The sequence below is a fragment of the Enterobacter sp. DC4 genome (assembly GCF_000568095.1).
GTDB lineage: Bacteria > Pseudomonadota > Gammaproteobacteria > Enterobacterales > Enterobacteriaceae > Enterobacter > Enterobacter pseudoroggenkampii.
In genome coordinates, this window is the sequence record NZ_AZUB01000002.1 from 454,241 (window position 1) to 510,621 (window position 56,381).

58 protein-coding genes and 1 other annotated feature (1 of these 59 cut by a window edge) are annotated in these 56,381 nt (G+C 54.2%); of the genes, 24 read left to right on the plus strand and 34 right to left on the minus strand.

All coding sequences use genetic code 11. The features are described from left to right. The first annotated feature begins 88 nt into the window (after positions 1 to 88). The 3 genes from P349_RS26270 (at position 89) to P349_RS16120 (ending at position 2,068) form a co-directional block, all read left to right on the plus strand. Complete coding sequence (locus P349_RS26270) at positions 89 to 262, plus strand: YciY family protein (RefSeq protein WP_021240326.1); 174 nt, start codon at positions 89 to 91, stop codon at positions 260 to 262. Positions 263 to 373: 111 nt separating this feature from the next. Further along, complete coding sequence (gene leuE, locus P349_RS16125; protein WP_023312092.1) at positions 374 to 1,009, plus strand: leucine efflux protein LeuE; 636 nt, start codon at positions 374 to 376, stop codon at positions 1,007 to 1,009. Between the two features lie 93 nt (positions 1,010 to 1,102). Beyond that, positions 1,103 to 2,068, plus strand: a complete 966-nt coding sequence (locus P349_RS16120) for a bifunctional helix-turn-helix transcriptional regulator/GNAT family N-acetyltransferase (protein ID WP_032647600.1) — start codon at positions 1,103 to 1,105, stop codon at positions 2,066 to 2,068. A gap of 29 nt (positions 2,069 to 2,097) precedes the next feature. Here P349_RS16120 and P349_RS16115 read toward each other — a convergent pair whose 3' ends face one another. Beyond that, positions 2,098 to 2,394: a YciI family protein gene (locus P349_RS16115; RefSeq protein WP_024907101.1), complete on the minus strand. Its 297-nt coding sequence runs from the start codon at positions 2,392 to 2,394 to the stop codon at positions 2,098 to 2,100. Positions 2,395 to 2,614: 220 nt separating this feature from the next. On the opposite strand from P349_RS16115, the gene tonB reads away from it, so the two are divergent. Further along, positions 2,615 to 3,337 carry a TonB system transport protein TonB gene (tonB, locus tag P349_RS16110; protein WP_024907102.1) on the plus strand — a complete coding sequence of 241 codons (723 nt, stop codon included), beginning with the start codon at positions 2,615 to 2,617 and terminating at the stop codon, positions 3,335 to 3,337. Between the two features lie 38 nt (positions 3,338 to 3,375). Here tonB and yciA read toward each other — a convergent pair whose 3' ends face one another. From yciA to P349_RS16090, 4 genes are all read right to left on the minus strand, one after another. Next, positions 3,376 to 3,771: an acyl-CoA thioester hydrolase YciA gene (gene yciA, locus P349_RS16105; RefSeq protein ID WP_032647597.1), complete on the minus strand. Its 396-nt coding sequence runs from the start codon at positions 3,769 to 3,771 to the stop codon at positions 3,376 to 3,378. Positions 3,772 to 3,875: 104 nt separating this feature from the next. Then, positions 3,876 to 4,415: a septation protein A gene (locus P349_RS16100; protein ID WP_032647595.1), complete on the minus strand. Its 540-nt coding sequence runs from the start codon at positions 4,413 to 4,415 to the stop codon at positions 3,876 to 3,878. A 55-nt stretch (positions 4,416 to 4,470) separates the two neighbouring features. Beyond that, positions 4,471 to 5,214 carry a YciC family protein gene (locus P349_RS16095; protein WP_032647593.1) on the minus strand — a complete coding sequence of 248 codons (744 nt, stop codon included), beginning with the start codon at positions 5,212 to 5,214 and terminating at the stop codon, positions 4,471 to 4,473. Between the two features lie 25 nt (positions 5,215 to 5,239). Further along, entirely contained in the window at positions 5,240 to 5,644 is a 405-nt protein-coding gene (locus tag P349_RS16090; RefSeq protein WP_032647591.1) for a YkgJ family cysteine cluster protein, read from the minus strand. A 281-nt stretch (positions 5,645 to 5,925) separates the two neighbouring features. Between P349_RS16090 and ompW the strand changes: the two genes are divergently transcribed. Beyond that, on the plus strand, positions 5,926 to 6,558 hold the full coding sequence (ompW, locus tag P349_RS16085; protein WP_023335963.1) for an outer membrane protein OmpW: 633 nt from the start codon (positions 5,926 to 5,928) through the stop codon (positions 6,556 to 6,558). A gap of 46 nt (positions 6,559 to 6,604) precedes the next feature. Here the strand turns inward: ompW and P349_RS25305 are convergent, their stop codons facing one another. The 3 genes from P349_RS25305 to yedE form a co-directional block, all read right to left on the minus strand. Continuing rightward, a complete protein-coding gene (locus tag P349_RS25305; RefSeq protein WP_071995287.1) occupies positions 6,605 to 6,943 on the minus strand; it encodes a hypothetical protein in 339 nt (112 codons plus the stop codon). A gap of 126 nt (positions 6,944 to 7,069) precedes the next feature. Next, positions 7,070 to 7,303, minus strand: a complete 234-nt coding sequence (yedF, locus tag P349_RS16080) for a sulfurtransferase-like selenium metabolism protein YedF (RefSeq protein ID WP_003856774.1) — start codon at positions 7,301 to 7,303, stop codon at positions 7,070 to 7,072. Further along, positions 7,300 to 8,511 (minus strand): selenium metabolism membrane protein YedE/FdhT, encoded by a 1,212-nt coding sequence (gene yedE / locus P349_RS16075; RefSeq protein ID WP_032647588.1) that lies wholly within the window; start codon positions 8,509 to 8,511, stop codon positions 7,300 to 7,302. The genes yedF and yedE overlap by 4 nt, the downstream gene beginning before the upstream one ends. Positions 8,512 to 8,761: 250 nt before the next feature. Between yedE and P349_RS16070 the strand changes: the two genes are divergently transcribed. Beyond that, positions 8,762 to 9,178, plus strand: coding sequence for a hypothetical protein (locus P349_RS16070; protein WP_032647864.1), 417 nt, complete (start codon positions 8,762 to 8,764; stop codon positions 9,176 to 9,178). Positions 9,179 to 9,371: 193 nt separating this feature from the next. Here P349_RS16070 and trpA read toward each other — a convergent pair whose 3' ends face one another. The 6 genes from trpA to trpL all read right to left on the minus strand — a co-directional run bounded on the left by trpA (position 9,372) and on the right by trpL (position 16,044). Further along, positions 9,372 to 10,181 (minus strand): tryptophan synthase subunit alpha, encoded by an 810-nt coding sequence (gene trpA / locus P349_RS16065; protein WP_032647586.1) that lies wholly within the window; start codon positions 10,179 to 10,181, stop codon positions 9,372 to 9,374. Continuing rightward, on the minus strand, positions 10,181 to 11,374 hold the full coding sequence (gene trpB, locus P349_RS16060; protein WP_024907111.1) for a tryptophan synthase subunit beta: 1,194 nt from the start codon (positions 11,372 to 11,374) through the stop codon (positions 10,181 to 10,183). The genes trpA and trpB overlap by 1 nt, the downstream gene beginning before the upstream one ends. Positions 11,375 to 11,384: 10 nt before the next feature. Continuing rightward, positions 11,385 to 12,743 (minus strand): bifunctional indole-3-glycerol-phosphate synthase TrpC/phosphoribosylanthranilate isomerase TrpF, encoded by a 1,359-nt coding sequence (gene trpCF, locus P349_RS16055; protein WP_032647584.1) that lies wholly within the window; start codon positions 12,741 to 12,743, stop codon positions 11,385 to 11,387. Between the two features lie 3 nt (positions 12,744 to 12,746). Beyond that, complete coding sequence (gene trpD, locus P349_RS16050; protein ID WP_032647582.1) at positions 12,747 to 14,342, minus strand: bifunctional anthranilate synthase glutamate amidotransferase component TrpG/anthranilate phosphoribosyltransferase TrpD; 1,596 nt, start codon at positions 14,340 to 14,342, stop codon at positions 12,747 to 12,749. Next, entirely contained in the window at positions 14,342 to 15,904 is a 1,563-nt protein-coding gene (locus P349_RS16045; protein ID WP_032647862.1) for an anthranilate synthase component 1, read from the minus strand. Before P349_RS16045 ends, trpD begins: the two co-directional genes overlap by 1 nt. 25 nt (positions 15,905 to 15,929) lie before the next feature. Further along, positions 15,930 to 16,023: a sequence feature (Trp leader region), on the minus strand. Next, the gene (trpL, locus tag P349_RS27030) at positions 16,000 to 16,044 is read right to left on the minus strand and encodes a trp operon leader peptide (protein WP_106993556.1); all 45 of its coding nucleotides are present in this window, start codon (positions 16,042 to 16,044) and stop codon (positions 16,000 to 16,002) included. It overlaps the preceding feature by 24 nt. Before the next feature lie 139 nt (positions 16,045 to 16,183). Between trpL and rnm the strand changes: the two genes are divergently transcribed. The 3 genes from rnm (at position 16,184) to rluB (ending at position 18,654) form a co-directional block, all read left to right on the plus strand. Beyond that, positions 16,184 to 17,065, plus strand: a complete 882-nt coding sequence (gene rnm, locus P349_RS16040; protein ID WP_032647580.1) for an RNase RNM — start codon at positions 16,184 to 16,186, stop codon at positions 17,063 to 17,065. Beyond that, on the plus strand, positions 17,062 to 17,682 hold the full coding sequence (locus tag P349_RS16035) for an L-threonylcarbamoyladenylate synthase (RefSeq protein WP_003856793.1): 621 nt from the start codon (positions 17,062 to 17,064) through the stop codon (positions 17,680 to 17,682). The genes rnm and P349_RS16035 overlap by 4 nt, the downstream gene beginning before the upstream one ends. A gap of 96 nt (positions 17,683 to 17,778) precedes the next feature. Further along, complete coding sequence (rluB, locus tag P349_RS16030; protein ID WP_023312076.1) at positions 17,779 to 18,654, plus strand: 23S rRNA pseudouridine(2605) synthase RluB; 876 nt, start codon at positions 17,779 to 17,781, stop codon at positions 18,652 to 18,654. A 35-nt stretch (positions 18,655 to 18,689) separates the two neighbouring features. Here the strand turns inward: rluB and cobO are convergent, their stop codons facing one another. Beyond that, a complete protein-coding gene (gene cobO, locus P349_RS16025; protein WP_024907116.1) occupies positions 18,690 to 19,280 on the minus strand; it encodes a cob(I)yrinic acid a,c-diamide adenosyltransferase in 591 nt (196 codons plus the stop codon). Beyond that, the gene (locus tag P349_RS16020; RefSeq protein ID WP_032647578.1) at positions 19,277 to 20,038 is read right to left on the minus strand and encodes a YciK family oxidoreductase; all 762 of its coding nucleotides are present in this window, start codon (positions 20,036 to 20,038) and stop codon (positions 19,277 to 19,279) included. Before P349_RS16020 ends, cobO begins: the two co-directional genes overlap by 4 nt. 251 nt (positions 20,039 to 20,289) lie before the next feature. Here P349_RS16020 and sohB point away from each other — a divergent pair, with 251 nt between their 5' ends. Beyond that, complete coding sequence (sohB, locus tag P349_RS16015) at positions 20,290 to 21,336, plus strand: protease SohB (protein WP_032647576.1); 1,047 nt, start codon at positions 20,290 to 20,292, stop codon at positions 21,334 to 21,336. Between the two features lie 34 nt (positions 21,337 to 21,370). Here the strand turns inward: sohB and P349_RS16010 are convergent, their stop codons facing one another. Next, positions 21,371 to 21,622: a YciN family protein gene (locus tag P349_RS16010; RefSeq protein WP_003856804.1), complete on the minus strand. Its 252-nt coding sequence runs from the start codon at positions 21,620 to 21,622 to the stop codon at positions 21,371 to 21,373. A gap of 399 nt (positions 21,623 to 22,021) precedes the next feature. On the opposite strand from P349_RS16010, the gene topA reads away from it, so the two are divergent. The 5 genes from topA (at position 22,022) to acnA (ending at position 29,507) form a co-directional block, all read left to right on the plus strand. Beyond that, positions 22,022 to 24,619: a type I DNA topoisomerase gene (gene topA / locus P349_RS16005; protein ID WP_032647574.1), complete on the plus strand. Its 2,598-nt coding sequence runs from the start codon at positions 22,022 to 22,024 to the stop codon at positions 24,617 to 24,619. A 187-nt stretch (positions 24,620 to 24,806) separates the two neighbouring features. Continuing rightward, a complete protein-coding gene (gene cysB / locus P349_RS16000; protein WP_024907120.1) occupies positions 24,807 to 25,781 on the plus strand; it encodes an HTH-type transcriptional regulator CysB in 975 nt (324 codons plus the stop codon). 338 nt (positions 25,782 to 26,119) lie between these two features. Next, positions 26,120 to 26,260 (plus strand): YmiA family putative membrane protein, encoded by a 141-nt coding sequence (locus tag P349_RS15995; protein WP_213327741.1) that lies wholly within the window; start codon positions 26,120 to 26,122, stop codon positions 26,258 to 26,260. A 311-nt stretch (positions 26,261 to 26,571) separates the two neighbouring features. Continuing rightward, positions 26,572 to 26,670 carry a small membrane protein YmiC gene (gene ymiC / locus P349_RS26770; RefSeq protein WP_032623144.1) on the plus strand — a complete coding sequence of 33 codons (99 nt, stop codon included), beginning with the start codon at positions 26,572 to 26,574 and terminating at the stop codon, positions 26,668 to 26,670. Between the two features lie 161 nt (positions 26,671 to 26,831). Further along, entirely contained in the window at positions 26,832 to 29,507 is a 2,676-nt protein-coding gene (gene acnA, locus P349_RS15990; RefSeq protein WP_032647570.1) for an aconitate hydratase AcnA, read from the plus strand. A 35-nt stretch (positions 29,508 to 29,542) separates the two neighbouring features. Here acnA and ribA read toward each other — a convergent pair whose 3' ends face one another. Beyond that, a complete protein-coding gene (ribA, locus tag P349_RS15985) occupies positions 29,543 to 30,133 on the minus strand; it encodes a GTP cyclohydrolase II (RefSeq protein WP_008501210.1) in 591 nt (196 codons plus the stop codon). 197 nt (positions 30,134 to 30,330) lie between these two features. On the opposite strand from ribA, the gene pgpB reads away from it, so the two are divergent. The 5 genes from pgpB to yciH all read left to right on the plus strand — a co-directional run bounded on the left by pgpB (position 30,331) and on the right by yciH (position 33,980). Further along, positions 30,331 to 31,098, plus strand: a complete 768-nt coding sequence (gene pgpB, locus P349_RS15980) for a phosphatidylglycerophosphatase B (RefSeq protein ID WP_032647569.1) — start codon at positions 30,331 to 30,333, stop codon at positions 31,096 to 31,098. 148 nt (positions 31,099 to 31,246) lie between these two features. Then, entirely contained in the window at positions 31,247 to 31,555 is a 309-nt protein-coding gene (locus tag P349_RS15975; RefSeq protein WP_023312067.1) for a LapA family protein, read from the plus strand. Positions 31,556 to 31,561: 6 nt separating this feature from the next. Next, the gene (lapB, locus tag P349_RS15970; RefSeq protein ID WP_023335944.1) at positions 31,562 to 32,731 is read left to right on the plus strand and encodes a lipopolysaccharide assembly protein LapB; all 1,170 of its coding nucleotides are present in this window, start codon (positions 31,562 to 31,564) and stop codon (positions 32,729 to 32,731) included. A 185-nt stretch (positions 32,732 to 32,916) separates the two neighbouring features. Beyond that, a complete protein-coding gene (gene pyrF / locus P349_RS15965; RefSeq protein WP_032647860.1) occupies positions 32,917 to 33,654 on the plus strand; it encodes an orotidine-5'-phosphate decarboxylase in 738 nt (245 codons plus the stop codon). Beyond that, complete coding sequence (yciH, locus tag P349_RS15960; protein ID WP_032647566.1) at positions 33,654 to 33,980, plus strand: stress response translation initiation inhibitor YciH; 327 nt, start codon at positions 33,654 to 33,656, stop codon at positions 33,978 to 33,980. The genes pyrF and yciH overlap by 1 nt, the downstream gene beginning before the upstream one ends. A gap of 105 nt (positions 33,981 to 34,085) precedes the next feature. Here yciH and osmB read toward each other — a convergent pair whose 3' ends face one another. The 3 genes from osmB to P349_RS0124290 form a co-directional block, all read right to left on the minus strand. Beyond that, positions 34,086 to 34,304 (minus strand): osmotically-inducible lipoprotein OsmB, encoded by a 219-nt coding sequence (gene osmB, locus P349_RS15955; RefSeq protein ID WP_008501216.1) that lies wholly within the window; start codon positions 34,302 to 34,304, stop codon positions 34,086 to 34,088. Positions 34,305 to 34,567: 263 nt separating this feature from the next. Continuing rightward, a complete protein-coding gene (yciT, locus tag P349_RS15950; RefSeq protein WP_032647564.1) occupies positions 34,568 to 35,320 on the minus strand; it encodes a DNA-binding transcriptional regulator YciT in 753 nt (250 codons plus the stop codon). Between the two features lie 43 nt (positions 35,321 to 35,363). After that, positions 35,364 to 35,546 carry a YciZ family protein gene (locus P349_RS0124290; RefSeq protein WP_032647562.1) on the minus strand — a complete coding sequence of 61 codons (183 nt, stop codon included), beginning with the start codon at positions 35,544 to 35,546 and terminating at the stop codon, positions 35,364 to 35,366. A gap of 193 nt (positions 35,547 to 35,739) precedes the next feature. Between P349_RS0124290 and P349_RS15945 the strand changes: the two genes are divergently transcribed. Then, the gene (locus P349_RS15945; protein ID WP_032647560.1) at positions 35,740 to 36,609 is read left to right on the plus strand and encodes a crotonase/enoyl-CoA hydratase family protein; all 870 of its coding nucleotides are present in this window, start codon (positions 35,740 to 35,742) and stop codon (positions 36,607 to 36,609) included. Here the strand turns inward: P349_RS15945 and pdeR are convergent. The 6 genes from pdeR to crrC all read right to left on the minus strand — a co-directional run bounded on the left by pdeR (position 36,606) and on the right by crrC (position 46,720). Further along, the gene (gene pdeR, locus P349_RS15940) at positions 36,606 to 38,597 is read right to left on the minus strand and encodes a cyclic di-GMP phosphodiesterase (RefSeq protein WP_032647859.1); all 1,992 of its coding nucleotides are present in this window, start codon (positions 38,595 to 38,597) and stop codon (positions 36,606 to 36,608) included. The genes P349_RS15945 and pdeR overlap by 4 nt on opposite strands. Positions 38,598 to 38,919: 322 nt before the next feature. Further along, positions 38,920 to 40,854 carry an exoribonuclease II gene (locus P349_RS15935; RefSeq protein ID WP_032647557.1) on the minus strand — a complete coding sequence of 645 codons (1,935 nt, stop codon included), beginning with the start codon at positions 40,852 to 40,854 and terminating at the stop codon, positions 38,920 to 38,922. Between the two features lie 88 nt (positions 40,855 to 40,942). Beyond that, positions 40,943 to 41,929, minus strand: a complete 987-nt coding sequence (locus P349_RS15930; RefSeq protein ID WP_024907130.1) for a CMD domain-containing protein — start codon at positions 41,927 to 41,929, stop codon at positions 40,943 to 40,945. A 154-nt stretch (positions 41,930 to 42,083) separates the two neighbouring features. Then, positions 42,084 to 42,872 (minus strand): enoyl-ACP reductase FabI, encoded by a 789-nt coding sequence (gene fabI, locus P349_RS15925; protein WP_003856831.1) that lies wholly within the window; start codon positions 42,870 to 42,872, stop codon positions 42,084 to 42,086. Between the two features lie 270 nt (positions 42,873 to 43,142). After that, positions 43,143 to 46,238, minus strand: coding sequence for a multidrug efflux RND transporter permease subunit (locus P349_RS15920; RefSeq protein ID WP_032647857.1), 3,096 nt, complete (start codon positions 46,236 to 46,238; stop codon positions 43,143 to 43,145). Between the two features lie 95 nt (positions 46,239 to 46,333). Beyond that, positions 46,334 to 46,720: a colistin resistant protein CrrC gene (gene crrC, locus P349_RS15915; RefSeq protein WP_032647855.1), complete on the minus strand. Its 387-nt coding sequence runs from the start codon at positions 46,718 to 46,720 to the stop codon at positions 46,334 to 46,336. Between the two features lie 271 nt (positions 46,721 to 46,991). On the opposite strand from crrC, the gene P349_RS15910 reads away from it, so the two are divergent. Together P349_RS15910 and P349_RS15905 are read left to right on the plus strand one after the other, a co-directional pair. Continuing rightward, entirely contained in the window at positions 46,992 to 47,696 is a 705-nt protein-coding gene (locus tag P349_RS15910; protein ID WP_024907133.1) for a response regulator, read from the plus strand. Beyond that, positions 47,693 to 48,757 carry an ATP-binding protein gene (locus P349_RS15905; protein ID WP_032647554.1) on the plus strand — a complete coding sequence of 355 codons (1,065 nt, stop codon included), beginning with the start codon at positions 47,693 to 47,695 and terminating at the stop codon, positions 48,755 to 48,757. The genes P349_RS15910 and P349_RS15905 overlap by 4 nt, the downstream gene beginning before the upstream one ends. Here P349_RS15905 and P349_RS15900 read toward each other — a convergent pair. The 7 genes from P349_RS15900 to pspF all read right to left on the minus strand — a co-directional run bounded on the left by P349_RS15900 (position 48,738) and on the right by pspF (position 56,172). Beyond that, positions 48,738 to 49,679, minus strand: a complete 942-nt coding sequence (locus P349_RS15900; protein ID WP_032647552.1) for an ATP-grasp fold amidoligase family protein — start codon at positions 49,677 to 49,679, stop codon at positions 48,738 to 48,740. The genes P349_RS15905 and P349_RS15900 overlap by 20 nt on opposite strands. A gap of 148 nt (positions 49,680 to 49,827) precedes the next feature. Beyond that, positions 49,828 to 50,634, minus strand: coding sequence for a putrescine export ABC transporter ATP-binding protein SapF (gene sapF, locus P349_RS15895; protein ID WP_023312051.1), 807 nt, complete (start codon positions 50,632 to 50,634; stop codon positions 49,828 to 49,830). A 1-nt stretch (position 50,635) separates the two neighbouring features. Then, positions 50,636 to 51,628: a putrescine export ABC transporter ATP-binding protein SapD gene (sapD, locus tag P349_RS15890; protein WP_008501228.1), complete on the minus strand. Its 993-nt coding sequence runs from the start codon at positions 51,626 to 51,628 to the stop codon at positions 50,636 to 50,638. Beyond that, positions 51,628 to 52,518 (minus strand): putrescine export ABC transporter permease SapC, encoded by an 891-nt coding sequence (gene sapC / locus P349_RS15885; protein WP_024907136.1) that lies wholly within the window; start codon positions 52,516 to 52,518, stop codon positions 51,628 to 51,630. Before sapC ends, sapD begins: the two co-directional genes overlap by 1 nt. Continuing rightward, a complete protein-coding gene (gene sapB, locus P349_RS15880) occupies positions 52,505 to 53,470 on the minus strand; it encodes a putrescine export ABC transporter permease SapB (RefSeq protein ID WP_024907137.1) in 966 nt (321 codons plus the stop codon). The genes sapC and sapB overlap by 14 nt, the downstream gene beginning before the upstream one ends. Beyond that, the gene (sapA, locus tag P349_RS15875) at positions 53,467 to 55,107 is read right to left on the minus strand and encodes an ABC transporter substrate-binding protein SapA (RefSeq protein ID WP_032647550.1); all 1,641 of its coding nucleotides are present in this window, start codon (positions 55,105 to 55,107) and stop codon (positions 53,467 to 53,469) included. The genes sapB and sapA overlap by 4 nt, the downstream gene beginning before the upstream one ends. A gap of 87 nt (positions 55,108 to 55,194) precedes the next feature. After that, positions 55,195 to 56,172 carry a phage shock protein operon transcriptional activator gene (gene pspF / locus P349_RS15870; RefSeq protein WP_032647548.1) on the minus strand — a complete coding sequence of 326 codons (978 nt, stop codon included), beginning with the start codon at positions 56,170 to 56,172 and terminating at the stop codon, positions 55,195 to 55,197. Positions 56,173 to 56,338: 166 nt separating this feature from the next. Between pspF and pspA the strand changes: the two genes are divergently transcribed. Next, on the plus strand, positions 56,339 to 56,381 hold the 5' portion of the coding sequence (gene pspA, locus P349_RS15865) for a phage shock protein PspA (protein WP_021240283.1). The gene runs 626 nt beyond the window's last position; the window shows 43 of its 669 coding nt (coding positions 1-43); the start codon lies at positions 56,339 to 56,341; its stop codon lies beyond the right edge, outside the window.

Sequence of the window (56,381 nt, forward strand, 5' to 3'; positions counted from 1 at the left end):
CGCCAGGTAAAAGCGCTGGTTTGCCGCAGGGTTGGGTTTATAATGGCCTTTCTTTTAGAGAAAAAGTGTTAGAGAAAGAGTTGTAGACATGAAGCGCAGTAGAACAGAAGTAGGGCGCTGGCGCATGTTGCGACAGGTGAGTCGTCGCAAGGCTCGTTGGCTGGAAGCACAATCCCGCCGCAATATGCGTATTCACGCCATCAGAAAATGTGGAATGACCCGGCATCGCAACGCGTTGCTGTTCGCAGTCCAGGATATCTGAGTACCATGAGGGCACCGTAATGGTGCCCGCTGATTTTATAGCGTCTGATTTTTAGGAGTAGCGTATTTGCAGCGCTATTCCTGCTGTATTGAGCAAAAGGAGGGAGAAGAAGTGTTTGCGGAGTTTGGCGTACTGAATTTCTGGACGTATGTTGTTGGCGCGTTTTTTATCGTGCTGGTACCGGGGCCGAATACCCTGTTTGTGCTGAAAACCGGGATTGGACACGGCGTTAAAAAAGGGTATCTCGCCGCCACAGGCGTATTTATCGGCGATGCGGTTCTGATGTTTCTGGCCTGGGCGGGTGTCGCAGCATTAATTCAGACCACGCCGGTACTGTTTAACATCGTGCGCTATCTGGGCGCCTTCTATCTGCTGTGGCTGGGCGGCAAAATGCTCTGGTCGGTGGTGAACCGTCAGAAAAACGCGCATGAGAGCGGCCCCGAACCTGCCAGTATGATCATGAAACGTTCGCTGGTATTGAGCCTGACGAATCCAAAAGCGATTCTGTTCTACGTATCGTTCTTCGTTCAGTTTATTGACGTGAACGCACAGAGCACTGGCACCTCTTTCCTTATCCTCGCGACGACGCTTGAGTTAATCAGCTTCATGTACATGAGCTTCCTGATCTTCTCCGGTGCGTTTGTCACGCGTTATCTCAAAACGAAAAAGAAACTGGCAAAGCTGGGGAACGGGCTCATAGGGCTGCTGTTTGTTGGGTTTGCGGCGAGGTTAGCGTCGTTGCATTGATTGATGAAAGGCTCCTGCGGGAGCCTTTTTAATTCTGTTTGACAACGCCTCATCACTTAGTTGTATAGTACAACTAAATGATGAGGGCAGAACATGCACAGCGAAACCCCGGTAGTCAGCGTTATTCGACGTTCCTCGCGCCTCATGGTGCGCGAGTTAGGTTTTATGGGTTCTACCCTGGCCTCAACGAGCTACTCACCTTCGGCCGTCCATACCCTGGTCGAAATCGCCTTACGCCAACAGATGACGGCGAGTCAGCTGGTGCAGCTGCTGGGTCTGGAAAAGTCCAGCGTCAGCCGGATGCTGGCTCGCCTGATTGCCGCAGGCGAACTCGAGGAAGTTATTTCTGCTGAGGATGCGAGAGCAAAGAGCCTCAGGCTGACCGCGAAAGGTCACGAGACGGTCAGCAAAATTAATGCCTTCAGCAATGAGCGCGTGGTTACAGCAATAAAGCGTCTTGCTCCCGCCCAGCAGCAGACCATTTCTGAGGGGCTCTCCCTTTATGCCAACGCGCTGCTGGCATGCCGTGAGGCGGGCAGCGATATGCAGCCCGACGAGCTGAAGATAGTGCAGGGGTATATCCCCGGCATGATTGGCCGTATCGCGGAGATGCATGGCAGCTATTATTCTCGGGAGCATAACTTTGGTCGCTTCTTCGAGGCCAAAGTGGCTTCAGGGCTGGCCGAGTTCAGTGAAAGACTGGAGAAGCCCTGTAACCAGATTTCGCTGGCAGTACTCAACAACAAAATTGTCGGCTCGGTGGCGATAGATGGCGAGGATCTGGCGCCGGGTGAAGCCCATCTTCGCTGGTTTATTCTTGATGATGGCTGTCGGGGACACGGCGTGGGAAAAAAACTGCTGAATGAAGCGATGCGGTTCTGCGACAGTGTCGGTTTTTCTGCCGTGCACCTCTGGACATTCAATAAGCTTACCGCCGCCCGGCGTCTGTACGAGTCGTTTGGGTTTACGCTGGTAAAAGAGTGGGAAGGCGACCAGTGGGGAAGCCTGATTACAGAGCAGCAGTTTACCCGGTATAAAGACGCACAACCGGCGCTATAAAAAAGGCTCCTTGCGGAGCCGCTTTGGTATCAGAACACTTTCTTATACGGTCGAACTGTCACCTTCGCATATACACCTGCCGCAACATACGGATCTGCGTCAGCCCAGGCCTGAGCGGCTTCCTGGGATTCAAACTCAGCAATAACAGTGGAGCCGGCAAAACCGGCGGCACCCGGATCGTTGCTGTCTACTGCAGGCATAGGGCCGGCGGTCAGTAATCGACCTTCATCCTGAAGCAACTGCAAACGTGCCAGATGCGCAGGGCGCACAGCCTGGCGTTTTTCGAGCGAATCAGCAACATCTTCAGAGTAAATCACGTAAAACACGGCGAAGCTCCTTAACCGGTAAAAGTGTCAGTTACGTTATGTGAAAGGGCAAACGACTGCAATGTAAAATAAAAACAATGTTAATACCCTGATCTGAATGCGCCTTTTTTGGCCTCTCATGCGCTAAAGTTGCGTCAGAACAAAGTGTCTTATTGAATATGATTGCTATTTGCATTTAAAATCAGTGTTCGGTTTTTTAACGTTGATGACTATGACTTCGATGACCCTTGATTTACCTCGCCGCTTTCCCTGGCCGACGCTGCTTTCTGTCGTGATTCACGGTGCCGTTGTGGCGGGTTTGCTGTATACCTCGGTTCATCAGGTTATTGAAATGCCCGCGCCCGCGCAGCCGATTTCGGTGACGATGGTCTCGCCAGCGGATCTTGAACCGCCGCAGGTTGCCCCTCCGCCGCCACAGCCGGTGGCTGAACCGGAGCCAGAACCCGAGCCTGTTCCGGCGCCACCGAAGGAAGCCCCGGTGGTGATCCACAAGCCTGAACCGAAGCCAAAACCTAAGCCGAAGCCAAAACCGGTGAAGAAGGTCGAAGAGCGTCCGAAACGCGAGGAACGTCCAGTTGAACCGCGCGCGACCCAGCCGGTCGAAAATGCAGCGCCTTCACGTCCGGTGATGAACAACACGGCAACGACGTCAAAGCCAACGGTTACCGCACCGGCGGGCCCGCGTGCCGTAAGCCGCAACCAGCCCCAATATCCGGCGCGAGCTCAGGCCTTACGTATTGAAGGCCGCGTACGGGTGAAATTCGACGTGACCGCGGATGGGCGCGTGGATAACGTGGAAATCTTGTCTGCTCAGCCTTCTAATATGTTTGAGCGCGAAGTGAAATCTGCCATGCGCAGATGGCGCTATGAGCCAGGCAAGCCGGGCAGCGGATTGATTGTTAATATCGTTTTCCGCCTGAACGGCGGGGCGCAGATGGAATAAAAAAAGCCTCCGAAAGGAGGCTTTTTTTTGCCTGTCGATCAGGCCAGTGGAAGTTGACGAGGTTTACCCTCGCTGTCCACTGCGACATAAATAAACAGCGCTTCAGTGGCCTTATAACGCTGCCCAATCGGCTCAGAAGAGACTTTCTTCACCCAGACTTCGATGTTGATGGAAATGGAGGTATTGCCGCGTTTCACGCAGCGCGCGTAGCAGCAAACCACATCCCCTACCGCAACCGGGCGCAGGAAGGTCATGCCGTCCACCCGCACCGTCACCACGCGCCCGTGGGCGATCTCTTTTGCCAGAATTGCGCCGCCCATATCCATCTGCGACATCAGCCAGCCGCCAAAAATATCGCCATTGGCATTGGTGTCAGCGGGCATTGCCAGTGTGCGTAAAACCAGTTCGCCCTGCGGGGCGTTAGTTGTTGTCATTGTTTTAACTCGTAACGGAAGACTTCAGGCGGGATGCTACTATGATTTCAAAGCGGAGAGAATAGACCAGAACGCCTGTCGTTGACGTTCTGGTCAGTCATTAATCAGTGCTTGTCGTCCTGCGGCATGTGGCGATAGATATAAACGCCGCTTAACAGCGTGAAGATAAGCGTCAGCGCGGTCAGGCCAAAGACCTTAAAATTGACCCAGATATTCTGCGGCAGCCAGAAAGCAATATAGATGTTAGCGAGACCGCAGAGAATAAAGAAGACCGCCCAGGCGATATTCAGACGGGACCAGACGTGTTGAGGCAGCGTCAGCTCTTTGCCCAGCATGCGCTGGATCAGCGGCTTTTTCATCACCCACTGGCTGATTAACAATGCGCCCGCAAACAGCGCGTAAATGACGGTCACTTTCCACTTAATAAATTCATCATTGTGGAAGAACAGGGTAAGCCCGCCGAAAACGGCGACCAGGACGAAGGTAACCAGCGCCATTTTTTCGACTTTACGATAGCGAACCCAGCTGTAAATCAGTACGACGGCGGTCGCAACGATCAGCGCAGTGGTGGCGGCATAAATATCGTACAGCTTATAAAAAGCAAAAAAGACCACGAGCGGTAAAAAATCAAGAAACTGCTTCATTCTGTGATTCCATCTTCTGAGCGGGGCGGGAGACGCGATGTCCCCCGCCTCCAGATTACTGACGAATTAACATATACAGGCGGAACAGATAGACGAGCAGTACCGCTGAAATGAGATTGCTCAGCGTATTCGCCACTACCGCGCCAACATTGGGCGTTAATACCGCAAAATTCGGCGCAAACAATAACAGCAGCGTTTTGGCGAGCAGCCAGCCGATCACGGCGGGCGCCACCAGACGCATATTAGCCCATGCCAGTCGGATGCTGCTGCGCATCGCGGTAAAAATCCCCATTTTATCCTGCACGACCATCACCGGCGCAAATGAGAGCACGATAGCCAGTAACACACCCGGCACCACGACCAGCATAATCCCCATCTGCACCAGCAGGGTGGTTAAAAAGATCAGGATAAACAGCTTAGGTAAGACCGGCGCGCTGGCACCAATCGCCCGCAAGGCGCTGACCCGGTGACCCGCCGATACCAGCTGAATCATCAGCAAAACGCCGCCCGCCAGAATTGCATTACCAATCAGGCCTGAGAACGTGGACGCGGCAGAAGCGCGCAGCAGAATTTGCTGCTGCTCCGGCGTCATGTTTTGCACCAGTTCAAACAACCCCACGCTACCCGCAAGGTGGTCGCCCTGGCTGAGGCTGGCAATCTGTTCTTCGCTCGGTGAGAAGGCATGGCCCAGCACCACCGTGATAAAGGCACATAGCAACGCGATCAGTAAAAAGGTTATGAACTGATTGCGGAAAAAGTTTCCCGTGTCACGGTAGACAGACTTCGCCGTGATAGACATGCACTCTCCTTGAGTATTGCAGGTGTTAATTAGCCGGCAATTGTACACCGGATGCACCTGCTGTGGCAGCATCAAGGCTTGTATGGAAAAGCATATCTTTGTAAAGCGGCGGTAATCCAACGCGCGCGCGGGCGCGGTTACAGGCTTCGTTGACCTGCCCATCTTCCCCCGACATGGCAAATTCCCGGCACGGGCTGGGGCGATCCTCATAGATAGAACAGCGGGTCGAGACCCCTGGCTCGCCTTGTAGCGCGACGCAGCTGACCTGTTTTTGGTTTGTGCCGCTCATGCAGCGCAGAAAGGGTGTTAACGGCTCTGTGAGATGAACCGGAACGGTACCGCCGCCATCGCTGGCTTCGGCCCAGTAGAAAGAGACTCGAAAATACGCACAACAGGCTCCGCACGTCATGCACGGGTTAATATCACTCATGGCACACCTGCAAAAGAAGAACGCATCAAATCAACTTGTGAAGCGATAAATTATCCAGCCGCCAGAGGAAGAGCAAGAGGGGGAAAAGGGAAAATTTTGTAACCGTGAAATGCCAAAAATTGACATGGAAACAACTTATTGGTTTTGGATGCGTAACAAAAAATTAATCCAGATCAATGAATGTTAAGTTACTGGTTTTAATGTGATCTGTGGCAGATCACTTATTACCCTTTTGTGAGTATATTCTCACCCGCGATTAAAACCACAACGATGGAGCGGATATGAAAAAATTAGCGGTGGCAGCCCTTGTATTAAGCAGTCTCTCTGGCGGCGCGTATGCGCACGAAGCAGGCGAATTCTTTATTCGTGCCGGTTCGGCTACGGTTCGCCCAACTGAAGGATCGGATAACGTGCTGGGTATGGGCGGTTTTAACGTCAGTAATAACACCCAGTTAGGTTTAACCTTTACCTATATGGCGACGGATAATGTTGGTGTTGAGCTTCTGGCAGCAACGCCGTTCCGTCATCGCGTGGGTCTCGGGCCGACTGGTGATATCGCCACGGTTCACCATTTACCGCCAACGCTGATGGCGCAATGGTACTTTGGTGACTCAAGCAGCAAGGTGCGCCCTTATATTGGCGCCGGTGTGAACTACACCACCTTCTTTGATGAGAAATTCAACGATACCGGTAAAGAGGCAGGTCTGACGGATCTCAGCCTGAAAGATTCGTGGGGCATGGCGGGACAGGTCGGTCTGGATTACCTGATTAACCGCGACTGGCTGATCAACGCCTCGGTCTGGTACATGGATATTGATACGGACGTACGCTTCAAGGCGGGCGGTCAGCAGCAAAGTATCAATACTCGCCTGGATCCGTGGGTGTTCATGTTCTCTGCGGGTTATCGTTTCTGATCCCCCATCAAACTGGCCACAGGGTGGCCAGTTTGCTTTGCTCACTTCAAAACGACGGATAAACCGGCCGCTCATCAAGCTTTACGCAATGCCTCAGGATCGTTTCCCCATCATATAAATAGCTGAAAGCGTCGCTCGACAGGGAATGGAAGAGAATATCGCCGTTGGCAAACGGGATCATTTCGGTATCACCCGCACGTTTGTGTCCCGCGCCGGTTTCAAAATGACCGTGCCATCGTTCCTGGGTGTGGTCATAAACGTGAAGAATAACCTCGACAAGTCCTCTTTGCGGACAATTAAGGCGCAGGAAGGTAGAAGAGAAATTCAGGGACAGCGCATGGAAGGGAATCAATAAGGCGAAAACCAGTAAAGCTCGTAAATACATCAAACCGCGAAAACCTCCTTCAAAAGGGAAAAGAGATTTTACTTAAGTCAGGAGTCGCGTTTTTGCCGTGGATCAAGATGTCTTATAATTCAATACGATAAAGGCCCCTGACGAGGCCCTTAACGATCATTTTTGAATCAGATAGCGAATGGTGGGGCCATCCTGCTGGATATCCAGCACCGTATAACCGTGGTTTTTCGCATCCAGCGGTATGTTGTTGATGGACTGCGGGCAGTCGCTGACTACCTCCAGAATTTCACCTTTCTTAAGCTGCGGCAGCGCTTCAAGCGTAGCCACCGCCGGATATGGACAGGGCTCGCCAACCATATCCAGACGATAATCAGGCACAATCTCTTTCATGCAGCATTCTCCTGCGTTTCTGTTTTAACGCTCGCACGGCGGAAGAAACGTCTCTCCTGTGCGACGACCAGTAAAAAAGCGACCAACAGCAGGGCGTAGGTGACGAGCAGGCCGCCGAGAGGCCCGAAGGTATTCAGCAGGTTGACCTTGTCCCAGCTGGTGGCCAGGACGGGAGAAACGTCATCCCAGTAATACGCCAGGATCGTCGAGCCAATCACATTTCCCAGACCCACCCACCAGTAGTGAACCTGACCTTCGACGGCGCGATACATCCAGCCGGTTTCACACCCGCCAGCCAGCACGATCCCGAAGCCGAACAGCAGGCCGCCAATGACCGCGTTAGGTCCGGCCCACATGATTTTTGGTTCGACGCCCAGTTGAACATAGCTGAAGATGCCGATGGCGCTGACCGCCATCCCGGCGATAATCGCCTTCGCCATCATCGTGCGCCCGGTGATCCACATATCGCGAAACGCGGAGGTGAAGCAGATCTGCGCGCGTTCAATGAGCAGCCCAAAACCCACACCGAACAGCATCGCCAGACCGAGTTTGGGCTGGTTCAGAGCGGTGCAGAGCGCCCATGCGATCATGGCGAAAAAGACCAGCATTCCGAGGCGGAAACGGTGGCGTGCCTGAGAGGGCTTCTGGGTTAACGGAGACGCTGCGCTGACTTTTACCATTTTCACTGGAATGCGAAACAGCGGCAGTAGAGTGAATTTTGCACCAAAGTAAGAGCCAATGGCCGTGGCGACAGCAAAGAACCAGGCGTGAAGAGAAAACTGAGGGATCCCGGTAAAGAAGGCGGCAAGGTTGCACCCCATCGCCAGGCGCGCGCCGAATCCGGCAATTATGCCGCCGAAAATCGCCTGCAGAATACGGATACGGCTTTTGGGCATACGCAACTTAACGTTGTTTGCCCACAGCGCCGCCGCGAAACAGCCGCCGAACATGCCGATGATCATCATCCCGTCGATGCGGGTGAGGGGCGTACCGTCCAGATGAATGAGTTTAAAGTAGCCCCACTCTTCGGCATGTACGCCAGCGAGTTGCAGCAGTTGGCCACCCCAGCGGGTGAACTCGCCGGTTACGGCCCAGAAGGTACCGGTAATGCCAAAATAATAAGTAGAGAGAATACCTGCCGCGATAACGGCCGGAACAGGTGACCAGAACTTAACCAGGTAAGTCTGTTTGAAGAATTGCCATGACATGAAGAAGCCTCTGAACTCAGAAGGAATATGTGGAATTAACGGACTGGAATATATAACTTTTTTCTTTTCTCCAAAACCTCTCCAAAAAGTTTCTCCCAAATACCGACCATTTTTATGACTTTTATCACTAAATCCTGCGTCTTATCCCGCGCGGGTAAAACGTCATAAGGCGACTGAACAAGTGTTGAATAAATATTTAAATAGTTAATGTTATGTTAAGTCATGCTTGAATTGGATGTTGGCGTTTTCAATGGCGAAAACTGACTCTATAACTACCGATGAGTTCATGGTCATCCATCAGAAGTTATTCCGGATTTCAAAGACGTGGGGTGACTTATGGTTAACGTTATTTTTTTTACGTGCTGAAAGTTGTCGGGTCGTAAACATAAAGTATAGCGATATCAAAGATGACATATTGCATCTTGAGGCAACACCAAAATTTGAGTCCCGAACAATTAGACTGTGCAAGATACTGCGTCAGTTATTTAAGCAAAGAAAGGTTTCTAACCCGCAGGATGTCTATGTTTTTCAGAGTAAATCCAATCGCGTAAAAGGGTATGCAAAGCCAGTTACAACGGTAGCGATGAACATCGCGCTAAAAGAGGCCGCCAAAGAAATTAGCAATAAAAACATTACCATGAAAAGCGCCCTGCAGGTAATGGACTAATAAGGTGATAATGTCCCGAGCCGACGATTGTTAAATAGGTTTGACTACTTTTAGCCAATCTCGGCAAAGCAGTGAAACACGCAATTAAGTATTAGTGTGCTATTCATTACAATTAATATTAACGCGGAATAATATATGTCGTGAAATTAAAAAAAAGTGAACCGTCTGGCTTAGATGCCAGACGGTCGAAGGGTTAGGCTTTACGCGTTGCCGCTTTCATTGCAGTCACAAACGCTTTTAGCTCGACCAGCATCTGCTCTGGCTTGTCCACGTTCTTTTCGATGATCTTCACAATCGCAGAGCCGGAGATGGCACCTGCTGCCTTCGCGTCAATCGCCGCGGTGACCTGATCCGGGGATGAAATCCCGAAACCCTGCAGCGGAGGCGCGGCATGGTACTCGGCCAGCTTTTCCACCAGGTGATGCAGCGGCAGCGCGGCTTTATTCTCGGCACCGGTCACGCCTGCGCGGGAGAGCAGGTAGGTGTAACCGCGCCCGTAAGAGGCTATCTGGCGCAGCAGCTCATCGTCCGCGTTTGGCGGGCAGATAAAAATAGGGGCGACATTGTGACGCATCGCAGCCTGGCGGAACGGCGCAGACTCCTCAACCGGCACGTCGGCCACCAGAACGGAGTCGACGCCCACGCGCGCGCACTCGGCGTAAAATTCATCGATACCGCGGTTGAATACCAGGTTGGCGTACATCAGCAGGCCAATCGGGATAGTGGGGTGCTTCTGACGGATCGCCGCCAGCATCTCGAAGCACTGGGTCGGCGTGACGCCCGAGGCAAACGCGCGCAGCGTCGCATTCTGAATGGTCGGGCCATCCGCCAGCGGGTCAGAGAACGGGATGCCCAGCTCCAGCGCATCGGCACCGGCTTCAATCAGGGTGTCAATGATCTTCAGCGACTGTTCAGGGCCAGGGTCGCCAAGGGTGACGAAGGGAACGAACGCGCCTTCCTGGCGGGATTTCAGTTCTGCAAATACGTTATCGTAGCGTTCCATCAGATTTCCCCTCGTGCTTTCAGAATATCGTGAACGGTGAAGATATCTTTGTCACCGCGACCGGAAAGGTTCACCACCAGCAACTGTTCTTTTTCCGGATTGTCTTTCATCATTTTCAGCGCATGGGCCAGAGCGTGTGAAGACTCCAGCGCCGGGATGATCCCTTCGCTGCGGCACAGCGTTTTAAACGCCTCCAGCGCTTCGTCATCGGTAATGGAGACATAGTCCGCACGACCGGTGCTGTTCAGATAGGCGTGCTGCGGTCCTACGGACGGGAAATCGAGGCCGGCAGAAATAGAGTAAGACTCTTCAATCTGGCCTTCATCGGTCTGCATCATCGGGGATTTCATGCCGAAGTAGATCCCCACGCGGCCATGCTTCAGCGGCGCGCCGTGTTCACCCGATTCAATGCCGTGACCCGCAGGCTCGACGCCAATCAGACCCACGCTGGTGTCGTCGATAAAGTCTGCGAACATACCGATGGCGTTAGATCCGCCGCCGACGCAGGCGATGACCGCATCCGGCAGACGACCCTCTTTTTCGAGGATCTGCGCTTTGGTCTCTTCCCCGATCATGCGCTGGAATTCACGCACGATGGTCGGGAACGGGTGCGGGCCCGCCGCGGTACCGAGCATATAGTGCGCGGTTTCGTAGCTGCCAGACCAGTCGCGCAGCGCTTCGTTACAGGCATCCTTCAGCGTCGCGGAGCCGCTGTGCACCGGGATCACTTCCGCACCCATCAGACGCATACGGAAAACGTTCGGAGACTGACGCTCAACGTCTTTCGCCCCCATATAGATGCGGCATTTCAGGCCGAGCAGGGCGCTGGCGAGCGCCGAGGCCACGCCGTGCTGGCCTGCACCTGTTTCGGCGATGATTTCGGTTTTACCCATACGCTTCGCGAGCAGCGCCTGGCCCAGCACCTGGTTAGTCTTATGTGCGCCGCCGTGCAGCAGGTCTTCACGCTTCAGATACAGCGTGGTTTTCGTGCCTTCCGTCAGGTTGCGGCATTTGGTCAGGGCCGTTGGGCGGCCTGCATAGTTTTTCAGCAGGTCGGTAAATTCCGCCTGAAACGCCGGATCCTTCTGCGCACTCACAAACGCTTCTTCCAGCTGGCGCAGCGCGGGCATCAGGATTTGCGGGACGTACATCCCACCGAACTCACCAAAATACGGGTTAAGTAATGTCGTCATCTTCTCTTCCTTAATATGCACGCAGAGTTTTAAAAACCGAGGCCAGTTTGCTGGCATCTTTAATACCCGGCTGGGACTCTACGCCTGAATTGAAATCGAGGCCTGCGCAGCCGGTTTTCGCGGCTTCTACACAGTTGTCCGGGCTTAATCCGCCCGCCAGTAGAACGTTGTCCAGCTTTTCGCCGTTCAGCAGAGACCAGTCAAAACGCTGGCCGGTTCCGCCCTGGCCGTTATCGAGGACGTATTTATCCACGTGGTTCAGGTTACGCGGGGGCAACGTATCGTCAACGCGTTGCGCTTTCCAGATTTGTACCTGCGGTGCCAGCGTGGCGCGCAGGGCATCGATATAGGCCTGATCTTCTTCGCCGTGGAGCTGCACCGCGCTCAGGGATAACGCGTCGGCTTTTTCAACCACCTCTGCGATATCTGCGTTGCGGAACACGCCAACATAGCTGAGCGGAGCCGCGGTGATGACCTTACGCGCTTGCTCTTCACTGACCACGCGAGGAGAGGAATCCACAAAAATCAGCCCGCCATAAATCGCTCCGGCTTCATACGCGGCCTGGGCGTCCTGTTCGCGGGTTAAGCCGCAGACTTTGTTTTCACCCAGCAGCACGCGACGTACTGCCGCATTGAGATCGTCATGTTCCATCATGGCGGAGCCAATCAGGAAACCGTTGGCGAAGTGGCTCAGCTCGCGCACCTGGGCGTAGCTGTTAATGCCGGATTCGCTGATCACCGTGACGCCAGCGCCCAGACGCGGTGCCAGCTGACGCGTGCGGTTCAGGTCAATGGACAGGTCACGCAGATCGCGGTTGTTAATGCCAACCACTTTGGCTTCCAGCGCAATCGCGCGTTCCAGCTCTTCTTCATTACTCACTTCGGTCAGCACGCCCATGTTCAGGCTGTGCGCCACGGCGGAAAGCTGGCGGTACTGCTCGTCGTCAAGTACCGAGAGCATTAGCAGGCAGGCGTCGGCCTGGTAAAAGCGCGCCAGCCAGATCTGATACGGATCGATAATAAAGTCTTTGCACAGGATCGGCTGCGGCGCGATGCCGCTGACGATCGGCAGAAAATCGAAGCTGCCCTGGAAATATTTCTCATCCGTCAGCACGGAGATGGCTGACGCATGATGCTTATAAATACCGGCAATACGTGCCGGGTCGAAATCGTCACGAATAACGCCTTTAGACGGGGAGGCTTTTTTGCACTCAAGAATAAACGCGGTGCGCGCACCCTGCAGGGCATCATAGAAACGACGTTGGCTTGGTACGACGTCATTCTGGAAACTGGCAAGCGGCTGCTGTTGCTTGCGGGCTTCCACCCAGATGGCCTTATCGGCAACGATTTTCGCTAAAACGGTCTGCATTCTTTACCCTCTTGCCGCAAGTGCGGTAACGCGATCGTAAGCTGCACCGGAGCGCAGTACATCCAGAACTTTTTGAACGTTGGCCTTCAGGTCTTCCTCACCGTGCAAACGCATCAGCATGGCGACGTTGGCAGCAACGGCGGCCTCATGAGCGACCTCTCCCTTACCTTGTAATAAGCGCGTCAGAATGTCACGGTTTTCTTCCGGCGTACCGCCGGCCAGCGCTTCCTGGTGATACGGGGTTAAACCAAAGTCAGCGGCTTCCAGTTGGTAGCTCAGGATTTCACCGTCGCGCAGTTCGGCTACCAGCGTTGGCGCATGCAGTGACACTTCGTCCATACCACCGCTGTGCACCACGGCGGCACGCTGGTAACCCAGCACGCGCAGCGTCTCGGCAATCGGCAGTACCAGTTCCGGACTGTAGACACCGATCAGCGCTAGCGGCGGGTGCGCCGGGTTGATCAGCGGGCCGAGCACGTTAAACAGCGTGCGGGTTTTAAGCTGCTGACGAACCGGCATCGCGTGGCGGAAACCGGTGTGATACTTCGGCGCAAACAGGAAGCAGACGCCCAGGTCATCCAGCGCTTCACGGGAACGCTCGGCGTTCATATCGAGATTAATACCGAATGCGGCGAGCAAATCGGAAGAACCAGACCGGCTGGAAACGCTGCGGTTACCGTGTTTTGCGACCTTTAAACCACACGCCGCCGCCACGAAGGCGCTGGCAGTGGAGATATTGATGCTGTTACTGCCGTCTCCCCCGGTGCCAACAATATCGGCAAACTGATAGTCCGGGCGCGGGAACGGGGCGGCATTTTCCAGCAGGGCCGTAGCGGCACCGGCGATCTCCTGCGGACTTTCGCCGCGGACTTTCATGCTCACCAGCGCGGCCGCCAGCTGCTCAGGCTTCAGCTCGCCGCGAACCACGGCGGAGAAGAGCTGGTGGCTCTCCTGTTGGCTCAGGGTTTGCGCCTGGTACAGTTTTTCCAGAATCGGCTGCAGGGTATTGGTCTGCTCCAGCTTCTGTAACGCCCAGTCGAGCGTCTGCTCCAGCAGGCGGGCGCCGTGGGAGGTCAGGATCGATTCCGGGTGGAACTGCAGGCCGCAGACGCGATCCGCATCGTGACGTACCGCCATCACCATCCCTTCAAACGAGGCGTTGATCGTCAGCCCGGCGGGAATATTGCTGCCAACCAGCGAGTGATAGCGCGCGACCGGGAGCGGGTTCGGCAGCCCGGCAAACATTGCCTGGCCGTCATGTTCAATGCTGGACGCTTTACCGTGCAGGATCTCACCCGCCTGGCCGACGTAGCCGCCGTAGGCTTCAACGATCGCCTGATGGCCGAGGCAGATGCCGATAATCGGCAGCTTGCCGCGCATGCGGGTCAGCAGCTCCGGCATACAGCCTGCTTCGCTCGGTGCGCCTGGCCCGGGGGAGAGCATCAGCACCGGGTTTTGCATGGTTGCCAGACGGTCAATCAGGGTCTGAGCCGGGACGTGGTTGCGGTAGATAACAACGTTGTGGCCATTCGCACGCAGCTGATCTGCCAGGTTATAGGTAAAGGAGTCGATATTATCGAGCAGCAGAATGTCAGCCATCAGAAAATCTCCTGTGCATGGTGTGCGGTAGCAATGGCGCGAAGGACCGCACGGGCTTTGCTGCGCGTTTCGTCAGCTTCAGACTGCGGAACAGAATCAAGAACAATTCCGGCACCCGCCTGGACGGTAGCAATGCCGTCTTCGACATAGGCGGAGCGGATCACGATGCAGGTATCGAGGTCACCGTGGGCTGTGAAGTAGCCTACCGCGCCGCCGTAGCTGCCGCGACGGCGTCCTTCGGCCGCGGCAATCAGCTGCATGGCGCGCACTTTCGGCGCACCGCTCAGGGTGCCCATGTTCATGCAGGCGCGATAGGCGTGCAGCACGTCGAGGTCGTGGCGCAGCTCGCCCACTACGCGAGAGACCAGGTGCATCACGAACGAATAGCGGTCGACTTTAGTCAGGTCCGCCACGTAGCGGCTGCCCGGGGTACAAATACGGGCCAGATCGTTACGCGCCAGATCGACCAGCATCAGGTGCTCGGAGAGCTCTTTATGATCGGTACGCATTTCCAGTTCGATACGGCTGTCCAAATCGCGATCCAGAGAGCCATCGGCGCGACGTCCGCGCGGACGGGTCCCGGCAATCGGGTAGATCTCAATCTGACGGCTGGTGGCGTCGTACTTCAGCGAGCTTTCCGGCGAGGCGCCGAACAGCGTGAAGTCGTTGTCCTGCATAAAGAACATGTACGGGCTCGGGTTGCTTTTTTTCAGCACGTCGTAGGCTGCGAGCGGCGACGGGCAGGGCAGTGAGAAGCGACGGGACGGTACCACCTGGAAAATTTCCCCGGCGCGAATCGCCTTTTGCATCTGGCGAACCACGGCACCGTACTGATCGTCAGTCTGGTTCACATCGCAGGTCATTTTTTCCACCCGCTGCACCGGAAGTGCAGGGGGCGCTTCCGTCATCTGCTGCTGGAGCTGCGCGATGCGGTGCTCAAGACGGTTTTTCTCAGCTGCCGAAGGCGTGAACAGGCTGGCCTGGATACGGGTGTATTGTTTCTGATGGTCGATCACCAGCAGGGTTTCAGCCAGATAGAAACAATAGTCCGGGCAGCGATTACCCTGTTCGGTTTCTGGCAAATCTTCAAATCCGGCGACCAGGTCATAAGCAAACAGCCCACCAAAGAACATCGCCTCACGCTCGTCTTCCGGCACGGTAACCAGGTTCTGCAGCAGGCGGAAGGCATCGAAAACGGACAGGGAGCAGAGGCGCGCGTCTTCGTCCAGCAGCTGGCTCACCGGCGGGAAATGCAGAATGCGCATTTCTGGATGACGTTCGTTTTCAATGCCTGAAGGCAGGGATGCATCCAGCAGCGGCAGCAGCGATGCGCCGTTATCTGACAGCGCCTTAATTGTGACAGTGTCACCTAAAGCGGTAATGCGCAGCGCGCTGTCGACCAGCAGCAGGCTCTTGAGATCGTCCTTGCTGTCGATGTCCGCAGATTCCAGCAGCAGCGTTGCCGGACGTGCCCCGCACACCTGATGAAACAGCGCGGTGGGGTTGTGGCGATAGGCCGCCTCGCAGGTCAGCAATTCGAGATGAGGTTTGGCTGTTTGCATGTTGGTGTTCTCATTTATTCTGTTCAAAAAAAAGCCCGCTGAGTAGCGGGCGGGTATCTGTTTGCATTTCGCAGACGCGTGACACTGCCCGATGATCAGGAAGTACGCCACCAACCGTGCAGAGTGAAATGTGCTGTCATTTTCAGATACCTTTCTCGTGTGAACTTTCGTACTAGTTAACTAGTTCGATGGCGTGTTGTCAACCCTTGATTTCAGAATTTCGCGTGAAGTCGGTATCATGGGGTTTTCGGATGTCTCCAACCTGTTATGGGAAGTGCTTTGAGCGATACCACCTACGCCATTATTTATGATTTACACAGCCATACTCAGGCCTCTGATGGCCTGCTGACACCCGAAGCCCTGGTTCATCGTGCCGTTGAAATGCGCGTCGGTACGCTGGCGATAACCGATCACGATACGACAGATGCCATTCCGGCGGCGCGCGCTGAGATCGCCCGCAGCGGGCTGGCGCTAAATCTGGTGTCCGGCGTTGAGATTTCGACCGTCTGGGAAAACCATGAGATTCATATCGTTGGCCTGAACATCGATATAGACCATCCGGCACTTATTGCCTTTTTGCAAGAACAAAAAACGCGCCGCAACCAGCGCGCAGAGATGATCGGCGAGCGTCTGGAAAAGGCGCATATTCCGGGCGCGCTGGAAGGTGCGCAAAAGCTGGCGAACGGCGGGGCAGTCACCCGCGGTCATTTCGCCCGTTTTCTGGTTGAAGCAGGCAAAGCGACGACCATGGCGGATGTTTTTAAAAAGTATCTGGCGCGCGGGAAAACCGGATACGTTCCGCCACAGTGGTGTACAATAAAACAAGCTATTGATGTGATTCATCATTCTGGCGGTAAGGCCGTGCTGGCCCATCCGGGGCGGTATAATCTTTCTGCTAAATGGCTGAAAAGACTGCTGGCACACTTTGCCGAATGCGGTGGCGAGGCGATGGAAGTCGCCCAGTGTCAGCAGGCGCCCAACGAGCGCGCGCAGCTCGCGACCTATGCCCGCCAGTTCGGCCTGCTTGGGTCACAGGGGTCTGATTTCCATCAGCCCTGCGCCTGGATTGAACTGGGGCGCAAGCTCTGGCTGCCCGCTGGCGTTGAGCCGGTCTGGCAGCTCTGGGAACAGCCGCAGCAAATTGAAGAGAGGGAAGTATGAGTCAGTTTTTCTATATCCATCCGGATAACCCACAGCCACGTCTGATCAACCAGGCCGTGGAGATCGTCCGCAAAGGCGGCGTCATTGTCTACCCGACCGATTCAGGCTACGCGCTGGGCTGCAAAATTGAAGATAAAGGGGCGATGGAACGCATTTGCCGTATTCGCCAGCTGCCGGACGGCCATAACTTTACCCTGATGTGCCGCGATCTCTCTGAGCTGTCGACCTATGCGTATGTCGATAACGTGGCGTTTCGCCTGATTAAGAACAACACGCCGGGCAACTACACCTTCATCCTGAAAGGGACGAAAGAGGTGCCGCGCCGCCTGCTGCAGGAAAAGCGTAAGACTATCGGCATGCGCGTGCCGTCGAACCCGATTGCGCAGGCGCTGCTGGAAACCCTCGGCGAACCGATGCTGTCTACCTCGCTGATGCTGCCGGGAAGTGAATTTACCGAGTCCGATCCGGAAGAGATCAAAGATCGTCTGGAGAAGGTGGTCGAGCTGATTATTCACGGTGGCTATCTCGGCCAGCAGCCGACCACCGTGGTCGACTTAACCGAAGATGCACCGGAAGTGATTCGTGAAGGCGTGGGTGACGTAAAGCCTTTCTTGTAAAGGTATAAGCAGATATACTACGCGGCCATCAAAGCAGGGCTCAGCCCTCTTTTGACCTGATTCGACGCCTGTGAAGGCGACACCTGAGGAAGCTCAATGAGCGAGAAGTTACAGAAAGTGCTGGCGCGTGCCGGCCACGGCTCACGCCGTGAAATCGAAGCCATTATTGAAGCGGGTCGCGTGAGTGTGGACGGTAAAATCGCCACGCTGGGTGACCGCGTTGAAATCGTACCGGGGCTGAAGATCCGCATCGACGGTCATCTTATCTCCGTGAAAGAGTCCGCTGAACAAATCTGTCGCGTGCTGGCTTACTACAAGCCGGAAGGCGAGCTGTGCACCCGCAACGACCCGGAAGGTCGTCCGACGGTGTTTGACCGTCTGCCTAAACTGCGCGGTGCTCGCTGGATTGCCGTTGGTCGTCTGGACGTGAACACCTGCGGTCTGCTGCTGTTTACCACCGATGGTGAACTGGCAAACCGTCTGATGCACCCAAGCCGTGAAGTGGAACGTGAATACGCGGTGCGCGTATTTGGCCAGGTTGATGAGAATAAACTGCGCGATCTGTCGCGTGGTGTTCAGCTGGAAGACGGTCCTGCGGCGTTCAAAACCATCAAATTTACCGGTGGGGAAGGAATCAACCAGTGGTACAACGTGACCTTGACCGAAGGCCGCAACCGCGAGGTGCGTCGTCTCTGGGAAGCGGTAGGCGTGCAGGTTAGCCGTCTTATCCGTGTCCGTTACGGCGATATCCTGCTGCCGAAAGGTCTGCCACGCGGTGGTTATACCGAACTGGATCTGACCCAAACCAACTACCTGCGCGAGCTGGTCGGCCTGACGCCGGAAACCACCTCAAAAGTGGCGGTGGAAAAAGATCGTCGTCGCATGAAGGCGAATCAGATCCGTCGCGCGGTGAAGCGCCACAGCCAGGTGAGCAGCAGTCGCCGCTCCGGCAGCCGTAATAACAACGGTTAATGTAAAAGCCCGGTGAACGCACCGGGCTTTTTTCTTTAGTAATCAACGCCAATTTGCGCTTTGATACCCGCATCAAACGCATGTTTGACCGGACGCAGCTCGCTGACGGTATCGGCCATCTCCAGAATATCCCGATGACATCCGCGCCCCGTGACGATAACCGTCTGGTGTACAGGACGGTTCTTCAGAGCATCCAGCACGGCTTCCAGCGGCAGGTAGTCGTAGGCGACCATATAGGTTATCTCATCCAGCAGAACCATATTCAGCGAGGGATCGGCCAGCATTCTCTTTGCATGCTCCCAGACGGCGAGACAGGCGGCTGTGTCTGTTTCCCGGTTCTGGGTATTCCACGTAAACCCGGTTGCCATTACCTGAAACTCGACGCCGTGAGGTTCGAGCAAATTCCGCTCGCCGTTGGGCCATGTGCCTTTAATAAACTGGATCACGCCCACTTTTTGCCCGTGTCCGACGGCGCGTGTCGCCGTACCGAATGCGGCGGTGGTTTTCCCCTTGCCGTTGCCGGTAAAGACAATGACGATCCCACGCTCGTCCTGTGCCGCCGCGACGCGCGCATCGACCTGTTCTTTCAGACGCTGCTGGCGCTGCTGATGACGTTCTTCACTCATTGCGAAATTCCTGGTTTACGGCCCGGCTGGGCGTCAAAGGTCATCCCGGTTTTGCGGCGGCTGTCGTCGCCCATCAGCCAGAGATAGAGCGGCATAATGTCTGCCGGGGTTTTCAGCTTCTGCGGATCTTCGCTCGGGAACGCACTGGCGCGCATTTTGGTGCGCGTACCGCCCGGGTTGATGCAGTTTACACGCAGATGGCGGCTCTGGTACTCCTCCGCCAGCACCTGCATCATGCCTTCGGTCGCGAATTTTGATACGGCATAGGCTCCCCAGTTTGCGCGTCCCTCACGGCCAACGCTGGAGGAGGTGAACACCAGTGAACCTGAATCCGATTTGAGTAATAAAGGAAGCAGTGCCTGGGTCAGGAAAAACGTCCCGTTGACGTTGACCTGCATCACCTGTAGCCAGATATCAGGATCCTGTTCATCCATCGGACGCACTTCGCCTAACAAACCGGCGTTATGCAGTACGCCGTCGAGTCTCGGATAGTGGGCGCTGATGCGCCGGGCTAATTCCTGGCATACTTCGGGCGTGCAGGTCAGTAAATCGAGTGTATACCACGGGGCCGGTGTGCCGCATACAGCCTCAATTTCCTGAGCGGTGTTTTTCAGTTTTTCTTCGTTGCGCCCGATCAGAATGACGTTCGCGCCGTATTCGGCGTAGGTCAGGGCCGCCTCGCGGCCAATCCCGTCGCTGGCACCGGTGACAAGAATAATCCGGTTTTGCAGCAGATTTTTTTGCGGTTGATAATGCACGGTGACTCCTCAGGCGACCGGTGATGCAATGGCGCCTTTATGATGACTTTTCGGCTTTATGCCCGAATTAGCCTAATAATTCAATCAGTCTACAGGACGCATTACTGTAAAATTAACAATTTGCAAATATTTAAACGCCAGTGCGGGGATTCCTGAAGGCGGCTCGCAGAGGTAATGTCACGAGCGAGACGCATGGGCAGGGCTGATGTACACTGCCGTGAAAGATTCGTGGTTAAATCAAGGTGGAACGCGTGGAATTACTTTCTCAATATGGGTTGTTTTTGGCCAAAATCGCGACGGTGGTGATTGCCATTGCGGTGGTTGCCGTTCTGATTGTCAACCTGACGCAGCGCAAGCGTCAGCGAGGGGAGTTACGCATCACCCGCCTGAGTGAGCAGTATAAAGAGATGCAGGAAGAGATGTCTCTGGCGCTGCTTGATAGTCATCAACAGAAACTCTGGCTGAAAGCGCAGAAGAAAAAGCATAAACAGGAAGCCAAAGCGGCAAAGGCAAAAGCGAAGCTCAATGCGCCGCAGGATAAGGCCACGCCGCGTGTCTATGTGCTCGATTTTAAAGGCAGTATGGATGCGCATGAGGTTTCCTCTCTGCGGGAGGAAGTGACTGCCGTTCTGGCCGTGGCGACACCGCAGGATCAGGTTGTCGTGCGTCTTGAAAGCCCGGGCGGGGTGGTTCACGGTTACGGACTGGCCGCCTCACAGCTGCAGCGCCTGCGTGAAAAACAGATCCCGCTGACCGTGGCCGTGGATAAAGTGGCGGCCAGCGGAGGCTACATGATGGCCTGCGTGGCGGACAAAATTGTGGCCGCACCGTTCTCTATCATTGGCTCGATCGGCGTGGTCGCGCAAATTCCGAACTTTAACCGCTTCCTGAAAAATAAAGAGATTGATATCGAACTTCACACGGCGGGTCAGTACAAACGCACCCTGACGCTGCTGGGGGAAAACACGGAAGAAGGGCGTCAAAAGTTCCGTGAAGATCTCAACGAAACGCATCACCTCTTTAAAGATTTTGTACATCGTATGCGCCCGACGCTCGATATTGAACAAGTTGCGACGGGCGAGCACTGGTACGGCGTCCAGGCGCAGGAGAAAGGGCTGGTGGATGAAGTCGGAACCAGCGACGATCTGCTGCTCAACCTGATGGAAGGCCGGGAACTAGTGGGGGTGCGCTTTACCCAGCGTAAGCGACTTCTTGACCGCTTTACCAACAGTGCGGCAGAAAGCGCGGACCGCCTGCTGCTGCGCTGGCTACAGCGCGGACAAAAACCGCTGCTGTAAACAAAAACGCGAGGCACATGCCTCGCGTTTTGCGTTAATCGACCAGGTGATATTTCTCGGAAAGCGTATGCGCCAGGTATTTAAACATGTTAAACACGGCGGTGCTTTTCGGGGTCGGCAACCCCTGTTCATCAAGGAAGTATTCGCCGCTGAAAACCAGCACGCCATTACGCTGCTCTACGCCGGTGGCTTCAATGCCCGCCAGCGTATCTTCGTGGTCACGGATAAGCTTGTTTGCTTCGATAAGCAGAGAGGCTCGGTCAATAGGTTGGGTCGTATTCTGCATAATCCACTCCTTAAACAGTGACAATAGTCTACGCCGAGGGCGCTTTGGGGGCAAATTTTCCCTGTAATGTGAGGGGATAAGGTAGAGGAGCCTGGCTGGCGGGATTTGCTTTTGCATGCTAATAAAGTTGCGTAACGAATTTTATCAGGTAGAGTGTGCGCTTTCGTCATTCTGGCAACAGAATTGCTTGACATTCAACCGGGAATTCGTCACGAATTACACGAGATGTGAGAAAAATACCCGAGAACTCAATCACCTGGGCGTCTTTTCTTTAACGCCCGGTAAGACAAAGGGGTTGATATCTCCTGACGCAGTCGCAATATCATGGGCTCGTCGTCAGCGGAAGGGAAATCAACGTGCGGCGTATTCCTGGAAGAATTAAATTAGGTAAAGGTGAATATGGGTAAAGCTCTCGTCATCGTTGAGTCCCCGGCAAAAGCCAAAACGATCAATAAGTATCTGGGTAATGACTACGTGGTTAAGTCCAGCGTGGGTCATATCCGCGATTTGCCGACCAGTGGCTCAGCCAGCAAAAAGAGCGCAGACTCTACCTCCACCAAAGGGGCTAAAAAGCCTAAAAAGGATGAACGTAGCGCGCTTGTCAACCGCATGGGTGTTAACCCATGGCATAACTGGGACGCACAATATGAAGTGCTGCCCGGGAAAGAAAAAGTCGTTAACGAGCTGAAGCAGCTGGCTGAAAAAGCAGACCACATCTATCTCGCAACCGACCTTGACCGCGAAGGGGAAGCCATTGCATGGCACCTGCGGGAAGTGATTGGTGGTGATGACAAACGCTACAGTCGTGTAGTGTTTAACGAAATTACGAAGAATGCGATTCGTCAGGCGTTTGAGAAGCCGGGCGAACTGAATATTGACCGTGTAAACGCGCAGCAGGCACGTCGCTTTATGGACCGCGTTGTGGGCTACATGGTTTCTCCACTGCTGTGGAAGAAGATTGCTCGTGGCCTGTCAGCAGGGCGTGTGCAATCCGTCGCCGTGCGTCTGGTCGTTGAGCGTGAGCGCGAGATTAAAGCCTTCGTGCCGGAAGAGTTCTGGGAAGTTGACGCTAATGTGACCACGCCGGGCGGTGACGCTCTGCCGTTGCAGGTCAGCCATCAGAGCGATAAGCCTTTCCGTCCAGAAAACCGCGACCAGACCATGGCCGCCGTAGCGCTGCTGGAAAAAGCACGCTACCAGGTGCTGGAACGTGAAGACAAACCGACCAGCAGCAAGCCGGGTGCGCCGTTTATTACCTCAACGCTGCAACAGGCTGCAAGCACGCGTCTGGGTTACGGCGTGAAGAAGACCATGATGATGGCTCAGCGCCTGTATGAAGCGGGCTACATCACCTACATGCGTACCGACTCAACCAACCTGAGCCAGGACGCGGTCAACATGGTGCGCGGTTACATCAGCGACAATTTCGGTAAGAAATACCTGCCGGAAAGCGCTAACCAGTTCGCCAGCAAAGAGAACTCTCAGGAAGCACACGAAGCGATTCGTCCTTCTGATGTCTCTGTGTTAGCGGAATCACTGAAAGACATGGAAGCCGACGCGCAGAAGCTGTATCAGCTGATCTGGCGCCAGTTCGTGGCGTGCCAGATGACCCCGGCACAGTATGACTCCACCACGCTGACCGTTGGTGCGGGTGATTTCCGTCTCAAAGCGCGTGGCCGTATCCTGCGTTTCGACGGCTGGACGAAAGTGATGCCTGCGCTGCGTAAAGGTGATGAAGACCGAACGCTGCCGGCAGTGAACAAAGGGGATGAGCTCTCGCTGGTTGATCTCGTGCCAGCCCAGCACTTCACCAAGCCGCCTGCGCGCTTCAGTGAAGCGTCCCTGGTGAAAGAGCTGGAAAAACGCGGTATTGGCCGTCCGTCGACCTACGCGTCGATCATCTCTACGATTCAGGACCGTGGTTACGTACGCGCTGAAAACCGTCGTTTCTATGCTGAAAAAATGGGTGAGATCGTCACCGACCGTCTGGAAGCTAACTTCCGCGAGTTGATGAACTACGATTTCACCGCGCAAATGGAAGACAGCCTCGACCAGGTTGCCAGCCATCAGGCGGAGTGGAAAAAGGTCCTCGACAGCTTCTTCAGCGACTTTACCGACCAGCTTGAGAAAGCGGAGAAGGATCCTGAAGAGGGTGGCATGCTGCCTAACCAGATGGTTCTGACCAGCATCGACTGCCCAACCTGTGGTCGCAAGATGGGGATCCGTACTGCCACGACGGGCGTGTTCCTTGGCTGCTCCGGCTATGCACTGTCGCCAAAAGAGCGCTGCAAAACCACCATCAACCTGGTGCCTGAGAACGAAGTTCTCAACGTGCTGGAAGGTGACGATGCGGAAACTAACGCTCTGCGTGCCAAACGCCGCTGCAAAAAATGCGGCACGGCAATGGACAGCTACCTGATCGATCCAAAACGTAAGCTGCACGTCTGCGGTAATAACCCAACGTGTGACGGGTATGAGATCGAAGAGGGCGAGTTCCGCATTAAAGGCTATGACGGCCCGATTGTAGAGTGCGAGAAGTGTGGCTCTGAAATGCACCTGAAAATGGGGCGTTTCGGTAAGTACATGGCCTGTACCAACGACGAGTGTAAAAACACGCGCAAAATTCTGCGTAATGGTGAAGTGGCTCCGCCGAAGGAAGATCCGGTTCCGCTGCCAGAACTGCCGTGCGAGAAATCCGACGCGTACTTTGTGCTGCGTGACGGCGCTGCGGGTGTCTTCCTGGCCGCCAACACCTTCCCGAAATCGCGTGAAACGCGCGCGCCGCTGGTGGAAGAGCTGCATCGCTTCCGCGATCGTCTGCCTGAGAAACTGCGTTATCTGGCCGATGCGCCACAGCAGGATCCGGAAGGCAACAAAACCGTGGTACGGTTTAGCCGTAAAACCAAGCAGCAGTATGTTGCGGCCGAGAAAGAGGGTAAAGCGACCGGATGGTCAGCTTTCTTTGTCGATGGCAAATGGGTTGAAGGCAAGAAATAATCTTCCCTTACCGTAACTTACCTGTAAAAGGGCCGGATTTCCGGCCCTTTTTTATTACCTTGTTATTATTTTTTGTTCCGTACTATACAGTCAGGCTATAAATGATATAGTGGTTATAGTTAACCTGTTTCTTATTATTAAATCGTCTTAAGCGATTGACCGCATGCGCTAAATCGGATGGTCTGGCATGAAATTACAGCAGCTTCGTTATATCGTTGAGGTGGTGAATCATAACCTTAACGTCTCTTCTACCGCCGAGGGGTTGTATACCTCGCAACCGGGCATCAGCAAACAAGTTCGTATGCTGGAGGATGAGTTAGGTATCCAGATATTTGCCCGCAGCGGTAAGCATCTCACTCAGGTGACGCCTGCGGGGCAGGAAATCATCCGCATTGCGCGGGAAGTCCTCTCTAAAGTCGATGCGATTAAGTCAGTGGCAGGGGAACACACCTGGCCGGATAAAGGTTCGCTGTATATTGCCACGACGCATACCCAGGCGCGCTATGCGCTTCCCGGTGTCATCAAAGGCTTTATCGAGCGTTATCCCCGCGTCTCTTTGCATATGCACCAGGGCTCGCCAACGCAAATTGCAGAAGCCGTTTCCAAGGGTAATGCAGACTTTGCCATCGCCACCGAAGCGCTTCACCTCTATGACGATCTGGTCATGCTTCCATGCTATCACTGGAACCGTTCTATCGTGGTGACCCCGGATCACCCCCTGGCGGGTAAAGGGTCGGTCTCTATCGAAGAGCTGGCGCAGTATCCATTGGTGACGTATACGTTTGGTTTTACCGGCCGCTCCGAGCTTGATACGGCCTTTAACCGGGCAGGGCTAACGCCGCGCATTGTCTTTACCGCGACGGATGCCGACGTGATTAAGACCTATGTGCGGCTTGGTCTGGGGGTGGGCGTCATTGCCAGCATGGCGGTGGATCCGGTGTCAGACCCTGACCTGGTGCGTCTTGATGCGCACGATGTTTTCAGTCATAGCACCACAAAGATTGGATTCCGTCGCAGCACCTTCCTGCGCAGCTATATGTATGATTTCATTCAGCGCTTTGCCCCTCATTTAACGCGTGATGTGGTTGATACCGCCGTTGCATTACGCTCAAATGAAGATATTGAAGAGATGTTTAAAGACATCAAACTCCCCGAAAAATAATCACACCCGGTATCTTTCCCTTAGGGAAAGATACCGAAATAACGCCTCAAAGCTAAATTAGAATTATCATCATCTACGTATCCCCTGTCATATAATGTCATTATCCATTTAATCCGTAAGGTTATAATGTCGTGAATTGGCGACAAAAGTAGAAACTAATTTACGCCTTCGCAAATTTTTCTTTTCAATTATTTATTTCTGGTCAAAAGATTGAATATTTCATACCTCCCGGTGCGTAAATTCACTGGCTTTTCGGCTAAAGTTTCTTTAGGATTTATCTCAACAGATGATTAATTGTACCAATTGTTTGGTCCTAAATGATAAGCGATGTCGATTGTATGAGGTTAGCAATGCCTTCAGGAAGTGAAGAACCGCAAAGGGATCCTGCGCTCAAGCGTAAAGCCTGGCTGGCGGTCTTTCTCGTCTCTACCCTGTTTTGGGTGGTGGTTGCTCTCCTGGCCTGGAAATATTGGGGTTAAATATGGCAGTGACGGTACGTACAACTTCGGTAAAACAGATGTGTCAGCATCGTGACAATGGCCACAGAGGGCGTAAAGCACCTGCGACTGTTGTACCCGCGTCCTGGAAACTGACGCCGCAGCAGCAAGCGTTTATTGATGTGTTCGCAGAAGACGAACCCAAAAAACAATAATTTAGTTAATTGCGTAATGATGCAAATAGTCTGAATATCGACTCTGCACTTTTGTACTCTTTAATAAATACACATCAGCAATATAGCACTGAGGTCAAACCTCGGAACGTTTTATAAATAATGCCTGGTGTCCCTATGATGAATAACATGACGTCTCACAAATACTGGTCATGGATCGGCGTTTTTACCGTGTCGATTCTGTTCTGGAGTCAGCTCATCTGGTTGGCCCTCCACTAAATTGTAAAACCTCGCTACGGCGGGGTTTTTTGTTTTCCTGTTCTGGACCAATCCTAAATTTATCAATTTGGGTTGTTATCAAAACGTTACGACATCTTTGTGTTATCTTTAATTACGGCCCTGATGATTGTCAGGGCATCTCTGTGATTAAGGAGGAGCTTATGTCGTTAACCCTACGCGAAGCCAGTAAGGACACATTACAGGCAGAAAACAAAACCTGGCATTACTACAGCCTGCCGCTGGCTGCCAGAACGCTTGGGGACATTTCGCGTTTACCCAAGTCATTGAAAGTTTTACTGGAAAATCTATTGCGCTGGCAGGACGGTGACTCTGTCACCCTCGATGATATCCAGGCGCTGGCAGGGTGGCTTGAAAAAGCCCATGCCGACAGAGAAATCGCCTACCGCCCGGCAAGGGTGCTGATGCAGGACTTTACCGGCGTTCCTGCCGTCGTTGATTTGGCCGCGATGCGCGAGGCCGTTAAGCGTCTGGGCGGAGATACGGCAAAAGTGAATCCGCTTTCCCCTGTTGACCTCGTCATTGACCACTCCGTAACCGTCGATCGCTTTGGTGATGATGACGCCTTTGGCGAGAACGTGCGTCTGGAGATGGAGCGTAACCACGAGCGCTACGTGTTCCTGAAGTGGGGGCAGCAGGCGTTCAGCCGGTTTAGCGTGGTCCCGCCAGGTACCGGTATTTGTCACCAGGTTAACCTTGAATATCTGGGTAAAGCCGTCTGGAGTGAATTGCAGGATAAAGAGTGGGTCGCCTATCCGGACACGCTGGTGGGTACGGACTCCCATACCACCATGATCAACGGTCTGGGTGTGCTGGGCTGGGGCGTCGGGGGGATCGAAGCGGAAGCGGCCATGCTCGGCCAGCCGGTGTCCATGCTTATCCCGGATGTGGTGGGCTTCAAGCTCACCGGCAGGCTGTCTGAAGGCATTACCGCCACCGATCTGGTGCTTACCGTCACCCAGATGCTGCGTAAGCATGGTGTGGTAGGCAAGTTTGTCGAATTCTACGGTGACGGACTGGATTCACTGCCGCTGGCCGACCGCGCCACCATTGCCAATATGGCGCCGGAATATGGTGCAACCTGCGGCTTTTTCCCTATTGATGATGTGACGCTGGAATACATGCGTCTTAGCGGACGTAGCGAAGAGCAGGTCGCGCTGGTGGAAGCGTACACCAAAGCGCAGGGCATGTGGCGCAATCCGGGCGATGAGCCTGTTTTCACCAGCACGCTTGAACTCGATATGGGAAGCGTCGAAGCGAGCCTCGCAGGGCCGAAACGCCCGCAGGACAGGGTTGCGCTGAGTGACGTGCCAAAAGCCTTTGCCGCCAGCAATGCGCTGGAAGTAAACGTGGCGCAGAAGGACCATCGTCCCGTCGACTATGTTCTGAACGGACATCAGTATCAGCTTCCGGATGGCGCGGTTGTTATTGCCGCCATTACCTCCTGCACCAACACGTCCAACCCCAGCGTATTGATGGCAGCCGGTCTGCTGGCTAAAAAGGCGGTAGAGCTTGGGCTAAAACCTCAGCCATGGGTCAAGGCCTCGCTGGCACCGGGATCCAAAGTGGTGTCGGATTACCTGGCGCAGGCCAAACTGACGCCGTACCTTGACGAGCTGGGCTTTAACCTCGTGGGCTACGGCTGTACGACCTGTATTGGTAACTCTGGTCCACTGCCTGAACCCATTGAAACGGCGATTAAGCAGGGTGACCTGACGGTAGGCGCGGTCCTGTCCGGCAACCGAAACTTTGAAGGGCGTATTCACCCGCTGGTAAAAACCAACTGGCTGGCCTCACCGCCGCTGGTGGTTGCTTATGCCCTGGCAGGGAACATGAATATCAACCTGGTGACCGATCCGATTGGGCACGATCGCAAGAATGACCCTGTCTATCTGAAAGATATCTGGCCATCTTCGCGTGAAATCGCGCTGGCCGTTGAAAAGGTCTCAACCGAGATGTTCCGCAAAGAGTATGCGGAGGTCTTTGAAGGCACGCCGGAATGGAAAGCCATCAACGTCATTGGCTCTGATACCTATGACTGGCAGGATGACTCGACCTACATTCGTCTGTCGCCGTTCTTTAATGAGATGCTGGCCGAGCCGGCGCCGCTTAAGGATATCCACGGCGCGCGTATCCTGGCGATGCTGGGGGATTCTGTCACAACTGACCACATCTCTCCGGCGGGGAGTATCAAAGCCGATAGCCCGGCGGGTCGTTATCTGCAAAGCCGGGGCGTAGAACGCCGTGATTTTAACTCCTACGGATCGCGCCGCGGGAATCATGAAGTCATGATGCGCGGAACGTTTGCCAACATCCGCATTCGTAACGAAATGGTACCGGGCGTGGAAGGGGGCATGACGCGCTATCTGCCGGGGACGGAAGTGGTGTCGATTTATGATGCGGCTGTCAAATATCAACAGGCAGGTACGCCGCTGGCGGTGATTGCCGGGAAAGAGTACGGTTCCGGCTCCAGCCGTGACTGGGCGGCGAAAGGTCCGCGTCTGCTTGGCGTTCGCGTGGTCATCGCCGAATCGTTCGAACGTATTCACCGCTCGAATCTGATTGGTATGGGGATCCTGCCGCTTGAGTTCCCGCAGGGTGTGACGCGTAAAACGCTGGGCCTGACCGGGGAAGAGCAGATTGACATTAGCGGCCTGCAAAACCTGCAGCCGGGTAAAACGGTGCCGGTAACGTTAACGCGGGCAGACGGCAAAACCGAGGTGCTGGATTGCCGATGCCGTATTGATACGGCAACCGAACTGACCTACTACCAGAACGACGGCATTTTACATTATGTGATTCGTAAGATGCTGGATTGATGAACGAGCCCGGCACGCGTGCCGGGCTTTTTATATCACTCTTTCAGCAGATGGCCCATTTTGGCAGCTTTAGTATCCAGGTAGTGGGCGTTTTTCGGGTTACGGCCGACAATCAGCGGTACACGCTCGACGATGTTGATCCCCGCTTCGGTCAGGATCTCCACTTTTTTCGGGTTATTGGTCAGCAGACGAACTTCGTCCACGCCCAGCAGCTTGAACATATCGGCGCACAAGGTGAAGTCGCGTTCGTCAGCGGCGAAGCCGAGCTGATGGTTTGCTTCCACCGTATCGTAGCCCTGGTCCTGAAGCGCGTAAGCGCGGATTTTATTCAGCAGACCAATATTACGACCTTCCTGACGGTGATAAAGCAGCACACCGCGGCCTTCTTCTGCGATATGAGACAGGGCGGCTTCCAGTTGGAAACCACAATCACAGCGCAGACTGAACAGCGCGTCGCCGGTAAGACACTCTGAATGGACGCGGGACAGCACCGGCGTCTGCCCTGAAATATCGCCATACACCAGCGCGACATGATCCTGTCCGGTTGCCAGTTCTTCAAAACCCACCATCAGGAAATCGCCCCATGGGGTTGGCAGTTTGGCTTCTGCCACACGTTTAAGCTGCATGTGATTCTCCAGAGTAGGCTGACACGTTTCGTGCCTTTGCCCTGTTTTGCTTTCTGTATCAGTTCATTTTGCCACAAGCTCAGCAGGTTCGCCTAATAGGCACCATGCTATATGAACGTTAAACGCACGATCCGACATATCCACCCATCGAATGAATTTCAGTTATGATTGTGAGGCTTAGCGAAAAAGGAGAAGACATGCTTTCAATCGCCAGACGTACGGCAGCAGGCGCGGCCATTTTACTGATTATGCCCCTGGCCGTATGGCTCTCAGGCTGGATGTGGCAGCCGGGGCAGAATGCCACGTGGCTGAAAACGTTATACTGGATAACGGAAACGGTCACCCAGCCGTGGGGAATTATTACCCATGTCCTTCTCTGCGCCTGGTTTCTGTGGTGCCTGCGCTTTCGTTTGCGTGCGGCGCTGATGCTTTTTGCGATCCTCGGAGGCGCTATCCTTGTTGGTCAGGGCGTGAAGTCCTGGGTAAAAGATCGCGTTCAGGAACCGCGTCCTTTTGTCGTCTGGCTGGAAAAAACGCATCATGTTCCGGTGGATGAGTTCTACAATTTAAAGCGTAAAGATCGCGGAACGCTGGTGAAAGAACAGCTTGCGGAACAGCAGGATATCCCGAAATTCTTGCGTAAACACTGGCAGAAAGAGACGGGATTCGCGTTTCCTTCCGGTCACACCATGTTTGCGGCCAGTTGGGCGTTGCTGGGGGTGGGGCTGCTGTGGCCAAGGCGTCGAACGGTCACGCTCGTGATTTTACTGGTCTGGGCGACAGGGGTTATGGGCAGCCGCTTACTGCTGGGGATGCACTGGCCGCGGGACCTGGTCGTTGCCACGCTTATCTCATGGCTGCTGGTGACGCTGGCGACCTGGCTCGCTGAACGATTCTGCGGCCCGCTTACACCACCGCCAGAAGAGAAAGAAGAAATAGCCGAAAGGGATCAAACGGACGCCTGACGGTTGATAAACCGTATTATGCCCATAGATACATGACTGGCGCGTCACTTTTTCCGTTTCGCGCCCGTCGCTAAAATGGTAGTTTATAAGGCTGATTGCGTTGAGTTGAACACACTTTATTCGCTTGAACCACATAACGGGAAGTAATGTGAAATATTTACTCATTTTCTTACTGGTATTGGCGATTTTTGTCATTTCAGTCACGTTGGGTGCACAAAACGATCAGCAGGTGACGTTTAACTATCTGCTGGCTCAGGGTGAGTATCGCGTCTCGAGCCTGCTGGCGGTCTTATTTGCTGCTGGTTTTGCCATTGGCTGGCTGGTTTGCGGTCTGTTCTGGTTGAAAGTCCGTGTTTCTCTTGCGCGCGCTGAACGTAAAATTAAGCGACTCGAAAATAACATTGCCCCTGCGTCTGACATCCCGGAAAGCTCTGGTGTGCCGGTCGTGAAGGAATAATCGACTATGCTGGAGTTGTTGTTTCTGCTTTTGCCTGTAGCCGCAGCCTATGGCTGGTATATGGGCCGCAGAAGTGCGCAACAAACAAAACAGGATGAGGCCAACCGGCTCTCCCGCGACTACGTTGCGGGGGTGAACTTCCTCCTGAGCAATCAGCAGGACAAAGCGGTAGACCTGTTCCTCGATATGCTGAAAGAGGATACAGGGACGGTTGAAGCGCATCTCACCCTGGGTAACCTGTTCCGCTCGCGCGGTGAGGTCGATCGCGCCATTCGTATTCACCAGACCCTGATGGAAAGCGCCTCGCTGACCTACGATCAACGTCTCCTTGCGGTGCAACAGCTGGGGCGTGATTACATGGCCGCGGGGTTGTACGATCGCGCCGAAGATATGTTCGCGCAGCTGGTGGATGAAACAGATTTCCGCATCGGCGCGCTGCAGCAGCTCCTGCAGATTTATCAGGCCACCAGCGACTGGCAGAAAGCCATTGATACTGCTGAACGTCTGGTGAAGCTGGGTAAAGATAAGCAGCGCGTTGAGATAGCCCATTTCTACTGTGAGCTTGCGCTTCAGCAGATGGGTAACGACGACATGGATAAAGCCATGGCGCTGCTGAAGAAAGGCGCCGCCGCTGACCGCAACAGCGCGCGAATCTCCATCATGATGGGGCGCGTCTTTATGGCGAATGGCGACTATGCCAAAGCCGTTGAAAGCCTGCTGCGGGTTATCGATCAGGACAAAGAGCTGGTCAGTGAAACGCTGGAGATGCTGCAAACCTGCTATCAACAGCTGGACAAGCAGGAAGAATGGGTGGCGTTCCTGCGTCGCTGCGTGGAAGAGAATACCGGCGCCACCGCTGAACTGATGCTCTCAGATGTTGTTGAGCAGTATGAGGGAAGCGACACCGCGCAGGTGTATATTACGCGCCAGCTGCAGCGTCATCCGACGATGCGGGTCTTCCATAAGCTGATGGATTACCACCTGAACGACGCGGAAGAAGGGCGCGCCAAAGAGAGCCTGATGGTGCTGCGCGACATGGTTGGCGAACAGGTGCGCAGCAAGCCGCGCTACCGTTGCCAGAAGTGTGGTTTTACCGCCTATACCCTCTATTGGCATTGTCCTTCATGCCGGGCCTGGTCAACCATCAAGCCAATCCGCGGCCTGGACGGGCAGTGATTTTTTAAAAGCCTTCATTTTAGTTACAACATACTGATAGCTTTTAGCACTTTCTCAACACCGTGCGGTTTGCCGGCCTGGCAGGCGCGTAAATGGATCCTGTCAATTTGCGGCGTCGGCAGGTAGAATGCTGGCCGTTTATCTGTTCCGCGCCGCTGCGCGCCCATAGACGAAAAGGGCTGGTCATGACGTCTGTTACATCCTCCACTTCCCGCGCAATTACGGATTCTCCTGTTGTTGTTGCGCTTGATTACAATAAGCGTGACGCCGCACTGGCGTTTGTCGACGGTATCGACCCTCGCGACTGCCGTTTGAAAGTTGGCAAAGAGATGTTCACGCTGTTTGGACCGCAAATCGTTCGCGATCTGCAACAGCGCGGCTTTGACGTTTTCCTCGACCTCAAATTCCATGATATCCCGAATACTACGGCCCACGCCGTTGCCGCAGCCGCAGAGCTGGGCGTATGGATGGTCAACGTCCATGCATCGGGTGGGGCAAGAATGATGACCGCCGCCCGTGAGGCGCTCCTTCCGTTCGGTAAAGATGCGCCGCTGTTGATCGCAGTCACCGTGCTGACCAGTATGGACGAAAGTGATTTACGCGACCTTGGCGTGACGTTGTCACCTGCGGAACATGCCGAACGTCTCGCGCGTCTGACGCAGCAGTGTGGCCTGGATGGCGTCGTCTGCTCCGCGCAGGAAGCGGTTCGTTTCAAATCAGCGCTGGGCCGGGATTTTAAACTGGTCACGCCGGGGATCCGCCCTGCAGGCAGCGACGTGGGCGATCAGCGCCGCATTATGACGCCTGAGCAGGCGCTTGCGGCGGGCGTTGACTATATGGTCATCGGGCGTCCGGTGACGCAGTCTGCAAACCCGGCTGAGACGCTTAAGGCTATCAACGCATCGCTGAACAAGGGGGCATAATGACCGATTCCAACAGTCGTCTGGTCTATTCAACCGAGAGTGGGCGTATAGACGAACCGAAAGCGAAAGTGGAACGTCCTAAGGGGGACGGCATCGTTCGGATCCAGCGCCAGACCAGCGGACGAAAAGGGAAAGGCGTTTGCCTGATCTCCGGCATTGACCTGGATGATGCTGAACTGACAACACTGGCGGCCGAGCTGAAAAAGAAATGTGGCTGCGGCGGTGCCGTGAAAGATGGCATTATTGAAATCCAGGGCGATAAACGCGATTTAATAAAATCGCTGCTGGAAGCCAAAGGCCTGAAAGTCAAACTGGCAGGCGGCTAAAATAAATGAGCCACGGCAGATGCCGTGGCTCGTGTTATATACGTGCGTATGTCAGACCTGAAATGCGTTTAAATATCGCAATATCGAGGAAGGCTTAGATAATAATTATTTGCCAACCTGGTGACCGATAATACCACCGACAGCAGCGCCACCTAATGTACCCAGCGTACTACCATCCGTTAATACTGCACCACCGAGAGCACCGGCACCGGCACCAATAGCGGTGTTACGGTCACGTTTAGACCAGTTAGAGCATGCGCTCAGGGACATTGCTACAGTGATTGCCAGAACAGCGGCGGCTAATTTTTTGCTGGTTAAGGTCATAATACTTTCTCCTGAATTATCGATTCACGGAAAGATGTACACGTTAAGTATAGACGAATCGAATACTTAATTCTGTTCTCCGTGAAAGCTGGTCGCGCAGGCGTTACGTAATCACGCAGGTGATAGTCACTTCCTGTTATATCGCTAACATTAATTTTACGACTTTAAGGCGGGTTAAACAGGTAAAAACTCTTAAAGCAGGGTTAAGAATCATCTCAGAGAAAGAAGGGCGTATGCGCCCGAAATTCGGGCGCGGAGGGGACTCAAGCGGTCGTTTTAATAATATTGACGATCAGTCCGTCATCTTCCAGTTTATTACGGTGCGCGTCGCTCAATCTTTCGTCGGTAATCACGCGGCTAAAGCGTGAAGCGGGGCCCATCGTATACGGGTGAACGGCGCCAAATTTAGAGCTGTCGGTGAGCACAATGGCTTCACACTCTTTTCCCAGCACCGCATTCACAACGTCAGAGCGCATCATATCCCGACCGGTGAAACCTGTCTCCGGTTGCCAGCCGTCAATCCCGATAAAGGCCTTGCTGAAATGAACCTGCTGGACATACTGACGGGTCAGCGGGCCTACCATACTTTCGCTTTTTTTCTGGTAAATACCCCCTAGCAGAATCACCTCGCAGCGCGTCTCTTTGAGCAAATGCGCGATATAGCTGCTGACGGTGATGATAGTAACGTCCTTTTGATCGGCAAGCGTGCGTGCCAGAAGGGCATTACTGCTGCCGTTTTCAATAAAAACGGTCTCGCCGTTGTTCACCAGGGACGCGGCAAATTCCGCCAGTTCACGTTTGAGCGCGTAGTTATTCATCATGCGCGTCTCAACGTCATCACTGTCCAGCGGGACAGCATATCCGTGCGCGCGACGCAGGTAGCTCTGTTTTTCCAGCAGATTAAGATCCTGACGGATTGTGACTTCAGACACGCCGGTGGTTTTAGCGAGATCGACTACGCTTACGCGTCCCTGATCGATGACCATCTGCAAAATGAGTTGTTGTCGGGAATTCATAGCATCCATTTAATAAAGCGAAACGAGGTCGGAGACGGTGGGGTTAAACTTCCCACGGCGCTTTTGGCTGTCTTTTTTCAGGCGCGTTGTCAGCACCATTCTGAGCAAGAAGTTCAGACTTCAGGATCTCGAGATTACGGATAGCAGAGTGATAATCGCCCGCCACCAGGATATCCAGCACGGTATCAATTCGTTGTGCTACAGCTTGTGCGTCAATAGTAGACATAATCTCACCCCAGGCGCGAAAAGTTAATATTTTCAATGATGCAGAAATTAGAATCAAAAGAGAAGGGAAAAAATGCAATAACTAAATTACATAAACGTAAGTGATAAATTTATCCCCCCTCATGCAGTGGGCTTATTGAGTGGATTAGTCTAAAACGGCGCGCAAGGCGCTTTTTTATAAGAGGAATTAGACTATGACAGTTATCAATCAGCCTACCTGCACACTGTTTACCGATACTGAACGGTTCACGCAGCTGTCAGGGTATTACGAAGCGGAGCGTCACACCGTCTGGATGATGTTGCGGGCCCAGCCACGGCCTTGTTTTAACCATGCGTTAATTGAGGAGATCATGAACTTCTCATGGCTGGTTCGCCAGTCTGGCTTTGCGGTTGATTTTTGGGTAACCGGTTCGCTGGTTCCCGATATGTACAATGTGGGCGGTGATTTACAGTTCTTCGTCGAGTGCATTCAGAACGGACGTCGGGAGGCGTTACGGGCGTACGCTCGCGCCTGCGTTGATTGCGTCCATGCGGCCTCACGGGGGTTTGATACAGGGGCCATCTCTCTGGCGATGGTCGAAGGCAGTGCTTTAGGGGGCGGGTTTGAGGCCGCTCTGGCGCACCATTTCGTCCTGGCTCAGCGCGATGCCCGTCTGGGTTTTCCGGAGATTGCCTTCAACCTGTTTCCGGGTATGGGGGGATATTCCCTGGTTGCACGCCGTTCTGGCATGAAGCTGGCGGAGGAACTCATCTATAAAGGGGAATCCCATACGGCTGAATGGTATGAACAGCACGGGCTGGTGGATGTCCTGTTTGAGCCCGGACAAAGCTATGTCTCCACCCGAACCTTCATCGATACGCTGCGGCCAAAACTGAATGGCGTAAGGGCGATGCTGCGCGCCCGCACGCGCGTTCTGCAATTGCCCCGCAGTGAACTGATGGATATCACGGAAGACTGGGTTGATGCCGCTTTCTGCCTCGAACCGAAAGATATCGCCTACATGGAGCGTCTGGTCACGCTGCAAAACCGCCATCACGCGGCGGGGTTGCGTAAAGCCAGTTAACGTTGATTTCGCGCTTGATATCGTTTTAGCCATCGCTCGAATGCGGCAGCGGGCATCGGCTTAGCAAACAGAAAACCCTGCCGTTCGTTGACGCCGTTCTTGGTGAGAAAGGCGTCTTCTTTTGCGCTTTCCACACCTTCGGCAATCACCTGCAGATTTAACGCCTGCGCCACCGCGACGATAGCGCGCACCAGAGACTGGGAGATGGACTGCTTATGAATATCCCTGACAAACGATTGATCGAGTTTAATGGCATCGATAGGGAAGCGGGCCAGTTGAGAAAGGGAAGAGTAGCCGGTGCCAAAATCATCCAGATGAATTTGCGCCCCGAGTCGGCTGAACTGCTGGATCACTGACAGCGCCAGCTCTTCGTTCTCGATAAGACAGCTTTCGGTTAATTCGACATCGACAGGGCAGTATTCAAAATTCAGATCCTTCAGCGCCTGCTTTAAGTCACTGAAAATAGTCTGGTCGGCCAGCTGGCGTGCAGAGACGTTCACCGCCACGCGCAGGTTTATTCCCTTATCACGCCATTTCGCCACCTGGCGAACCACATCGAGCATCACCCAGCGGCCCAGCGGCACAATCAACCCCGACTCCTCGGCATAAGAGATAAACTCCAGCGGCGGGATCAAACCCCGTTCTGGTGATTGCCAGCGGACCAGCGCTTCAAGGCTTCTGACCTCCCCGCGCCAGGTGATTTTCGGCTGGTAGTGAATCAGGAGCTGATCGTTATCCAGCGCCTTACGCAGGTTGGTATCCAGCCAGAGATACTCAAACACGCGCTGGTTCATCTCGGGCGAGAAGACGCAGAACTTGCCCCGGCCGTTCTCTTTGGCGGTGTACATGGCGGTATCGGCGTTACGAATGACGCTTTCCCGGTCGTTGCCATGCTGAGGGGCGAGGGCGATGCCCAGGGAGCAACCGGTATAAATCTCAATCAGCCCGATTCGGAACGGCTGGCGCAGACGGGTTAAAATGCGCGATGCCATCGCCTCCAGAGAGCCCTGAGAGGTATTGGTGGCCATGACGATAAACTCATCACCGCCAAGTCGCGCCAGCACCTGTTCCTCATCCAGGCAGCTCAAAATGGCGAGGGCAACGGCCTGTAACAGCTGATCGCCAAACATATGCCCGTAAGCGTCGTTGACCTTTTTAAAATTATCCAGATCGAGATACACCACGCCCACCTGCGTGTCCCCGCGGTTGGCGATGGCGTCAGAAATCAGGTCGTGGATCGCATTACGGTTTGGCAAGCCGGTGATGGTATCGGTATTGGCCAGCACGCGCAGCCGCTCCTGAGCGCGGCGCTCCTCGGTAATATCGGTACCGGAACAGATAAGGAAAATTTCATTTTTACCGCTGCCGCTGTGAACGAATTTGTTTCTGAACAGAAACAGCCGTTGCCCTTTACGCGTTTTGATCCAGCGTTCGACTTCGTAGGAGCTACCGTTGCGAAAAAAACCGGTAATATTGCGCTTTGAAGCTGCCGCTTCGCTGCGGCTCATAAACAGCTTAAAGACGTTCTGGCCAATGACTTCATGTTCTTTCAGGCCGGTGTACTCTTCGCTAAGCCGATTAAAACGCTGGATATTGCCGTGCCGATCGAGAATAACAATGACGGAGTTAGCCTCTGAGACAACCTGTTCCGCGAAAGAGAGCCCCTGAGCCAGATCGCGTGCCACGGAGGGGGTATCGTTCCAGGCAGAAGCGGTTCCGGCCCACTCATTACGGGTAATTTTACGGCCTACAAGATGAACCGGAACATCTTCCCCGTAGAGGGAGAGCGACATTGAAATGCTGGAGGTGATAACGTTTAAATGACGGATGAGATCGGCCTGTTCATCGTCCAGCGCCACGACCTGCGTGACATCGGCATTTTCGCTGGTGGAAAGGTGCAGAGCGTTGCTGTCAGCTGACAAGCGCCACCACGGGCTGTGAGTCCCCATGTAGCGAAACAGCAAATTCGGCTCCAGATCGTCCATCATGTTTTCTCCCGCAGCTTTCATTAGCGCACAAATTATTCATTTGCAGTCGACTTTTCCGTTGAGGAACAGCGGCAAAACCGAAGTGAACTTATTGTTTTTCCCTAATTTCTTATAATAAAACGAGTCAGGCTAAAAAGGATACTGAGCGTATAAAAATTCACGTAACCGAATATAACAACATTCTTTTACTGTAGATAATTATGGCGAATTTGGGCGAAGGGAGACTGAAAATAGTAAGGAAAAATAATGATTTTGTGGCGGGGATAAAAAGAAAAATTGCCGGCCTTTCCCCGAAGGAAAGGACCGACAATTGAACCGGTTATCAGGCGACAGGACGCGCGATAATACTGCGGGTTTCCATGCGAACTTCGGCGATAGTAACGTCAATCACGTCGGTGACCTTGTAAACTGTTTCACCTTTAATTTGCACGGTACCGTTTTCCTGACTACAGACCATTTCGTCACGAACCGCATGCAGGAACGGCGCAGGAATAAACGCGACAGCACCGTTATCGACCAGGCGGACGCGCATCCCCCCGCGGCTGATGTCGATGATCTCTGCGGCGAAACGGGTATCCGTCCCGGCTTTATCCTGCAGGAAGCGTGCGTACAGCCAGTCTCCAACGTCACGTTCCGCCATGCGATTCAGACGGCGGCGATCGGCCATCTGCAGCGTGGTGTCCTCCTGAGGACGAGCAACGGTTTCGCCTTTGATAATCGCTTTCAGCAGACGGTGGTTAACCATATCGCCATACTTACGGATTGGCGATGTCCAGGTGGCGTATGCTTCGAGGCCAAGACCAAAGTGCGGGCCCGGCTCGGTACTGATTTCCGCGAATGACTGGAAGCGACGAATGCGGCTGTCCAGGAAGCCCGACGGCTGCGCGTCCAGTTCGCGGCGAAGCTTGCAGAAGCCTGGCAGGGTCAGCACTTCTTCCGGATCAACATGCACATCGTGATTCTTCAGCAGGGCCGCCAGCGCTTCGGTATTCGCCGGATCAAACCCGGTGTGGACGTTGTAAATGCCAAAGCCCAGCTTGTCGCGCAACACGCGTGCGGCGCAGATGTTGGCGGAAATCATCGCTTCTTCAACAATGCGGTTCGCAATGCGTCGCGGTTCGGCCACGATATCCAGCACTTCGCCTTTCTCACCCAGAACAAAGCGATAATCCGGGCGATCTTTGAACACCAGCGCATGGGTTTGACGCCACTCGCCGCGGTTGAGACAGATGCGATGCAGCAGACGGATCTGCGCGGCAATGGCGTCTGATTCAGGTTTCCAGCTACCGGTATTTTCAAGCCAGTCGGAAACGTTATCGTAGGCCAGCTTGGCTTTCGATTCGATAGTGGCAGCAAAGAACTCGATATCGTCTTCAATCGCGCCATCCGCAGCAATGGTCATGCGGCAGGCAAGGACCGGGCGCACTTCATTTGGACGCAGCGAGCAGAGATCGTCTGACAATTCGCGCGGCAGCATCGGAATGTTGAAGCCTGGCAGGTAGTTGGTGAAGGCGCGGATTTTCGCCGTTTCGTCAAGCTTGCTGCCTTCAACAATCCAGGCGGTGGGATCGGCAATGGCGACGGTCAGGTGCAGTTTGCCGTCGGCGCTCTCTTCAGCGTAGAGCGCATCGTCCATATCTTCGGTGCTGGCGCTGTCGATGGTGACAAACTCCAGCGCGGTAAGATCGCGACGTGTCAGACCTTCGTCCTGCATCTCGGTTGCCACACCGTTCGGCGCTTCTTTTTCAAGATTGTGGCGTGCCAGCGTGACCCACCATGGCACGAAATGATCGGCGCCAAAGGTAATGAACTGAGTCAGTTCCGCATAAAAACCGCGATCGCCTTTCAGAGGATGACGGCGCATTTCTGCTACGGCCCAGTCACCTTCTTTAAAATCATGCTCAACACCACGGGCGGCGCGGCAGGGAATGGCATCTTTCAGCAGGGGATGATCCGGCACGATAGAAAGCCGATCGTCTTTTCGCTGCACCTTACCCACAAAACGGGTCAGGAACGGTTCGATCAGTTCTTCCGGTTCAGCGGACTCGCGATCCTTCTCGGTATGAATGACGGCCATGACGCGATCGCCATGCATCACTTTCTTCATCTGCGGTGGCGGAATGAAGTAGCTTTTCTGCGCGTCAACCTCAAGGAAGCCAAAGCCCTTTTCCGTGGCTTTTACGACCCCTTCTGCACGCGGCGTCTGGGAATGCAGTTGCTGTTTAAGCTGCGCTAGCAGCGGGTTGTCCTGAAACATAATGTTCTATTTTCGTAGCCATTGAGCGGCTGACAGTTTTACGCGATTCTCACTGTCTCAGCAAGCGGTCTTTGGGTAATGAGTGTGGTTATTCCTCTTTACCAAACGCCACTTTCAGACGATTGAGCCAGCCATCAAACGCACTTTGGGTAAGCAGCGTGATGGCATATTCGCCCTGGAGTCCTTGATCCGTGAGCGGGGTAAACTGCGCGGCGCTGAAGCGGTCCGGTGAGCGAGTTAGCAGTTCGACCGCCGCCGAAAGTGCGGGTGACGTCTGCGGGATCTCTGCGCGGCTGTTTAACAGGATCTCTCCGGTCAGGTCGAGCAGCGACGGCTCATGGCAAAGCACCGGCGTCAGCGCCTCCAGCGCGGGTTCGGCTTGCCAGCGAGACAGCGACTCAAGCTGATGCGCACTCGCATAGCGCAGCTCCACGACGGGCAAAAGCGGCACCCATGCATCGTGGCTCGCGGGAAGCGTGTGCGGCTGAATATGATGGCCTGGCAACCAGCGAACAGGGTGTCCCAACAGCGCCTGAAAAATCGCGACCACGCGCGCCTGAAAACCGATAAACCCGATAATCTGGTTAATCACCACGATGTCGTACGTGGACAGACCCACCTCATCAAGCTGGTTCTGCGCTTTATCATCAATGACATCAGGAGAGCTGGCGAGCTGGCGGGCATACTGGGTGATCTGTGCCAGGCGGCGGTTGCTTTCGCGCGAGGAGTCCGGGCCGGGAAGCGGGGCGAGCAGGGCGGCGTAGTGGTTACAGAGCCGCTGAACGCCACAGGCCTGTGCGACCGTTAGCGCGGTACTGAGCCGATCGTAAGCGCTGAGCGTATGCAGGCGGTTCACGGGGATCGAGAGCGGAAACAGCTGGTGGCATAAGGCTCTGGCAGGGGTAAGCCAGCCAGAACAGGCGGCGACAATCTCATCAGGCAAGGCTAAATCGAGCAAAAAACGATCGTCGACGTTAGCGGCTTCGGGCACCAGGGGCAGAACATCCGTCTGCGCGTGGTTTGACTGGGTTTCGTGATACCAGTGGCCTTTGCCGGAAAAACGGCGTTGTTCCATGTGCGTTCCTTGATCTCAAAATGGCGATCAATATCCTGGCGTAAGGCAGATAAAGGGAAAAATATTGTTAGGTGATAACAAATAGCAGAACGGAATAACGAAGGGGTGACGCGGGGGGAAATACTCTCTTCCCGGGCGGGAAGAGAGTCACAGCTTATTTAATTTCCAGCTCGTTCATTGCAGCGATGTTGAAGCCGCCGTCAACGTGAACCACTTCGCCGGAGATACCCGCGGAAAGGTCAGAGCACAGGAATGCTGCAGAGTTACCCACATCTTCAATGGTAACGGTACGACGAATCGGGGTAACCGCTTCGCAGTGTGCCAGCATTTTACGGAAATCTTTAATACCGGAAGCGGCCAGGGTGCGGATAGGACCTGCAGAGATGGCGTTAACGCGCACGCCTTCAGGACCCATTGCGTTCGCCATGTAGCGTACGTTTGCTTCCAGAGACGCTTTAGCCAGACCCATAACGTTGTAGTTAGGGATAGCACGTTCAGCGCCCAGGTAGGACAGGGTCAGCAGGGCTGCGCCCGGGTTCAGCATCGCGCGGCAGGATTTCGCCATCGCAACGAAGCTGTAGGAGCTGATGTCGTGTGCGATTTTGAAGCCATCACGGGTAACCGCATTCACGTAGTCGCCGTCCAGCTGGTCGCCAGGAGCGAAGCCGATGGAGTGAACGAAACCGTCGAATTTAGGCCATGCTTTTGCCAGTTCAGCAAACATGCCGTCGATGCTTTCGTCTTGTGCAACGTCACATTCCAGAACAATGCTGGAACCCAGCTGCGCGGCAAACTCTTCAACACGGCCTTTCAGCTTGTCGTTCTGGTAGGTGAACGCCAGCTCAGCGCCTTCGCGATGCATTGCCTGTGCGATGCCGTATGCGATGGACAGTTTGCTGGCAACGCCAGTCACCAGAATGCGCTTACCGGAAAGAAAACCCATAGCTTTAATCCTTATATTCATTGCTAATTTTGCCTTGTAATTCATAGCGTTACAGGCAGTATTTCAAAATCATTCGAAATTAGCTCGAAATTATAGCCCACTCACAGCCCCTTGTGTCACGATATTTCTCGCACTTCTCCGAAGACGCCTGCCCCGAAGAATGCACCGCGGACTCGCGGGGGCTCAAAATTTCAGCATTCGTCCAGTATATCACCCGGCAACAGCTTCGCCTCATCCAACCAGAGAGGCAGCGTGATTCCACCAGGGTATTCACGCTTTCCTGATGTTGTCGACGAAACGCGCAATGACGATAAAGAAAACCGGTACGAAGAAGATCGCGAGAAGCGTACCGCTAATCATGCCGCCAAATACGCCGGTACCGATGGCATGCTGCGTACTGTCGCTCGCCCCCCTGGCCAGCATCAACGGAACAACCCCTAAGCTGAAGGCTAACGATGTCATCAGAATCGGACGCAGGCGCTGGCTGGCGGCATGAATGGTTGCCGCCAGCAGGGGCTGCCCCTGGCGATGGAGCTGCCTGGCAAATTCAACAATCAGAATGGCGTTCTTGGCCGACAGGCCGATAAGCGTAATCAGGCCGACCTTAAAGAAAACGTCATTCGTCATGCCGGCAACAAACACTGCTATCACCGCGCCGATAAGACCCAACGGAACGACCAGCATGACCGCAAAAGGAATAGACCAGCTCTCATACAGGGCGGCGAGCACCATAAACACGACCAGTATCGACAGGACAATAAGGCCCGGAAGCTGAGATTCCGATTTTCTCTCCTGCAATGCACTCCCGGCCCACTCGCCCGCCATGCCCTGAGGTAACTCTCTGGACAAACTCTCCATAACCTTCATTGCGGTGCCGCTGGATACTCCTGACGCCGCATTTCCGGTAATGCGAAGAGCAGAATAACCCTGATAGCGCGTCAACTGCTGCGGCGCAACGTTCCAGGAGATCGTCACGAACGTTGATAACGGCACCATCTCACCCATCCGGTTTTTCACTGATAGTTTCAGTATCTGCTCAGGCTGCATTCGGTAGGGGGCATCGGCCTGAATAATCACCTGTTGAACGCGGCCGTTGTTCGTATAGTCATTGACGTAATTTGAGCCCAGGGTAACGGAGAGCGTCTGGTTGATTTCATCAAATGAGACGCCCATCGCTTCCGCTTTTTCCCGGTCAACCTGGAGCGCAAGGCTGGTTCCTTTCGGCAGACCGTCTATATAGACGTCATTCAGTTCAGGACGCTGATTGGCTTGCAGGACCAGCGCGTCGGCAGCGCGCTTTAACGCCTCGTAGCCCAGTCCTGCTCTGTCCTGCACGTACCAGGTGAACCCCGAGGAGGTGCCCATATCCGAAATGGCCGGCGGGAGCAGGCTCATCGTGACGGCATCAGTAACGTTCGCCATGCTTTCCTGTATCTGATCGGCTTCATCCTGGGCCGTCGAGCCCCGTCGATTTTTCCAGTCTTTCAGGGTGGTAAAGGCCATCGCCGAATTTGGCCCGGAACCCGAAAACCCAAACCCCAGGATCATAATGTTGCTTTCAATATCCGGCCGGGCCGTAATTTCCTCTTCAAACTTTTTAACCACGTTAAGGGTGCGCTGCATCGTGGCATCAGAAGGCAGCTGGATTGAGGACATAAAGTAGCCCTGATCTTCGTCCGGCAGAAAGGACGACGGTAACGAAGACAATCCCAAAAACAGCGCAGCACAAAGCGCAACGTACAGGAGCAGCATACGTCCGGTTCGCTTCAGAACGGCACCCAGCCCGGCTTCGTAACAGACGGTGAGCGAACGGAAGCGCGCGTTAAACCCTGCCGCGAACCGTCCACTTCCGCTCTTTCCTGCCTTGTGCGGCTTGAGTAACGTTGCGCACAGGGCAGGGGTCAGCGTCAGGGCAAGAAACGCGGACAGCAGTATGGAGACTGCCATGGAAATACAAAATTGCCGGTAGATGATCCCGACGGATCCTTCAGCAAACCCCATGGGGATAAAGACGGCGGTGAGCACTAGCGTGATCCCGATAATCGCCGGGGTGATCTCCTGCATGGCTTGCCGGGTAGCGTCCCGTGGGGACAGACTTTTTTCCTCCATCAGTCGTTCAACGTTCTCCACAACCACAATGGCATCATCAACGATAATCCCTATCGCCAGCACCATGCCGAACATCGTCAGAATATTGATGGAGTATCCGCTCAATAACATCACCGTGAAGGTGCCAAGAAGTGCGACGGGAGCAACAATCGCCGGGATAAGCGTACAGCGTATCTTGTGCAGAAACAGCAGCATAACCAGGAAGACAAGGACCATCGCTTCCACAAATGTCTGAACAACCTTCACGATAGAAAGTTTCACAAACGGCGCGGTATCGAAAGGAACCGTAAACACCATTCCGTCGGGTAACACCCGGGAAAGCTCGTCGATGCGCGCACGCACGCCTGAAGCCGTACTCATTGCGTTGGCGCCTGGCGACAGCTGGATTGCCGCCGCCGTCGAGGGCACGCCATTTTCACGGATACCAAAAGCGTAGCTTTGCAGGCCGGATTCAATCCGCGCAATGTCGGATAATTTCAGGCGGGCGCCGGATGCGTCAGATTTCAGGGTGATATTCCTGAACGCCTCGACCGAGGAGAGCTGCCCCTTTACGGTGATGGGATACGTTACCCCTTGTCCTTCAGATGCGGGCTCATCTCCCGTTTTGCCGGGCGAAACCAGGGCATTTTGCTGGCCAACAGCAGTAAGCACATCGCTCACCGAAAGGCCGTAGCTGTGGAGCTTCATTGGATCCAGCCAGATACGCAGCGCTTTTTCGCCGCCAAACAGCTGAACTTTCCCTACGCCGGGCACGCGACGAAGCTCGTCACTAACGCTTCGGGCAAAATAGTCGCTTAAGTCGGCTTCCTCGAATTGACCGTTGGTGGACTTCAGCCCCACCATCATTAAAAATCCAGAATTAGCGGCCTCGACGTTAATGCCATTTTGTCTTACCGCCTGAGGAAGACGAGGCTCGACGATCTTAATCTGATTCTGTAGATCCATCTGTGCCAGCTTGATGTCCGTGCCGGGTTTAAACGTGACGGTAATCGATGCCGAGCCGGTTGTGTCACTGGATGATTCGAAATAGAGCAAGTTATCGACTCCAGAGATTTCTCGCTCGATTAACGACACCACCGACGTATTCATGATATCGGGGCTGGCCCCCGGGTAACTGACGGAAATGATGATGCCTGGCGGCGCCACCGCCGGATACTGCGCAACCGGCAAACGAGGAATAGACAAGAGACCCGTCAGGACGATAAACAGCGCCACTACCCAGGCGAAAATGGGACGTTCGATAAAAAAATGAGGCATTGAGTTATTTTTGTGCAAAAGGGTGAGATAGAGACTCTACCGCGCACCTGTTTAGCGGAAGTGGGCGGTTTATGGAGGCCGTGTGGATCAAGGGCTCAAATCATTCTCATAATGAGGTACAGCGGTGATCCGCCAAAAAAAATGATCAAATAACACTCGTAATAAAAGACAAGATCCTCGATATCGGGCATCGCGTTTAACAGCACGGTGAACGTAATAATGAGATAAACAAAAATCACCATCAGCCAGAAGGCGACGACAAATAGCTCAGTTAGCGCACCAGCTTTATTTTGGATTATCAAAGTGACAACCGACAACGCGATGCAGCCATAGATAATAGGGGAAGAGAGCAGCGTCGAGGCGACTTTTTCATCCACTCTGTGTACCAGCACCAGCCAGGTATAAAGTAATCCCCACGACAGCAGCAGAAACAGGGAATATATGCCCAGTTTTTTAGGAGAGAAATATTTTGAAAGTTCCATGTTCATTATTTCAGCCAACTTCATAAAATCTTTAAGAAACAGTGGTAATTTGCAGCGCGCAATGCACAACGCGTTATGCCTCAATAGCGATTTTGAACGGACATTGTCGAGTCTTTATTGACTGAATGTGTAGGCTGTGTGGAGAAATAACCGGGCATTTAAATCAACCGGGAAATTTTCGTAACTACGGCACTTTTTCCCGGAGGCTGTGTCTTATTGTGCTAAAGATATCTGATAGCGTGCTTAAAGGGATTTCACCCGCGGAGATAATATGAACAAAAATACGCTGATCCTTGTTGTTGAAGATGAAGACGAAATCGCCGATATACTGATGAGCTACTTAGAGCGTTCGGGAATGAAAACGCTGAGGGCCAGGCAGGGCGAGCAGGCGATAACGCTTAATCGCCTCCATAAACCGGATCTCATCTTGCTGGACATTCACCTGCCCGTATGTGACGGCTGGAGCGTGCTTACTACGCTTCGCCATGAAAGTGCTGTCCCCGTCATTATGGTTTCCGCTCTCGATCAGGACGTCGATAAGCTTATGGGTCTGAGGCTCGGGGCGGATGATTACGTAATCAAACCCTTTAACCCCTCTGAGGTTGTCGCACGGGTTGAGGCGGTGCTGCGCAGGACAAAACCTGCGCTTCAGCAGGCGGGTTCCCTGCCGCTCAGAACGCCCTTTATTACGGTCTATCCGGATGATTTCTACGTGGAAGTCACCGTGGGCGAAGAGGTTATCTCCCCGGTATTAACGACAACCGAATTTAAATTACTTACCTGGCTGGTGCGTTATCCGCGAAAGGTCTGTTCCCGTGAAGAGTTACTCAACGCGTGTCTGCCGGAAGGCGATACGCTCGACAGAACGGTCGATAGCCATATGAGCAAGTTGCGTAAAAAACTGGAGCTTGCCGGTCTTTACGGTGTTCCCGAGAGCATCAGAGGCATGGGCTACCGGCTTGGGGAAAAGAAATGAATAAAGAGTCTGTCCTGAGTCGTCAGATCTTAACGTATATGCTGTTGCTGACGTTTACGATCATTGCCATCGCCATCCTGGGCTCCTGGTTTTTTTACTCCTTTATTCTGGATCACCTCCCGGGCGGCCCTGCTGCGGGAGATGATGAGCAGATGACGATGTGGGACTGGGCATGGATTGGGACCGCGACGACGATCAGCCTGATTATTGCCCTCTTTTTCACGGTCAAACTGTCATCGCGAATACTCACCCCGCTAAACGCAGTCGCGTCCAGCCTGAAAAAGATTTCTCAGGGCGATCTGGATGCCCGGGCATTCTGTGCCAGTTCCCGGCTGGGTGAGATCAATCACCTTGTGACGGATTTCAATGAAATGGCGGAAAAATTACAGACGCTGGATATTCAGAGGAAATCCTGGAATGCGGCTATTGCGCATGAGCTGAGAACCCCGGTCACGATCTTACGCGGACGGCTTCAGGGGTTGGTTGACGGTGTTTTTACCCCGGACCCGATGCTGTTTAATAATCTTCTCAAACAGACGGAAGGGTTAACCCGCCTGATTGAAGATCTCCGGGTTGTCAGTTCGGATGGCGGGGCGGGATACACGCTATACCAGTCCAGAACGGATTTAAAAGGGACAATACAGGACGCGCTCGATACCTTCATGCCCGAGTTCAGCCGTAAGGCATTTACCGTCAATACAGAACTGAGGGATCAGCAATGCGTATTCGATCCGTTACGCATCAATCAGTGTCTGACCGTTTTATTTGACAATGCCTTACACTATTCTACCTCGCGCAAACTCATCGTGAAAAATGGCGTTTCTGATAAAGGCAATTATATCCTTATTCAGGACGGGGGGCCGGGCATCCCCAGGGAGTTTCATGATTTCTTATTTCAGCCGTTTCAGCGCGATAATGGCGCCAGGCAGTTGAACCCGGAAGGCTGTGGTTTGGGCTTGTCGGTGGTAAAAGCCATCATGCTGGCGCATGGTGGCGATGTTACCTATACCTTATCGACGCAAAGCCACTCGATATTTAAACTTACCTGGCCCGACTCGTAAGTTTCAGCGGCAGGTCAAATGCACCTGCCGGCGATAAATGCCATATTTTTCCTAACGTAGCATCCCATTCCTGCGGGGTAATCGTCAGTTTACCGCGTCTCGGGCTTAAGGTTATTTCACTGAAATAGATGTCATCTTTTTTTAGCATGAGGTCAACGCGGCAGTAGTCAATGCCATCCGCCAGCTCCTGGGATGCCAGCAACGCTTGTCGGAACAAGACCGGTTCGTCTGGATTTACTGAAGTATTCGGATACTCCATCTGGAAGGGTTGTAAGTTCCAGTGTCTGTCATAAACGTTGATAAAACCGTTGCCGTTATCATCCGTAAAATCCGCTTCAACATAGTGGGCGACGCCATGAAAGCAATGGATCCTCAGCATTTCGGGCGTCGTATTCCTGTCAGCATCATCGAAGAGATCGACGAATGGCTCGCAAAGTATATTCGGCGTAATGTTTTTGTACTGCCACTCACGCGTGGTGTAGTACAAATTTTTCTTTAACGCGAGGCTCAGTTTTTTACGCGCTTTCTTGTCGTTAAATTGCGCTTTGTTCGTACATATTATTGTGCTGCCACTATCATGGTTGCACTTAAGGACGAATTTGTCAGGGAGCACGGAAAAATCAATCTGCGACGCCCTGGTATAAACGCCAATTAATGGCACCGTTTTCACGCGCTTTGTTCTGGAGGAAACGTATGCCCGAACGGCGAGTTTATCGGCAAGCATCGTGTAGAGGTTATTATGGTCATAGACCAGACGATGACATATTTTTTCACTCAACGTCGTGGGTGATTGAATATCAGGTTTTGTCCCGGATGTTTTCTTGAGCCTCACAGTATGAAAGTGCAGGTCCGTCATTAAGAATGAACGGCATTTTCTGATGAGATACTCGGTGTATTTTAGAGCATAAGTGGCGGCATTCATTTCTTCTCCTCCGTATTGTCCGGATATTCTGGAGAAGAACTGTTGATTGATATTGCTTAAAAGATGGAGCAGGGATGGAGACGAAAATTAAAAGGATTAAATAGCGTGTAAAGGCTATTTAATCCTTATTGAGCGGTGCAACGTTTGTTTACCGGTCTTTGCGCCATGCATCGGCGGTTAATGCTTCACCGAAATGACCGGCTATCAGTCGTTTTGTCAGCTCATGAAGCGGTGAGGCCATCACATCCGCCGTGCTGCCGCGCTCGACCACTTCACCCTGGTGCATGACCATCACCTGATCGCTGATATGCTTCATCATTCCCAGATGTTGGGTGACATAGATATACGAGATCCCCTGTTTTTCCTGCAATTCCAGCATCAGGTTAATCAGCTGAGAGCGCATCGACATGTCCAGCGAGGCAAGCGCTTCATCAGCAATGATCACTTTTGGCCGCAATATCAACGCACGCGCCAGACCCAGACGCTGTTTCTGGCCGGGGGCCAGCATGTGCGGGTAGTAGCTTTCGTGATCCGGTAACAGCCCAACCATGCGCAGAGTTTCAAATACGCGCTTACGGCGCGCCTCTGGCTCCAGGTCGGTGTTCAGACGCAGCGGAAAATCGAGGATCTGCGAAATGCGCTGGCGTGGATTAAGCGAGGTAGACGGATCCTGGAAGATCATGCGGATGCGCTGGCTGCGGAAAGAGTAATCCCCGAACGTCAGAGGATGATCGTCAATCAACACTTCGCCTGCAGTCGGTTCAACCATGCCGGCGAGCATTTTTGCCAGGGTGGATTTCCCGGAACCGTTTTCGCCAATAATCGCCAGCGTCTGTTTTTCACGCAGCGTAAAGCTCAGCGGTTTCACCGCGTCGACAGTTTGGCGATGAAACAGCCCCGTGCGGTAGCGAAAGGTCTTACTCAGGTTGCGGACTTCCAGTAAGGTTTCGACCATTTCACTCTCTCTCCATGTTCAGCGGGAAATGACAGGCGTAAAGATGATTTTTCGCCCCGGTCAGGCGTGGCGTCTCGATACATTTGCGCTGAGCATAGGGACACCGCGGCCCCAGACGACAGCCTATCGGCAGGGATTCCAGCAGCGGAATCGCCCCCGGCAGAGTATTCAGGCGGCTTTTATGCGGCATCGCGCTGCCAAAATCCGGAATCGCACGGATAAGCGCCTGCGTATACGGATGATGCGGCGCGGTGATCAGGTCTTCACTCGGCGCGGTTTCGACCGTTTGCCCGCAGTACATCACGTCAATTTTATCCGCCCATTTGCTGAGCATTTGCAGGTCATGGCTGATCAGCAAAATGGTGGTGTTGTTATTCTGGTTGAGACGCGACAGCAGGCGGAAGATTTGCGCCTGCGTGGTGGGTTCCATCGCGTTGGTGGGCTCATCCGCAATCAGCAAACGCGGCTGATTGGCCAGCGCGATGGCAATCATTACTTTCTGACATTCGCCGTCGGTCAGTTCATAAGGGAAGCTGCGCATCGCATCTTTGTGATCTTTGATCCCGACGCGGTGTAAAAGCTCGATGGCGCGACGCTTGCGCCAGCCAACGCGCTGCCACCAGCGGCCTTTATAGGTCCAGCCGGGGATGTTCTGCATCAGCTGCTTACCCACGCGTTCGGACGGGTCGAGACAGGACTGCGGCTCCTGGAAAATCATCGAGACGTTATGCCCGACCAGCTTACGCCGCTCGCGGGGGGAGAGGCGCAGCAGATCGATATCATCAAAACGCATACGGTCTGCCGTCACGCGCCAGTTGTCTTTCGCCACGCCGCAGATGGCTTTGGCGATCAGGCTTTTGCCTGAGCCGGATTCACCCACCAGCCCGCGAATTTCACCCTCCGCGAGGGTGATGCTGATGCGATCGACGGCTTTAACCCAGCCTTCACCGGTTTTGAATTCAATGGTGAGGTTGCGAATATCAAGAAGCGGCATTATTGCACCCCCGCATTAATTGCACGGCGAATACCGTCACCCAGCAGGTTGATGAGCAGCACGCTCACCATAATGGCCGCACCCGGCAGCATAACCGTCCACGGTGCCACGTAAATTAACTCCAGCGCGTCACCGAGCATCGCACCCCATTCGGGCGACGGCAGCTGCGCGCCGAGGTCGAGGAAGCCGAGCGCCGCGATGTCCAGGATCGCCATCGACAGGGCGCGGGTGATCTCAGTGACCAGCCCGGCGGCGATGTTAGGCAGCACGGCAAACCAGAGAATGTTGAAGGTCGTCGCGCCGTCCAGACGGGCTGCGACGACATACTCTTTTTCCAGTTCATCATGCACCATGCTGTAAACCGAGCGCACGATGCGGGGCAGGATAGCCAGCCAGACGGCGAACATGGCATGCGACAGATGGGGACCGGCAAAGGCAACCACAATGATCGCCAGCAGCAGGGACGGAATCGACAGCAGCGTATCCAGAATGTGGTTAAGCACCGCCGAGCGCAGGCCATGTGTGGATCCTGCAAAAATACCGAGCGCCAGCCCGCAGATCGTTGCCGCGAGCGTCACCACAAATGCGCCGCCAACCGTCGGGGCTGCACCGCTCAGCAGGCGGCTCAACACGTCACGTCCGAGGTCGTCCGTTCCCAGGAAGAAAGAGACTTCACCGTAGCGCGACCAGGACGGTGGCAGCAGCTGATAGCCAAGGAACTGCTGGTCAATGCCGTACGGTGCAAACCACGCGCCAAAGACGCACAGCAACACCAGACCGGCACAGCCATAAAGGCCGATCATTGCCGTGGTGTCACCATAGAATTTACGCCACACGGTACGCAGCACGCCGGGCGTGCGCTTTTCACTGTATACGCTATCGTAAGGCATACCATTCCTTATGCTTCAATGGGTTAGCCATAGCACCCAGAATATCGGACAACACGTTGACAATAATCACCAGCGAACCAATCACCATCACACCCGCAGAAATAGCGGCGTAGTCCTGCTGGCGAATGGCGTTAATCAGCCATCGCCCAAGGCCTGGCCAGCTAAAGACCATCTCGGTGATCATGGCCAGCGTCAGCATGGTGGAAAACTGTAATCCAAGACGCGGAATAACCGGCGGTAGCGCGTTGTGCAGGACGTTGCGGCGCAGTATGGTCAGGCGTGACAACCCGCGCGTGGCGGCGGCTTTGACGTAGTTCTGGTCAAATACCTCAATGGTGCTCAGGCGCATCAGGCGGATCACTTCGGTTGTCGGCGCAACCGCCAGGGTCAGCACCGGCAGTACCATATGGCGCAGGGCGCTGACGATCATCTCGTGGCGCCATACCGAATCGGACAGCCACGCGTCAATAATGGCAAAACCCGTCACCGTTTTAACCGTATAGAGCAGGTCAAAACGCCCCGAAACCGGCAGCCAGCCCATCGTCAGCGAGAAGAAGAGCGTCAGCAGCAGCGCCAGCCAGAATACCGGGATGGAGAAGCCGAACAGGGCGAGGGCGCTGATAAACTTATCCTGCCATTTATTGCGGTAGATCCCGGCGAGCATGCCCACGGGGATCCCGACCATCAGGGCAAAGCCGAAGGCCAGAATGCACAGCTCCATCGTGGCCGGGAACACCTCTTTCAACTGCTGGGAAATCAGCTGCCCGTTAATGCTGGACACGCCGAAATCCCAGTGCAGGAGCCCGTTAAACCAGAAGAGCCAGGCATCCCACAGCGACGACCCCTGAAGCGGGGCATGGGGCGTGAAATAGCTCAGGCTGAAGCCGACAAAGTTCAGGAAAAAGAGCGTCACCAGCAGCAAAAGGAGCCGACGTAAGGTAAAAATAATCATGGTTTTTTCACCTCTTGTTCTTTTTCACGCGACACGCCAGCGAACGAGGCGTTGCCGAACGGACTCAGTACCAGACCTTTAATATCATAACGATAGGCCTGAAGACGCAGGGAAGAGGCCAGCGGCAGCACCGGCAGTTCCTGGGCGAGGATCTTCTGCGCTTCATCATAGGCGTCAATACGTGAGGCCAGCTGCTGGGAAGCCAGCGCTTTTTGCAGCACGGCGTCAAACTCCCGGTTACACCAGTGGGCGTAGTTGGTCTGCGAGTTTATCGCCGCACAGCTCAGCAGCGGCCGGAAGAAGCTGTCCGGATCGTTACTGTCGGTCGCCCAGCCGGTCAGGGTTAAATCATGATTCATATCCATCAGGCGCGCCTCCTGGAAACGGCCCTCAACCGGTACGATGATCACTTTGACACCCACCTGCGCCATATCTGCCTGCAGCAGTTCGGCGGTCTTGAGCGGGCTGGGGTTCCACGCCTGGGAACTGGTGGGCACCCAAAGCTGCAGCGTCAGGTTTTCTGCCCCCAGCGCTTTCAGCTGTTCACGCGCTTTTGCCGGATTGTATTCCGTAATTTTAGCTTCACCGTCATAGGCCCACGAGGCGCGCGGTAAAATTGAGGCGGCGGTTTCCGCCGTGCCGTAGTAGATCGACTGCATCAGGCGCTGGTTGTTAATCGCCAGCGCCAGAGCGTGCCGAACGGCAGGGTTATTCAACGGCGGTTTATCCGTGTTAAAGGCCAGATACGCGATGTTCATCCCCGGGCGTAGCGTCAGACGCAGACGCGGATCGTCGCGCAAAATCGTGAGCTGGCTGGCCGCGGGCCAGGCAAGGACGTCACATTCCCCGGTGAGCAATTTCGACAGACGTCCCGTTCCGCCAGAGCCGAGATCCACCACCACCTGCGGCATCAGCGGCGTACCGCGCCAGAAGTGTTCATGGCGCTGCAGACGAATATATTGACCGGCGCGATATTCGGCCAACTGGAACGGACCGGTGCCAACCGGCTGGCGATCGAGCAGTTCCTGACGATCCTTTTTCGTCAACTGAGCCGCGTATTCGGCCGACATGACGGATGCATAGTGGGTTGCCAGGTGCCAGAGGAAGGAGGCATCCGGGCGCGTCAGCGTGAATTCAACCGTGCGGTTGTCCAGTTTGCGCACGCTTTTCACGGTGTCGGCAAACTGCAGACTGTCGAAATAGGGGAAATTGCTGCCGTTAACGTTATGCCACGGGTGGTTGCGGTTAAAGATACGCTGGAAGGTGAAGACCACGTCATCTGCGTTCAGCTTGCGCGTGGGGGTAAACCACGGTGTGCGTTGAAACGCGACGTCATCGCGCAGGTGAAAACGGTAGGTAGCGCCGTTATCCAGCACTTCCCAGCTTTCCGCAAGCTCAGGCACCAGACGGTAGGTGTACGGGTCAACATCAAGCAGACGGTCGTAAAGCTGCGCGGCAAGGGTATCCACAATCAGGCCGCTGCCCGCTTTTTGCGGGTTGAAGGTATCCACCTGGCCGCTTACGCAATAGACGAAGCCGCTGTCACGAATGTCAGGCTGCGGCGTTTGCCCGGGCGCAGCAAAAGCCTGGCTGCTAAACAGACCAAGTGCAAAAAAGGACGATAAAACCAGACGCATAATTTTTAAGGTTTTTAGGTTCGATCTGCAAAGTGTATCGCACTTACGCCTGCTTCGTAAAAATGTCTATGGTAAGTGCTGATATTGTCAGCGCATTTGATGCTTTTTAAGCAATGCCCTTAACTGATGGTAGGTCAGACCCAGCAGTTCAGCCGCCCGTTTCTGGTTGTATTTCGCCGTCTTCAGGCTTTGCTCCAGCAGCTGTTTCTCCTGGTCGTGCTGGAACTGGCGTAAATCAAGGGGGAGAGTAGGGTGATCGTCTGAAGACGTTGGCACGGTCAGAGACGGTACGCTGCGCTGAAAAGGATCGATAATGATGTTGTCCAGCTCGGTCTCGCTGCTGCCGTGGCGATAGACGGAACGCTCCACGACGTTTTTCAGTTCGCGGATATTTCCCGGCCAGTGGTAAGCAAGCAGCGTCTCCTGTGCATAATCGCTGAAGCCGGGGAACAGCGGCAGTCCGAGCTCGCGGCACATCTGAATCGCAAACTGGTCTGCCAGCAGCATGATGTCGCTTTTGCGCTCGCGCAGCGGAGGAAGCTGAACGACGTCAAAGGCCAGGCGGTCAAGCAGGTCGGCACGGAATTTCTCCTCCGCCACCATCTCCGGCAGGTTGGCGTTCGTGGCGCACACCAGGCGCACGTTGACCTGCAGCGGCTGGCTACCGCCGACGCGCTCCAGCTCGCCGTATTCAATCACGCGCAGCAGTTTTTCCTGCACCAGCATGGGCGCGGTGGCCAGCTCATCAAGAAACAGCGTACCGCCGTCGGCGCGCTCAAAGCGTCCGGGATGGCGTTTCTGGGCGCCGGTAAATGCGCCCGCTTCATGGCCGAAGAGCTCGGTATCGAGCAGGTTTTCATTCAGCGCCGCGCAGTTAAGGGAAATGAAGGGGCCGTCCCAGCGCCCGGATAAATAGTGCAGACGGTTAGCTATCAATTCCTTCCCCGTTCCGCGTTCACCGATGATCAGTACCGGTTTGTTGAGCGGCGCCAGGCGAGAAACCTGTTCCAGCACTTCCAGAAAACTGTTTGCTTCGCCGAGTAAATTGTCTTTGTATCCAGGCATGATGAAATTAACCACTCCTTAGCGATATTCACCAGGCAAGAATAGTTCTTTACTGCATGAAAATCAATCAGTCTCAGTGAAATCAATAAGATAAAAAGTTGGCATGATGTTTGTATTATCTGTACAGCAGGGCATAGCCCGATAACAGAACTATGAGGATTTGATTATGGGTATTTTTTCTCGTTTTGCCGACATCGTGAACGCCAACA

Bases quoted from the DNA above. Each gene is read 5' to 3' on its own strand.
- P349_RS26270 (WP_021240326.1), top strand. From the start codon at position 89: ATGAAGCGCAGTAGAACAGAAGTAGGGCGCTGGCGCATGTTGCGACAG.
- P349_RS16120 (WP_032647600.1), top strand. From the start codon at position 1,103: ATGCACAGCGAAACCCCGGTAGTCAGCGTTATTCGACGTTCCTCGCGC.
- tonB (WP_024907102.1), top strand. From the start codon at position 2,615: ATGACCCTTGATTTACCTCGCCGCTTTCCCTGGCCGACGCTGCTTTCT.
- yciA (WP_032647597.1), bottom strand. From the start codon at position 3,771: ATGACAACAACTAACGCCCCGCAGGGCGAACTGGTTTTACGCACACTG.
- P349_RS16100 (WP_032647595.1), bottom strand. From the start codon at position 4,415: ATGAAGCAGTTTCTTGATTTTTTACCGCTCGTGGTCTTTTTTGCTTTT.
- P349_RS16095 (WP_032647593.1), bottom strand. From the start codon at position 5,214: ATGTCTATCACGGCGAAGTCTGTCTACCGTGACACGGGAAACTTTTTC.
- P349_RS16090 (WP_032647591.1), bottom strand. From the start codon at position 5,644: ATGAGTGATATTAACCCGTGCATGACGTGCGGAGCCTGTTGTGCGTAT.
- ompW (WP_023335963.1), top strand. From the start codon at position 5,926: ATGAAAAAATTAGCGGTGGCAGCCCTTGTATTAAGCAGTCTCTCTGGC.
- P349_RS25305 (WP_071995287.1), bottom strand. From the start codon at position 6,943: ATGTATTTACGAGCTTTACTGGTTTTCGCCTTATTGATTCCCTTCCAT.
- yedF (WP_003856774.1), bottom strand. From the start codon at position 7,303: ATGAAAGAGATTGTGCCTGATTATCGTCTGGATATGGTTGGCGAGCCC.
- yedE (WP_032647588.1), bottom strand. From the start codon at position 8,511: ATGTCATGGCAATTCTTCAAACAGACTTACCTGGTTAAGTTCTGGTCA.
- P349_RS16070 (WP_032647864.1), top strand. From the start codon at position 8,762: ATGGCGAAAACTGACTCTATAACTACCGATGAGTTCATGGTCATCCAT.
- trpA (WP_032647586.1), bottom strand. From the start codon at position 10,181: ATGGAACGCTACGATAACGTATTTGCAGAACTGAAATCCCGCCAGGAA.
- trpB (WP_024907111.1), bottom strand. From the start codon at position 11,374: ATGACGACATTACTTAACCCGTATTTTGGTGAGTTCGGTGGGATGTAC.
- trpCF (WP_032647584.1), bottom strand. From the start codon at position 12,743: ATGCAGACCGTTTTAGCGAAAATCGTTGCCGATAAGGCCATCTGGGTG.
- trpD (WP_032647582.1), bottom strand. From the start codon at position 14,342: ATGGCTGACATTCTGCTGCTCGATAATATCGACTCCTTTACCTATAAC.
- P349_RS16045 (WP_032647862.1), bottom strand. From the start codon at position 15,904: ATGCAAACAGCCAAACCTCATCTCGAATTGCTGACCTGCGAGGCGGCC.
- P349_RS16035 (WP_003856793.1), top strand. From the start codon at position 17,062: ATGAGTCAGTTTTTCTATATCCATCCGGATAACCCACAGCCACGTCTG.
- rluB (WP_023312076.1), top strand. From the start codon at position 17,779: ATGAGCGAGAAGTTACAGAAAGTGCTGGCGCGTGCCGGCCACGGCTCA.
- cobO (WP_024907116.1), bottom strand. From the start codon at position 19,280: ATGAGTGAAGAACGTCATCAGCAGCGCCAGCAGCGTCTGAAAGAACAG.
- P349_RS16010 (WP_003856804.1), bottom strand. From the start codon at position 21,622: ATGCAGAATACGACCCAACCTATTGACCGAGCCTCTCTGCTTATCGAA.
- topA (WP_032647574.1), top strand. From the start codon at position 22,022: ATGGGTAAAGCTCTCGTCATCGTTGAGTCCCCGGCAAAAGCCAAAACG.
- cysB (WP_024907120.1), top strand. From the start codon at position 24,807: ATGAAATTACAGCAGCTTCGTTATATCGTTGAGGTGGTGAATCATAAC.
- P349_RS15995 (WP_213327741.1), top strand. From the start codon at position 26,120: ATGAGGTTAGCAATGCCTTCAGGAAGTGAAGAACCGCAAAGGGATCCT.
- ymiC (WP_032623144.1), top strand. From the start codon at position 26,572: ATGAATAACATGACGTCTCACAAATACTGGTCATGGATCGGCGTTTTT.
- acnA (WP_032647570.1), top strand. From the start codon at position 26,832: ATGTCGTTAACCCTACGCGAAGCCAGTAAGGACACATTACAGGCAGAA.
- ribA (WP_008501210.1), bottom strand. From the start codon at position 30,133: ATGCAGCTTAAACGTGTGGCAGAAGCCAAACTGCCAACCCCATGGGGC.
- pgpB (WP_032647569.1), top strand. From the start codon at position 30,331: ATGCTTTCAATCGCCAGACGTACGGCAGCAGGCGCGGCCATTTTACTG.
- lapB (WP_023335944.1), top strand. From the start codon at position 31,562: ATGCTGGAGTTGTTGTTTCTGCTTTTGCCTGTAGCCGCAGCCTATGGC.
- pyrF (WP_032647860.1), top strand. From the start codon at position 32,917: ATGACGTCTGTTACATCCTCCACTTCCCGCGCAATTACGGATTCTCCT.
- yciH (WP_032647566.1), top strand. From the start codon at position 33,654: ATGACCGATTCCAACAGTCGTCTGGTCTATTCAACCGAGAGTGGGCGT.
- osmB (WP_008501216.1), bottom strand. From the start codon at position 34,304: ATGACCTTAACCAGCAAAAAATTAGCCGCCGCTGTTCTGGCAATCACT.
- yciT (WP_032647564.1), bottom strand. From the start codon at position 35,320: ATGAATTCCCGACAACAACTCATTTTGCAGATGGTCATCGATCAGGGA.
- P349_RS0124290 (WP_032647562.1), bottom strand. From the start codon at position 35,546: ATGTCTACTATTGACGCACAAGCTGTAGCACAACGAATTGATACCGTG.
- P349_RS15945 (WP_032647560.1), top strand. From the start codon at position 35,740: ATGACAGTTATCAATCAGCCTACCTGCACACTGTTTACCGATACTGAA.
- pdeR (WP_032647859.1), bottom strand. From the start codon at position 38,597: ATGATGGACGATCTGGAGCCGAATTTGCTGTTTCGCTACATGGGGACT.
- P349_RS15935 (WP_032647557.1), bottom strand. From the start codon at position 40,854: ATGTTTCAGGACAACCCGCTGCTAGCGCAGCTTAAACAGCAACTGCAT.
- P349_RS15930 (WP_024907130.1), bottom strand. From the start codon at position 41,929: ATGGAACAACGCCGTTTTTCCGGCAAAGGCCACTGGTATCACGAAACC.
- fabI (WP_003856831.1), bottom strand. From the start codon at position 42,872: ATGGGTTTTCTTTCCGGTAAGCGCATTCTGGTGACTGGCGTTGCCAGC.
- P349_RS15920 (WP_032647857.1), bottom strand. From the start codon at position 46,238: ATGCCTCATTTTTTTATCGAACGTCCCATTTTCGCCTGGGTAGTGGCG.
- crrC (WP_032647855.1), bottom strand. From the start codon at position 46,720: ATGGAACTTTCAAAATATTTCTCTCCTAAAAAACTGGGCATATATTCC.
- P349_RS15910 (WP_024907133.1), top strand. From the start codon at position 46,992: ATGAACAAAAATACGCTGATCCTTGTTGTTGAAGATGAAGACGAAATC.
- P349_RS15905 (WP_032647554.1), top strand. From the start codon at position 47,693: ATGAATAAAGAGTCTGTCCTGAGTCGTCAGATCTTAACGTATATGCTG.
- P349_RS15900 (WP_032647552.1), bottom strand. From the start codon at position 49,679: ATGAATGCCGCCACTTATGCTCTAAAATACACCGAGTATCTCATCAGA.
- sapF (WP_023312051.1), bottom strand. From the start codon at position 50,634: ATGGTCGAAACCTTACTGGAAGTCCGCAACCTGAGTAAGACCTTTCGC.
- sapD (WP_008501228.1), bottom strand. From the start codon at position 51,628: ATGCCGCTTCTTGATATTCGCAACCTCACCATTGAATTCAAAACCGGT.
- sapC (WP_024907136.1), bottom strand. From the start codon at position 52,518: ATGCCTTACGATAGCGTATACAGTGAAAAGCGCACGCCCGGCGTGCTG.
- sapB (WP_024907137.1), bottom strand. From the start codon at position 53,470: ATGATTATTTTTACCTTACGTCGGCTCCTTTTGCTGCTGGTGACGCTC.
- sapA (WP_032647550.1), bottom strand. From the start codon at position 55,107: ATGCGTCTGGTTTTATCGTCCTTTTTTGCACTTGGTCTGTTTAGCAGC.
- pspF (WP_032647548.1), bottom strand. From the start codon at position 56,172: ATGCCTGGATACAAAGACAATTTACTCGGCGAAGCAAACAGTTTTCTG.